This is a genomic window from Nocardioides cavernae, assembly GCF_013410035.1.
GTDB classification, from domain to species: Bacteria; Actinomycetota; Actinomycetes; order Propionibacteriales; family Nocardioidaceae; genus Nocardioides; species Nocardioides cavernae_A.
This window is the reverse complement of the sequence record NZ_JACCBW010000005.1, coordinates 1-55323: the sequence shown is the minus strand read 5'-3', so window position 1 is coordinate 55323 and position 55323 is coordinate 1. Positions and strand designations below refer to the sequence as shown.

The following is a 55323-nucleotide window of genomic DNA, read 5'->3' as shown; positions in this document are numbered from 1 at the left end:
GTGCCGGACGAGTGGCCGGACGGTCAGTTCGACCTGGTGTGCGTCTCCGAGGTCGGCTACTTCCTCAGCCCGCGGCGGCTCGACGCGGTCGTCGAGCGGTGTGCGGCGTCGCTCACCGCACGCGGCCACCTCGTCCTGTGCCACTGGCGGCACCAGCCCGTCGGCTGGCCGTTGGCCGGCCCCGCGGTGCACGACGCCTTCCTGGCGGCCGGCTTCCCCGTGCTCGTCGAGCACCAGGAGCCCGACTTCCTCCTCCACGTGCTCGGGCGGCCGGGGTGACCGCGGCGCACGACAGGACCGGGGCCGTCGCCGTCGTCGTGCCGGCCCGCGACGAGGAGGAGCTCCTGCCGCGCTGCCTCGACGCGCTGGACGTGGCGCTGGCGGGGCTGCGGGAGACCCGCCCGGACGTGGTGGCGCGGGTGTTCGTCGTGCTCGACGCCTGCACCGACGGCTCGCCCGCCGTCGTCCGCGCCCGGCCGGGAGTCACCGCGCTGACGACCTCCGACGGATGCGTCGGCACCGCCCGCGCCGCCGGTGTGGAGGCCGCAGCGGCCTGGCACGCCGGGTGCGCCCGGGCCGCCGCGGGCGGCGACGGGCCCTGGGTGGCCTGCACCGACGCCGACAGCGCCGTCCCGCCGGACTGGCTCACGACGCAGCTGGACTGGGCGGACGAGGGTGTCCGCATGGTCGTCGGCACCGTCGTCCCGCGTCCCGGCGACCTCTCCGCGCGGGCCCTGGCCGGCTGGCACGCCCGGCACAGCTCCGCGGACGGCCACGAGCACGTCCACGGCGCCAACCTCGGCCTCACCCTGGGCGCCTACCGGCGTGCCGGAGGGTTCCCCCCGCTCGCGCTGCACGAGGACGTCGTCCTGGTCCAGGCCGTGCGGGACGCGGGCGAGCGCTGGGTCGCCACGGGCGCGATCCCGGTCGAGACGTCGGGCCGCCGCGCCGGCCGCGCGGTCGGCGGCTTCGCGGCGTACGTGGAGGAGCTGGGCGCCTGACGCACCCGGGGCCGGCCTCAGTCGACCCGCATCTCCCCCAGCTCGTTCCAGCCGTCCTGGTCGACCTCGGTGCTGACGATGTCGGGCGTCCGGACGAGGTACTGCGGGAGCTCGGCCTGCGCGGCCCGGAAGTGGTCGCTGCCCACGTGCGCACCGCCCGCGTCGCCGTCGCGGAACGCCTCGACGAGGACGTACGTGTCCGGGTCGTCGAGGCTGCGCGACCACTCGAACCACAGGCACCCCTCCTCGGCACGTGTCGCCTCGGTGAAGGCACGGGAGAGGTCGGGCCACGCGTCCGCGTGCTCGGGCTTGATCGTGAACTTGGCGGTGATGAAGATCAACGTCTCTCCTCAGGTCGCTGGGACCCGGCTGGGGTCCGGCCGGATCCTCCCGACCCTACGAGCCTCGCCTAGGCTGTCGGCGATCGCCATGACACCCGACTCCCGGTCCCGCCGCCTCCTGCTGGTCGTCGACGCACCGTCGCTGCTGCACCGCAACCACCACGCGCGCGCACACACCGGTCTGCGGGACCGTCAGGCTCGGCCGATCTGGGCGCTGCACGGCATGCTGCGCCAGATCCTCGAGTCGATCGACTCCTTCGCACCCGACGCGGTGCTGTTCGGGCTCGACGACCGGACGGGGTCGGTGCGGCGCGACGCCTATCCCGACTACAAGGCCGGCCGGGCACAGAAGGACCCCGAGCTCGTCGACCAGCTGGAGCGCGCGGGCGCCCTGCTCGACGCGCTGGGCCTGGCCACGGTCACCCCGCCCGGCCTCGAGGCCGACGACATCAACGCGTCCGGCGCCCGGTGGGCCGAGGCGCACGGCTGGGACTGCGTGATCATCACCTCCGACCGCGACGCCTTCGCACACATCAGCCAGCACACGCAGGTGCTGCGCCTCATCGACGGCGGCATCCACGGGTCACCGATGCTCAACCCGGCGAGGCTGTTCAACATGTACGGTGTCCGCCCGGCCAACTACCTCGCGTTCGCCGCCCTGCGCGGCGACACGAGCGACAACCTCCCCGGCGTCCAGGGCATCGGCGAGAAGACCGCGGCGATCCTCCTCGACGTGGCCGGGTCGATGGACGCCGCGTGGGCCGACGTCGACCACCAGGGGGGCCGCAACCTCCTCGCCGCGCTGGACGACTGGTCGGCGGAGACCGGGGGACGTCGGGTCGGCGGCACGGTCGTACGCCGGTTGCTGGCGCCGGGCGCGCGGGAGCGCTACGACTTCAACGTGCAGATGATGTCGGGGCGCGACGACCTGGACCTCGGCCTGACCCCGGACGTCCCGGGGTCCCGGGGGCTCCTCCCCCTCGACCTCGACCGGGTGACGAAGGTCGTCGGCTTCCTCGACAACGACTTCACCACCGACTTCGCGGTGCGGGTGCTGACGAGCAGGCCGGCGTCAGGCTGAGTGCCTCCTCGCGAGCCGCGCCCGCAGCCGGGTCACCTCGTCCTCCAGCTCGAGGACCCGAGCGACGCCGGCGAGGTTGAGGCCCTCGGCGAGCAGCGTGCGGATGCGGCCCAGCCGCTCCACGTCGTCGGGGCTGTAGAGGCGGGTGCCGCCCGCGGTGCGGTCGGGCGTCAGCAGCCCGCGCCGCTCGTACACGCGCAGGTTCTGGACCTCCATCGAGACCATCGCGGCGGCCACGGAGATGGCGTAGACCCCGGTGTCGTTCGCTGCCACGGACCCTCCTCGAGAAGCATGTACTGGTGGCTTGATCTTGCCTCACGGATCGACTATAAGAAACCTGTAACCATCAATACAGGTCGTGGACCGAGCGGTCCACCCGACAGATCCAGGAGGAGACATGCTGCTTCGAACCACCGACCCGTTCCGTGACCTCGACCGCCTGACCCAGCAGCTCCTGGGCACGACCAACCGGCCCGCCGTGATGCCGATGGACGCGTGGCGCGAGGGCGACCGGTTCGTCATCGAGTTCGACCTGCCGGGGGTCTCCCGCGACAGCATCGACCTCGACGTCGAGCGCAACGTACTGACCGTCCGCGCCGAGCGTGTCGCTCGCAACGGTGACTGGGAGGCCCTCGCCTCCGAGCGTCCGCGGGGAGCGTTCAGCCGCCAGCTCGTGCTGGGCGACAACCTCGACCTCGACCGGATCGAGGCGTCGTACGACGACGGGGTGCTGCGGCTGGTCGTCCCGGTCGCCGAGAAGGCCAAGCCGCGCAAGATCGAGATCTCCGGGTCCGACCGCAGCGGGGAGCACGCCGAGCTCACGGCCTGACCCGGCCCGACCCCGGCCCGATCCCGGGCCCACCGCGGGGCCGCAGCCCTTGCGCAGCGTGCTGCGGCCCCGCGGCCGTCCGGCTGGCCGATCAGCTGCTGCCGGACACCACGATCGGGACGATGACCGCGGTCATCATGGCCGTGTTCATCGCGGACACCGCCTTGCCGACGGCGTCAGCCGCGGCGATGTGGACGGAGACCTCCTCGATGCGGCGCTTGAGCTCCTTCTTTCCCAGGCCGCCGCGCTCCTCCTCGAGCACCTTCGGGGCGACCTCGAGCCCCTGCAGGATGGCCAGCAGCGCGGCGTCGCCCGGAGCTGCGGTGCCGCCCGCCAGGACGGTGCGGAGCCGCTCGCGCACCCGGCGCTCCGGCTCGCCGTGGACCACGGGGTAGCGCTCGGGCACCAGGCCCAGGGCCCGCTTCTCCTCGATGCGGATCACGCCTGCTGCAGCCAGCGCCGCGGCGAGCTCCTTCTCCCGCGCGACCTTGCCGTCGGTGACCAGCGACGACAGCTTCTTGCCGTCCCGGTCCTGCAGCCGCCGCATGGCGGCGTCGAGGGCCGGGTGCGCCAGCGGCCCTGGGGCCAGGACGGTCATCCGCGGGTCCTTGTCGTCGCTGAGCGTGATGCGCTCGGCGACCACGAGGTCGGTGATCAGCGCGGCGGCGAACCCGTAGCCCCGGTAGGCCATCGAGTTCTCCGGCTTGCCGTCGTCACGTCGCAGGAGGAGGAACAGCTCTTCGGCGATCAACATGACGTCAGGCTAGGTCGTCCTCCCGCAGTGCCGGATCCGTCTCCTGGCGGAGATCCAGCCGCAGGATCCGGGCCGTGAGGTCCACCGCGGGACCGAGGAGGACGATCACGGCGAGGGTGCCCACGCCCACGGTCGCGCCCAGGAGCCAGCCGGCGAGCGCTCCCCCGCCCTGCACGACGCTGTAGCTCCACCGGAACGGGACGGGCGGGTCCCACGCGAGTGCGGCGGCCTCGGCCGGACCGGCCCCCGTGTGGCTGCCGAGGTAGAGCGCGATGCCGACCGCGAGCACGGGGAAGGCGGCGAGGAGGAGCGCGACCCGCCACCCGGTCGCACCCGGCGTCGGGAGCAGGGCGAGCACGACGGACACGGTCACCCCCACCAGCACGACCTGCACCACCGTGCCCACCCCCGGGCGTACACCCCGCAGCGCGGCCAGGACGACCAGCACCACGCCGACGACCAGGTTGACCACCCAGAACGCCACACCGGTGGCGAGGGTGAGCCCGTTGACGAACGTCGAGTAGCCGTCCGAGCCGAGGTCCGCCGCGAGGAGGAGCGCCACACCCGTCCCGAGGACGACACAGCCGAGGAGGAGCATCGCCGTACGGCGCGGGCCGGGGATCACGGGCGCCAGCATCGCAGGTCAAGGCCGCTCCGCCCGTCGTCGTAGGTTGGTCCATCCGCTCATCGGACTCTCGGAAGGCTCCCCACGCATGACTCCTCGACCCCGCACCGCCCTCGCGGCGCTCGCCACCCTCGCCCTCACCGGCCTGGCCGCCCCTGCGCTCGTCGCCCCCGCTGCCGCCGGAGGGCACGGACCGGGAGGCCCCGGTGGCCACGGCCACCACCACCACCACGACGTCCGGTTCGCGACGTTCAACGCCTCGCTCAACCGCGCGGCGGCCGGCGACCTCGTCCGTGACCTGTCCGCGCCCGGCAACGCGCAGGCGTCCGCGGTGGCGGAGACCATCCAGCGCATGGACCCCGACGTCGTGCTGGTCAACGAGTTCGACCACGTCGAGGGCGGCGTGGCCGCCGAGCTGTTCCGCGACAACTACCTCGCCGTCGGCCAGAACGGCGCCGCCCCGGTCGACTACCCCTACTACTACGTCGCGCCGGTCAACACCGGCGTGCCGAGCGGCTTCGACCTCGACAACGACGGCGCGGTCGGCGGCGGCGACGACGCGTTCGGCTTCGGGTCGTTCCCCGGTCAGTACGGCATGGTCGTCTACTCCAAGCACCCGATCCTGACCGACCAGGTGCGCACCTTCCAGCGCTTCCTCTGGAAGGACATGCCCGGCGCCGTCCTGCCCGACGACCCGGCGACCCCCGCGCCCGGCGACTGGTACTCGCCCGAGGAGCTCGACGTGCTACGGCTGTCCTCGAAGTCGCACTGGGACGTCCCGATCGCGCTTCCGGGCCGCAAGCCCGTGCACTTCCTCGTCTCGCACCCGACGCCGCCCACCTTCGACGGTCCCGAGGACCGCAACGGCGCCCGCAACCACGACGAGATCCGCTTCTGGGCCGACTACGTCGCGGGCGGACGGAAGGCGGCGTACATCCACGACGACGACGGCGGGGACGGCGGCCTGGGCCGCGGTCAGGACTTCGTGATCGCCGGCGACCAGAACGCCGACCCGTTCGACGGCGACTCCTACGACGACGCGGTCCTGCAGCTGCTCGACCACCCGAGGATCGAGGACCCGCACCCCGCGTCGGCGGGCGCGGTCGAGGCGGCCGGGCGCGACGGCGGGGCCAACCTGACGCACCGGGGCCCGGCCGCCGAGGACACCGCGGACTTCACCGACACCGCCCCGGGCAACCTGCGTGCCGACTACGTCCTGCCCGGCCGTCGGCTGCGCGTGACGGGCGCGGGCGTCTACTGGCTCGGGTCGACCGACCCGCTGTTCCCCCGGCTGATCGGCACCTACCCGTTCCCGACGAGCGACCACCGCCTGGTCTGGCTCGACGTCCGCGGCGCTCGGGCACACGGGCGCTGATCCGACAGCGCCTTCGCCGAGGGGCCGGACGACGTTCACCTGACGTCCACCTGCCGGCCCCTCGGGGGGCGACCCGGGACAGCAGGGTCGTGCCGTCCGCACGTCCCCCGACCTCGGAGTCGTCCCCCCATGCCAGCTCGCCCCGCCCCGTCCGGATCCGCCCCCACCCGCCCACTCCTGCCGATGGCCGGCCAGACCCACGGCAACCGCAGCGCGGTCACCTGCCACCTCCGGTGCGGCGACGCTTGCTTCCAGGCCGTCCCCAACCCCACGCAGAACACCAGCGAGACGTCGTACTTCCGCGACGTCGCGACGAAGGTCCTGAGCCGGCGCTCGGTCGTCGGCACCGGCGTCGCCGCGGCGGCGCTGACCGCCGTCCCGGCTCTGCCCGCAGCGGCGAAGCCCGGCACGGGCGGCCCCAAGCCCGGGGGCGGCCACGGCCACCGCCACCCGCTGCCGTTCACTGCGATCGCTCCCGCCGCGACCACGGTCGACGACGTCACCGTGCCGGTCGGCTACCGCTGGGACCCGATCCTGCGGTGGGGCGACCCGATCCTGCGCGGCGCGCCCGCCTTCGACGGCGCCCGCCAGACGCCCGAGGCGCAGGCCGGCCAGTTCGGCTACAACAACGACTACCTCGACATCATCGAGACCAGCCGGAACGGGACCCGGGCCCTGCTCGTGTGCAACCACGAGTACACCAACGAGGGCATCATGTTCCCTCCCGGGACCGACCCGGCCACGGTGATCCGGACCGCGTGGGCGGCACACGGCATGTCCGTGGTCGAGCTGCGGCGTCGCAGGCGCGGCGAGCGGTGGACGTACGTCCCGGGCGCGCCGCTGAACCGCCGGATCACCCTCGACACTCCGTTCGCCGTCGACGGCCCGGCCGCCGGCTCGGACCTGCTGAAGACCGCGGCGGACGCCACCGGGCGCACCGTGCGCGGCACGATGAACAACTGCGCCGGCGGCACCACGCCGTGGGGCACCGTCCTGTCCGGGGAGGAGAACTTCAACCAGTACTTCCGGGCCACCGGCACCGACCCCAGGGAGTCCCGCTACGGCCTCTCGCCGACCCAGGACTCCCGCAACTGGCGTTCGGTCGACCCGCGGTGGGACGCCACCACGGCCGACTTCCGCAACGAGCCGAACCGCTTCGGCTGGATCGTCGAGGTGGACCCCACCGACCCGACGTCCACCCCGGTGAAGCACACGGCGATGGGACGCTTCAAGCACGAGGGCGCCAACGTCATCGTCAACCGCGACGGCCGGGTCGTGGCCTACATGGGCGACGACGAGCGCTTCGACTACCTCTACCGCTTCGTCTCGCGCGATCGCATGCAGCCCGGCAACAGCCCCCGCGCCCGACGTCACAACCTCACGCTGCTCAGCGAGGGCGACCTGTCGGTCGCACGCTTCACCGGTGACGGCCTCGAGGACGGCGTCAGCGACGGCACGGGCGAGTGGATCCCGCTCACGCGAGGCGGCCGGTCGATGGTGCCCGGCTTCACCGTCGAGGAGGTGCTGGTCTACACCCGCCTCGCGGCCGACGTCGTCCAGCCCACCAAGATGGACCGCCCCGAGGACGTGGAGCCGAGCCTGCGCAGCGGACGCGTCTACGTGGCGTGCACCAACAACACCGACCGCGGCAAGGTCGGCAAGGAGGGCCCGACCGAGCCCAACCCGCGCGCGGCCAACAAGGACGGTCACGTCGTCGAGCTGGTTCCCGGTCACGGCGACCACACGACGGACGCGTTCACCTGGAACCTCTTCCTCATCTGCGGCGACGCCGCCTCCGCCGGCACCTACTTCGGGGGCTGGACCGGACCCGTGTCGCCCATCTCCTGTCCCGACAACGTCGCCTTCGACAGCGAGGGCAACCTCTGGGTGTCGACGGACGGCCAGCCGAGCGCGATCAGGGTGAGCGACGGGCTGTTCAAGGTGCCGGTCGAGGGGCCCGAGCGTGGACGCGTCCAGCAGTTCCTCGCCGTGCCCTCCGGTGCCGAGACCTGCGGCCCGGTCATCCACGACCGGGACGGATCGGTGTTCGTCGCGGTGCAGCACCCCGGTGAGGACGGCTCGTGGGCGGCCCCGCAGTCACGCTTCCCCGACTACGTGCCCGCCGGTGGTACGCCCGGCGCGGGCCAGTTCGCCGGCCCCCGGCCGACGGTCGTCCAGGTGACGCGCACGCGCTGATCCCTACGATCGGGGCGTGCCCCGACCCCTGGCCCACCCGCTCGTCGTCACCAGCGCCGTCGCCGTCGTCTCGGTGGCGGCGCTGGTGCTCGCTGTCTGGCAGGGGTGGCTCGGGCCCGACGTCGGGCGCGGTGCCGACTTCTGCGAGGCGCCGCACGACGGCTGGGTACGCCAGCCCGCCAACACGCTGTCCAACGCCGGCTTCGTCGTGGCCGGGCTCCTCGTGGCCCGCCACGCGGGCGGTGCTCCCCGGGGCGCGGTCCTCTCCCGGCCGGTGGCGACCTTCCTCGCCTGCGTGGTCGTGCTGCTGGGCCCGGCCTCGGCGGCGATGCACGCCACCCAGAGCGAGTGGGGCGGCCACCTCGACATGCTGAGCATGTACCTCGTCGCCGGGTTCGCTGCAGCGTGGGCGTGGACCCGCTGGGCGCGACGCGGGCCGGCCGCCTTCGCCGGGGCGTACCTCCTGTGCGTCGCGGGCTGCGAGCTCGCCGGCCTGTGGCGCGGTCAGGTGCCGGTCGTCCACTATGCCGGCAACCTCGCCTTCGGGCTCCTGCTCGTCGCCGCCGTCGGGCTCGAGACCCTCGCCTGGCGGCGCGGCGAGACCGTGATCCGCTTCCGGCACGGGGTCGTCGCGCTGACCGCGATGCTCGTCGCGTTCGCCATCTGGCTGCTCTCCAACGCCGGCTGGTGCGACCCGCACTCGCTGCTGCAGGGGCACGCCCTGTGGCACCTGCTCTGCGCGGTCGCGGCCTACTGGCTCTACCGCTTCTACGCCTCCGAACGCCGGGCGTGAGGCCCACCCGTGCGGGTGGAACGTCCGGACCGGACCAATCTGGCGCGGTCGCGACGGCGAATGACCCAGGTCACACCAGCCGGGCCTCAGCCCCGGTGGGCCGCTCACCTGGGCGACCTTGAACGCACAGCGACACCACATGGAGTACGCATGTTCGGCAAGGCAGTAGTCACAGACATGATCAACCGGAGCGCGGAGAACGAGACCGACCGCCGCCTCTTCCTCAAGTCGGCCGGCGTCGCCGGCCTGGGCGTCGTCGGCGCCGGTGCCCTCGGCGGGCTCGCGACCGCACCCGCCCAGGCCGCAGGTGTCAGCGACGGCGCGGTCCTCAACTTCGCGCTCAACCTCGAGTACCTCGAGGCCGAGTTCTACTCCTACGCCGCCTTCGGCCGGGGCCTCGACGACAAGCTGACGTCCGGCAAGGGCAAGAAGGGCGGCGTGAAGGGCGGCCGCCAGGTCTCCTTCGCCACCCCGGCCATCCGGAAGTACGCCGAGGAGATCGCGACCGACGAGCTCGACCACGTCAGCTTCCTGCGCAAGGCGCTCGGCGGGGCCAAGGTCGCCCGACCGGCGATCAACATCCAGGAGAGCTTCACCGCCGCGGCGACCGCGGCCGGCCTGATCCAGCCCGGCCAGACCTTCGACCCGTACGCCAACGAGGACAACTTCCTCCTCGCGGCCTACATCTTCGAGGACGTGGGCGTCACGGCCTACAAGGGCGCGGCGCCGCTCATCAGCAACAAGACCTACCTCGAGGCCGCCGCCGGCATCCTGGCCGTCGAGGCCTACCACGCCGGCATCGTGCGGACCTCGCTCTACGCCAAGGGCCTGCAGGACGCCGCCAAGGCCATCTCCAAGGCGCGCGACAGCCTCGACGGCAAGAGCACCAGGGACCAGGGCATCGGCTCGGCCGCCGGCAAGGCGAACCTCGTCCCCGCGGACAAGAACGGCATCGCCTACAGCCGTACGCCCGGCCAGGTGCTCAACGTCGTCTACCTCAACCCCAAGTCGGTCACCAAGGGTGGCTTCTTCCCCCGCGGCGTCAACGGCGCCGTCAACAAGAGCGCGTGATCGCGGTGCCCGCCATCGAGATCGTCGGGATGCTCCTGCTCGCGCTCGTGCTGCTCCGCGCGACGTGGCTGGCCCTCCACCCGGCCGCACACCACGCTGCCCTGCGGCCTGCCCACTGGGCGCACCAGGTCGACCGGGCGATGCACACCGCTCAGCACCGGGCCTGACCGCTCCTGGTGGTCCGGACGTCCCCGCGGCGTCCGGGCCACCCCGGAGCACGACCTCGCTCCTTCGAGAGGAGAGATCCATGTTCGGAATCGGACTCCCCGAGCTCGCCGTCATCGCCTTCTTCGGCGTCGTGCTCATGGGCCCGGACAAGCTCCCCGGCCTGGCCAGGCAGCTGGCCCAGGGCATCAAGGCCGCCAGGCGCATGGGTGACTCCGTGCGCGACGACCTCCGTACGTCCCTCGGCGACGACTACGCCGACCTCGAGCTCCGCGACCTCGACCCGCGCGAGATGGTGCGGCGCCAGGTCCAGGAGATCCTCGCCGAGCGCGACGAGGACGAGCGCGACGAGGACGACGACACCACCCCCCGCACCACCCCCCGCACCACCACTGCAGCATCACCCGAGAGGAAGACAGCATGACGTCCCCCATCACCCCCCTGCTCGTCGGCGGACTGGGCGGCATGGAGCTGCTCATCATCCTGGCCGTCCTGGTCCTGCTCTTCGGGGCCTCCAAGCTCCCCGAGCTCGCCCGCGGCTCCGGGCAGGCGCTGAAGATCTTCAAGGCCGAGACGAAGGGCCTCATCGACGGCGACGACAAGGACGGGACCAAGGCCGCGACCGACGCCCAGGTCCGGACCGACGCGGCGGCCGGGACCGGACGAGCGGTCCCCGCGCCCGTGTCCGAGCCGATCGTCGTCGAGACGCCGCGCGAGCACGACGTCCACCGCGGCTGACGGGAGCCGGCCGATGTCGATCGCCACCGCCGTCAACGTGCTGCGGGTCGCTCCCAGCCGACCCGGCTCCACGCCCGGCAGCATGTCGCTCGCCGACCACCTGCGCGAGGCGCGGGCCCGGCTCATCCGCTGTGCGCTCGTCCTGGTGGCGGCGTTCGTCGTCGCGCTCCCCTTCTACGACCAGCTGCTGTCCCTCGTCCTCGGTCCCTACAACGAGGCACAGCAGCTGATCGGGGCGGACACCGTCAGCACGGCGTACGTCGCCGGCGCGACGGGTCCGCTCATGCTCAACCTGAAGCTCTGCGGCACCGCCGCCCTCGTGGCGGCCAGCCCGTACTGGCTCTGGCAGGCGTGGTCGTTCGTGGTCCCCGGCCTGCTGGCACGGGAGAAGCGCTGGTCGAAGGTCTTCGCCGCGATCGCCGGGCCGCTCTTCATCGCCGGAGTGGCGCTGGGCTACTACGTGCTCCCCAAGGGCCTCGGCGTGCTGATCGGGTTCACCCCGGCCGGCATGGAGAACCTCGTGGAGTTCGGCGACTACTTCTCCTTCTTCAGCCGGATGCTCCTGGTCTTCGGTCTCGCCGTCGAGATCCCGTTCTTCCTCGTGCTGCTCAACCTGGCCGGTGTCGTGACGGGCGCCCAGCTCGGCCGGCACCGCTCGATCATCCTGATGTCCGCGGTGGTGTTCGCAGCCGTCGCCACCCCGTCGACCGACCCGTTCTCGATGCTGATGCTGGCCGTCCCGATGATGGCCCTGTTTGTCCTCGCCGAGGTCGTCTGCCGGGTCGTCGACCGGCGCCGGGCGAGCCGGGCACTCGCCCAGGTCGCCCCGTGGACCGAGGACTGACGTGTTCCAGACCAGGCGCTTCGCAGCCCCGCCCCCACGGCGTACGACGGCCTCCGCCGCCCTGCTCGACCGGCCGGCACCACCAGGCGGGCTCCGGGGCCGGCTCGGCCGGATGTGGCCGCTGCTCGGCCCTGCCTTCGTCACCGCGGTGGCCTACGTCGACCCCGGCAACTTCGCCACCAACATCTCCGCCGGGTCGGCCTACGGCTACCTGCTCGTGTGGGTCGTCGTCGTCAGCAACATCATGGCGATGCTCATCCAGTACCTCTCGGCCAAGGCGGGCGTCGCCACCGGCCTGAGCCTGCCGGCGCTGTGCCGTGAGCACCTCCCGCGCCGGGTCGCCAACGGCCTCTGGGGCCAGGCCGAGTTGGTCGCCATCGCGACCGACCTGGCCGAGATCGTCGGCGGCGCGCTGGCGCTCAAGCTCCTCTTCGACCTCCCGCTCCTGGCCGGCGGGGTCATCACTGCGGTCGTGTCGTTCGTGGTGCTCGGCCTCAAGGGTCGCGGCCACCGCCACTTCGAGACCGTCATCCTCGGCCTCCTCGGCGTGATCCTCGTCGGGTTCGTGTACGACGTCGCCATCAGCGGCGTGGACGCGGTGGCCGTCCTCGACGGCACGCTCCCCCGCTTCGCCGGCATGGACAGCGTGATGCTCGCGGCCGGCATGCTCGGCGCGACCGTCATGCCGCACGCGATCTACCTGCACAGCGCCCTCACCAGCGAACGGCTCCACGCCCGCACCGAGCAGCAGCGGGTCACCGTCATGCGCAGCCAGCGCGTCGACGTGGTCGTCGCGATGACCGTCGCGGGCCTGATGAACCTCTCGCTCCTGCTCGTCGCGGCCTCGGCGCTCTCCGGGAAGGGCATCGACACCATCGAGGGCGCGCACGCCGGGCTCGGCGACTCCCTCGGCACGGGAGCCGCCCTGCTCTTCGCCCTGGGACTGCTGGCCTCCGGCTTCGCCTCGAGCAGCGTCGGCACGCTGTCGGGCCAGGTCATCATGGAGGGCTTCATCCGCCGCCGGATCCCCGTCGCCGCGCGTCGACTCGTCACCCTGCTGCCCGCGCTGGCGGTCCTGGCGGTCGGCGTCGACCCGACGGCGGCGCTCGTCGGCTCCCAGGTCGTGCTCTCGTTCGGCATCCCGTTCGCGCTCGTGCCGCTCGTGTGGTTCACCGCGCGCAAGGACGTGATGGGCTCGCTGGTGAACCGGCCCGTCACCACGGCCGCCGGCGTCGTCGTGGCGGCGGCGATCATCGCGCTCAACGCCGTGCTGCTCTGGCAGCTGGCGGCCTGAGGGCCGCACCCGACCGGACGATCAGCGCGTCAGACGTAGTCCTTCGCCACGAAGCGGCCGTCGGGGGTGATCGGGTTGTCCTCGTTGATCGCGACGACGTTCTCCCCCGGCTCCGGGAGCTCCTCGGGCCGGTGGTCGAGGTGGACGCCCGCGATCATGCACCGCACCGAGCCGCCCGCCAGCTCGATCGTCGGGATCTCGACCGCGACGATCTCGCAGGACTCCTCGATCGCCGCGACCTGCTCGGGGCGCAGCGAGCGCCTCGCACGCGCCGACATCGCCATGACGTAGCGGCGCCTGCCCTCCGGCGTACGCCCGCAGAGCTCGACCGCGTTCCCCGCGAACTCGCGGATCTGCTCCTCGGTGAGCTCGACGATGGTGCGCCCGGTCACCGCGAGGCGCTCGCGCACCTGCTCGCGTCGGGCCTCGTCGGGGATCATCTCGAGCGCGATCATCGCGACGTCGGTGCCGATGCAGGCGATCACGTTGGTGTGGTAGACCGGGACGCCGTCGGAGTCGACCGCGTCGAAGGCCATCGGCTCGTAGTTGAAGTCGGTGCAGAAGCGCTCCAGCACGGCGACGTCGGCGCGGTGGCTGCGCGCGGTGTACGCCACCCGCGAGACGTGGTCGAGCACCATCGCGCCGGTGCCCTCGAGGAAGATGCCGTCGGGCTCGAGACCGGAGTAGTCCACGATCGCCTGGACGCGGTACTCCGACTTGAGCATCTCCAGCACGTCGTGGCGGCGCTCGTGGCGGCGGTTCGAGGCGTACATCGGGTAGACGGCGACGGTGCCGCCCGCGTGGGTGGAGACCCAGTTGTTGGGGAACACGCTGTCGGGTCGCGTGTGGTCGTCGTCGTCGAAGACGTGGACCCGCACGCCGGCGTCGCGGAGGGCCGCGGCGAGGCGGTCCATCTCCTGCAGCGCCTTCTCCGCGGTGGTGTGGTCGGACTGCCCCTCCGGGGCGTCGGACTGGAACGCGTTGTCCGCCGCGGTGGCCGGGTTGGGGACGAAGCTGGTCGCGCGGATCAGGATGACGGCGGACGGGGCCTGGGCACTCACGGGAGGAATGTAGGGCACCCGGGCGTCACGTCAGAACCCGGCGGCGCCGTCCACGAGGCCAGCCATCGTCTCGGCCACCTCGACCGGGTCGTGGGCGAGCGCGGGCTCGTAGCAGGTCAGCTCGGTCTCCGCCCACCCCGGCACGTCGGAGTCACGCCACATCCCCGACGCGACGACGCCGTGCTGCTCGGCGTGGGCGACCACGCGTTCGTTGAGCTCCTCGGCCGCGCCGGGGGCGTGGGCCAGGAACGTCGCGATGTGCGGGACCTCTGGGAAGGTGCGGATGCCGCGCTCGTTGAGCGCCGCGGCGAGCTCGATCGCCCACGCGCGCTGGTCGGCGAAGCCGGCCAGGTGCTCGCGGAGGCCGATGAGCCCGCCGACCGCCGCCGCGGTCATCGAGAAGATCGTCCCGCCCATCCGCTGCCGCCACCCGCGCAGCTCGCCGGCGAGGTCCTCCGGGCACACCACGAGCGCCCCGCTGGTCCCGCCGAGGCCCTTGTAGAGCGAGACGTAGACAGAGTCGAACAGCGCGCCCACCTCGGCGAGCGTGCGTCCCCAGTGGGGAGCGGACTCCCAGATCCGGGCGCCGTCGGCATGCAGGGGCACGCCGCGCTCCCGCGCCGCCGCGGACAGCTCGACGAGCTCCTCCCAGGTCGGCAGGAGGCAGCCGGCGTCACGCAGTGGCAGCTCGACCATCGCTGCCCCGAGGCGGCCGCCCACCCTGGCGAGCGCGGCGGCGGTCGGGGTCTCCCGGCCGCTCGTCAGCCATTCGAGCTCGAGGCCGAGCACGCGGCGCGGGCCGTCGTTCTCGTAGCGGACGAGGTGCGACAGGTCCGGCAGCGCGACGCGGTGCGAGGCCGAGCGGTCGCACCACACGCGGAGCGTGGCCTGCTGCGCCATCACCCCGCTGGGGAACATCACCGCCGCAGGCTTGCCGAGCAGCCCGGCGACCTCGCCCTCCAGCTGGGCCACCGCCCCGCGCTCGCCGTACCTGTCCCACGCGAGGTCGTGCTCGTCCGCGAACGCAGCGAGGTCGCGGAACACCTGCGCAGGGCTCCCCGGGGGACGCGAGAAGACCCCGTCGGCGGTGGCCAGCACCGCCCGGAAGCGTGCGACGAGCTCGTCGCCCACGCGGCGATCAGGCCTGGCGCTTGAACCAGTAGGTGGTCTCCGGACCGGGGATCACCTGGACCAGCTCCCAGCCGTTGACGCCGAGGGTGGACAGCAGGTCCTCCCACGACTCCGTGCCCTCCACGAGGGCCTCCGGGTCGGCGTTGTAGCCGCCGACCTCCACGTTGCCCTGGTCGTCGACGGTGATCTCGAGGTGTGCCCATGCAGCCATGGCGTGATCATGGCATGCCGGTCAACGCCAGCAGGTCCCCCAGGACCCCCGCTGCTGCGCGGAGGCGCGGCGCTCGGCGCGCTGGTAGGGCGCGGTCCGGCGGAACGGGTCGGCGCGGTAGACGTAGACCCGGGCCCGGCCCAGCGCGACCTGGGCGCGCCCGACGTCCTTGCCCGAGCGGTGGACGTAGCGCAGCAGCCGGCCGTAGCGGTCCCGGTCCGCCTGCGTCGGGTCCGACACCAGCAGCACCCGCGAGCCGACCGGCGCGAGGCGTCCCATCGTCCGGCTGGCCTGCCCGCCGCCGCACTCGCGTCGTCCGTGCACCTCGGGCGTGTCGATGCCGATGATCCGGACGTACTCCTCGGTGCCGTCGGCCATCTGCACCTTCAGCGTGTCCCCGTCGGTGACGCGCACGACCCGCGCCCGGTCGCGGCGCTCGGGCCCGCTGCTGCCCGACCCGTCGGGGTCGACGCCCGGCGTCGGCGTGGAGGTCGGGGTGGGCGTCGGGGTGGGCGTCGGAGCGGGCGTCGGGGTCGGGGTCGGCGAGGTGGTGGTCGTGCCGACGAGCGGGGCGACCGAGGTCGAGCAGGGGCACGGGTTCGACTCGCAGGCGACCCCGTCGTCGTCGTGGTCGAGGGCGTGCGGGTCGCCGGGCCCGGCGCCGACGAAGAACGCCTGGGCGGCGGCCTGGGTCGCGAAGTCCCCGCAGTCCATGTCGGTCACCGCCCCGGCACGCGAGGTGGTGAAGGTCGCGGTCCCGGCCAGCGTGAGGGTGAGGGCGAGGAGGAACAGGAACAGGCGGCGCACGCGTCCACTGTGGACCGACGCAGGCGCCTGCGCGTGCGACTCGGGGCGCAAATGACCCGTTGGGACTAGGCGTCCGGACCGGTCAGTCGCCACTCCCGGACGACGTGGCACCGCCCCGACTCCCACCACGCGAGCTGGAGCCGGTCGAGCACCACGTCGACCGGCACGACGTCGCCGAGGAGGGCAGCGGTCGAGGCGAGGTCCACGTCGTCGGAGGCGGCGTCCACGGTGAGGTGCGGCTGCAGGTCCGGGCCGTGCTCGCCGCGGTAGGGCGGCCACTGCGGGAACGCGGCCACCAGCCGGGCGGTGAGGTCGCGCAACCGGTCGTCCGGGCGCGGGACGAGGTGGATGATGCCGTCGGGGAACTGGGCGAGACCAGCCAGGCGCGTACGGACCGGGGCCGTGCCCGCGGCGATGTCCGCGACGGCGGCGAGGTCGTCGGACGAGGGCGTCGGGGCGAACGGTCCGAGCGCCGTGACGTGCGCGTGCCCGAAGCGCGGGTCGGGCGACACGAAGCCCGCGTCGTAGTGCGCCGTACGCGCCCGGACCCACTCCTCCAGCGCCGGCACGGGCAGCTGCAGGACGGAGTGGCCGGGCACCGGGACAGGGTGGCACGCGGGGCCGGCCGTGGGCCTAGGCTGGCCGCGCCATGGACCAGACACGCATCGCCCCGCCCTCCCCCGCCGTCCACGCGCAGGCCCTCGAGCGGCTGGCCGGGCTGGCGACGCCGGCCGGCGCCCTGGGACGCGTCGGCGAGGTCGGCGCCTGGCTCGCGGCCGCGCAGGGCGAGGTGCCGCCGCGCCCGCTGACCGACGTACGCCTCGTGGTGCTCGCCGGCGACCACGGCGTCGCGGCCCACGGCGTCTCCGCCTACCCCTCCGCCGTCACCGAGGCGATGGTGCGCACGATCGTCGCGGGCCGCGCCGGCGTGAGCGCGCTGGCGGCCGCGCACGGGGTGGACGTCACGGTGCTCGACGTGGCGGTCGACGCCGACCTGTCCGACCTGCCCGCCGCCGTCACGGCACGCAAGCTGCGTCGCGGCTCGGGGGCGATCCACCTCGAGGACGCGCTCACCCGCGACGAGGCGGAGCGGTCCCTCGCCCTCGGCGCCGAGCTCGCGGGCGAGCTCGTCGACGACGGTGCCCAGCTGCTCATGACCGGTGACCTGGGCATCGGCAACACGACCGTCGCCGCCGCCCTCGTCGCCGCGACGCTCGGGCTGCCGGCCGACGAGGTCACCGGACGCGGCACCGGCATCGACGACGACGGCTGGGCCCGCAAGCGGGACGTGGTCGCGGCTGCGCTGGTGCGCGCCGAGGGGCGTACGTCCGACCCGGTGGAGGTCCTGACCGCACTCGGCAGCGCCGACCTCGCGACCGCCACCGGCTTCCTGGTGGAGGCGTCGCGGCGCGGCGTGCCGGTCCTGCTGGACGGCCTGATGTCGGTGGCGTGCGCCGTCGTCGCACAGGCCATGGCGCCGGGCGCCGCCGCGTGGTGGCTGGCCGGCCACCGCTCGACCGAGCCCGCCCAGGAGCACGCGCTGAAGTCCCTCGGGCTCGAGCCGCTGCTCGACCTCGGCATGCGCCTCGGCGAGGGCTCCGGTGCCGTCGCGGCCCTCCCGGTCCTGCGCTCGGGGATCGCGGTGCTGCGCGACGTGGCGCTGCTGTCCGAGATCCTGCCCGGCTGAGCCACGTGAACCTCCGCGACGGCTGGCTGCTCGCCACCGGCACCCTCACCGCCGTCCGCGTCCCGCCCCCGCGCACCGTCGACCGCTCGGTCGCAGGCACGGCTATGGCGCTCGCCCCCGTCGCCGCCCTCCCGCTCGGGCTCGCCGCCGCGGCCGTCGCGCTGGTCGGCGACCTGATCGGGCTCCCCGCCCACGCGACGGCGTACCTCGTGCTCCTCGCCCTCGCGCTCGGCTCCCGCGCCTTCCACTGGGACGGCCTCGCCGACACGGCCGACGGGCTCACCGCGTCGTACTCGCGCGAGCGCTCGCTCGAGGTGATGCGCACCGGCCCGGTGGGCCCCGCGGGCGCCGTCGCCGTCGTCCTGGTGGCCGGCCTCCAGGCAGCCGGGCTGGCCGGGCTGCTCCGTGCCGACCACGGGTGGTGGGTGGCGGGCGTCCTCGTCTGTGCGTCCCGTGCCAGCCTCACCGTCGCCTGCGTCCGCGGGGTCCCCGCGGCTCGGCCCGACGGCCTCGGCGCGACCCACGTGGGCTCGGTGCCGGTCGTCGCAACGGTCGGCGTGCTCGCCTGCGTCCTCGTCGCGCTGGGCTTCACCGGGTACGCCGTCGGCTCGGCGCCCGCGCTCATCGCCGGGGGTGTCGTCATGGTGGCTGCCGTGCTGGCCCTGCTGCTGCGCTGCGTACGCCGCCTCGGCGGCATCACCGGTGACGTGCTGGGCGCCGCGGTCGAGCTCTCCCTCGCCGTGCTCGCGCTGGCCGCGGCCGCGGCCTGATCCGGCTCTGCGACGATGGGCGCCATGCGGATCCTGGTCACCGGCGGCGTGCGGTCCGGAAAGTCCACGCACGCCGAGGGGCTGCTCGGCGACGAGCCCGCGACCTACGTCGCGGCCGGTCCGTCACCGGACGAGGACGCCGACCCCGACTGGGTGGCGCGGATCGCCGCGCACCGGACACGCCGCCCGGCGTCGTGGGCGACGGTCGAGACCCAGGACCTGGCGCCCGTGCTGCGCGACGCCGGTGCCCCCGTCCTCGTGGACTGCCTCGGCACCTGGCTGACCGCGGTCATCGACGCCGCCGGCGCCTGGGAGCAGGACTCCGACGCGGTCCACGCGCTCGTGCGCGGGCGCACCGACGAGCTCGTCGACGCGGTCCGCGCGTGTCCCCACGAGGTGGTGCTGGTGACCAACGAGGTTGGCCTCGGGGTGGTGCCCGAGCACCGTTCCGGTCGGCTGTTCCGCGACCTGCTCGGCCTGGTCAACCAGCGCGTGGCGACGGCGTGCGACGAGGTGCACCTCGTCGTCGCGGGCCGGGTGCTGAGGCTCTGACGACCGGCTACGTGTCGCGCCGGGCCAGCCGGGTGCGTACGGCGGCGGCCACGGTGAGCAGCAGCGCGAGCCCGAGCACCGCGCCTGCGAGCAGGAGCACCAGGCCCACGAACCACAGTCCCGAGTCGTCCGTCGACGCGGCGTGCACGGCCCACGGGACGGCGAGGCCCACCGCCCCGGCGACGGCCAGCACGACGCCGCCGCGCGTACGTGCCCATGCCTGCGCGAGGACCGCCCCGACCGCGACACTCGCGCCGCAGCCGAGCACCTGCCAGGTGCGGTAGGGACCCTGCTCGACGCCGTCGACGACGTGGTACTCGTCGTCCCAGCCCAGCCACGCGGCCCACATGAGGGCCGCGAAGACCGCCAGTCCGAGGGCGGCCGGCCCGACCCGGGGGCGGGTGTCGCGTGATCGCTCGAGGTCACTCATGGCAGCCAGTCTGTCGTCTGCTCCGCCCGCACCCCTGAGCACGCGGGCCCAGGCACCGGTCGTCGGCACCGGTCGTCGGCGCCGGTCGTCGGGGCCGGGCGCCCGCCTCAGCCGACCGCGAGGTAGCCGACGTCGGCGGCGAGAGCGTCCTGCCCGCGCGTGCTGCCGTTGGTCAGGGTGACCTCGACCGACGCGACGCGGGCGGGGGCGAACGGGACGATCGTGACGCCCTTGCCCTTCCGGTTGACCCGCAGGGGCGTGGTCGAGGTGGTGCCGTCCACGCGGTGCACCGTCACGACCGCGCGCTGGGCCGTCGCGTCGTCAAGGTCGACGGCGACCGTGAGGAACTTGCTGCCCGGGAACGGCAGGACCTCGCCGGTGGCGCTGGTGAGGTGGTCGAGTCTGGCGCGGTGCGTCCCGATCCGCTTCTTCTTCGCGAGCTGGAGGGACGCCAGCGTGTTCGGGGCCGTGGGGTACGCCTGCTCGGCGCCCTCCTCGTAGGCGTCCGCCGGGTGCTGGTTGGCGTCGGCGAACCCGGCGTACTCGTCCGGCGTCGAGGTGCGGCGTGCCTGGAGCACGCGGTCGAGCGCCTGGAGCGAGGTGGTCGGGGCCGCACCCCGCGTGGTGTCGAGCGCCTCCCAGACGTCGCGCATGATCGTGGGCAGGCCGCCGGCGGTGCGGGGGTGCTGCTCCATGAGGTAGCGCCAGAACCCCCAGTTGCCGTAGGCGTTGAGGTCGGAGACGTCGAGCGGGACCGACGGGCCGGCCGGGTAGCCGAAGGCCTCCGGGTCACCCATCTGCCCGTAGTTGAGGTAGAAGACGTTGTCGTTGACGTCGTCGTAGAGCTCGTCCTCCATCGCCATCGCGGTGGACTCGTAGATCCAGCCGTCGTCCTCGGCGTCGTAGGCGTACTGGATGGCGTGGAAGTACTCGTGGGCGACGGTGACCCGGAGCAGCGAGGTCGGGTCGAGCCACGGCGAGCTCGCGTAGTCGTTGTCGAAGCCGCAGTAGGCGTACCAGGCGCTCCCGTCGACCGGGCCGTCCGCGTCGGAGCGACAGAAGCCGAGCGCGCCGTAGGTGTCGATGTCGCCGAGGTAGAAGTCCGTGCGGATGTCGCCCTCCTGCCCGGCGTCGGGCAGGGGCGCGCGGTAGCCGGCCTCGGCGTACACCCGCGCCACGTCACCGATCGTGTCGAACGCCTCGGCGGCGAACGCGGGCGTCGCAGCGTGCTCGCCCTCCTCGACCCAGTGCAGGCAGTAGGTCGCCGCGCACTGCGACTGCAGGTCGGCGTCCGGGCCGTAGTAGATGTCGCGCGGGTCGTCCGGGTCGTCCGGCGGCGTCGTGGGACGCGCGAGCAGCCGCTCGGCCGACGCGCGGTCCGCGCCCCGCAGCGCGTGCTTGGCGACGAAGAGGTCGCGCATCGCCATCGTCACGTCGGGCGCCTGCCGGCCCGCGTCGCCTGCGACAGACGTCCCGGCCACGGCCGACTCTGCGACCGCGAGCGCCTCCTTCGCCTCGGCCCGCTCCTGCGCAGTCGCGCCGTCGCCCGTGGCGCTGGGGGTATCGGCTGCTCCGGCGGTCGGCGCCACCAGCGCCGTGCCGAGCGAGACGGTGAGGAGCGTGGCGAGGGTCGTCGCGGTGGTCCGCATGAGGCGCATGGGCCCATCCAACCGAACTCGCGCGCCGCTGCCACCCGCCGAAAGTCGCTGATGAGATGAACGCCCGTCGAACGCCCGTCGAACGCCCGCACGCCGTCCCACCCCAGCTCACGTCCGCCGCACGAAGCGCACCTTCCCCTGCGCGTCGACCGAGCGGAGGTAGGCCGCGTCATGGGCCAGCCTGTGGTGACGCGGGCAGTAGAGCCGGCCCCGGGCCACGCTGGTGCCGCCGCCCTGGCTCCACGACGTGTCGTCGTGGTGGGCCTGCGTCAGGCCCGGCGGGGCGTCGCACCCGGCGGCGGTGCAGCCACCGTCACGGATCCCCATCGCGATGCGCTGCGTCTGCGAGTGGAAGCGTCGCTTCCTGCCGGCATCGAGGACGACCGACGGACCGCCGAGGACGATCGGGATGATCCCGGCGCGGCACGCGAGCCTGCGTGCCTCCCCTGCGCTGATCCGCGGCCCGGTGTCGAGGGAGGCGGCCCGCGCACCGCCGGTGAGGGTCTCGAGCTCCATGGTCACCACGACCGTGGCCGGCACCCCGCCCGCGGTGGGCACGGAGGCCTCCGGCCGGGTCTCGAGGTAGTCCATGAAGGCGAGCCCGAGCCGATGACGGGTGAGCCCGCGCAGCCGCGGCGCACCGCCGGGGTCGTCCCCCGCCGCCGACGTCTCCGAGGCCGCAGGGGGAGGCGGGACGAGCGCGAGCAGGTGCGTGCGCAGCATCTCGCCGTGCAGGGTCGGGATGGTGAACCTCCCGTGCGCCTTCCCGTGCCCGTCGTCCACCATGGTGAACGAGGCGGTGGCGGCGGCCTCCCGCTCCTCCGCCTCGAGCCGACGCCCCTCCTCGGCGTCCGCGGTCTCGGGGTCGACCACCTCCAGCACGCGTCGGCCGAGCACCCGCAACGCCCTGGCGTCGTGCTCGCTCGCCTTCTCCAGCAGGAAGGTGGTCGCGTCCGCGCGGACCGAGGGATCGACGTCGTCAGGCAGGTCGTCGATCGCGTCCACGACCACGCGCGCCTGGTCGGTGCGGAGCGTGCCCGTCGCCAGCGCCTCCGCGACGTCGACGTGGTGCTCCATGCGCTCGGCGAGGTGTGCCGTCCGGTGCGCCTCCGCACGGGTCGTCCCGGTCTCGTGCGCCCACCAGCTCGTCGTGGTCGCGCCGACGTCGGCCCCGGTACGCGACGACTCGGCGTGACGCAGCACGCGCATCAGCAGCCCGTCGAGCTGGCTCCGCGCCCGCGTCAGCAGGACCAGGGCGTCGCCGGCGTCGGCAGCCGTCATCGACCAGAGGGGCACGTCGGCGACCTCGGCCAGCTCGGCGCACAGCCGCCGCGCCAGGTCGATGACCCGGTGCTGCTCGGAGTGCGGGAGCGCTGTCATGCGATCACTCTCCAGCGGCCGACCGACACGTGCCGATGGATCGAGGCTGCCCTGTGGAAGGGCGGCTATCGACGACACCTGTGGACGGTTGCTGGCACGACGACCCCCACCGACGGTCCCCCGACTCGTAGGATCACGAACGGACCTCGCCCGAGGCCCCGAGCAGGCCGTGAGCAGCCGCTGAGCAGGCGCTGAGCAGGCCCTGAACAGACTCTGATCAGGCCCCGAGCAGGCCGGGAACAGACCCTGGACGACCGTGGAGGCCCGACGATGACGCACACCGTCCCGTGGACCGACGGGTCCTGGAGCAACCGGCCCGTCGCCGTAGCGACCGACGCGGACGGCCTCCACGTCACCGCGCGCGAGGGCAGCGACGCCTGGCGCCTCACGTCCTACGGGTTCGTCCACTCCTCCGAGCACGCGCTGCTGACCGCCTTCGAGCCGGAGTCCGCGGTCGAGGTCCGGTTCCGTCTGGACTTCGCCGAGCAGTTCGACCAGGCCGGGATCTTCGTCCGGGTCGGCGACGAGTCGTGGGTCAAGGCGGGCGTCGAGGTGAGCGACGGCGAGGAGAGCCTCGGCGCGGTGGTGACGCGCGGCTCCTCCGACTGGTCGTTGTCCCCCGTGCCCGGGTGGGCGGGACGGCTGGTGACCGTCCGGGGCAGCTGGTCGGGCAACGCGCTCACGGTGCGCGCGAGGGTGGACGACGAGCCCTGGCGGCTCGTCCGAGTCGCCCCCCTGATGGCGGACGGGCCCGTCACGGCAGGGCCGTACTGCTGCGCCCCGAGCAGGTCCGGGCTCACGGTCCACTTCACGTCATGGCGGACCACTCCCCCGGACGACCACCTGCACCCGGGTGGCTGAGACCCACCGACGCAGGTGGGCCGCCCTCAGACCAGCACGACGTAGGACCCCAGAGCCACGAGCCACGACACGAACGAGCCGAGCAGGAAGTACTCGGTCATCTCGTGGACCGTCTGCTGCTCGTGGCGCGAGGAGAGCTCGGGGAAGCGCAGCAACCCCTTGGCCGCCACCACCAGGCTGGCCGCGGTGACCTGCCCGGCGAGGGCGAGCGCGAGGATGAACACGCGCTCCAGGGGCCCGAGCAACCGGCCGCCCTTGAGCTGGGTGGGCGGCATCCCGCCGTCCTTGCGCGGGTTGATGGTGCCGGTGGACTTCAGCACCAGCCGGACCAGCACGTTGCCCGTCGACAGCTGCACCCCGAAGGCGCCCAGGAGCAGCAGGAACCGGTCGGCCGACGTCCCGGTGAGCGCGGGCAGCGTGACCGAGTCGAGCCAGCGGCCGAGCGGGCCCGCGGCGTCGGGCGCCAGGCCGGAGCACGCGATGGCGGCCAGCAGTGCCGTGAGGAACACCCCCAGCGGCAGCCACGCTGCCGCCTGGGCCGGGTGCCCGAAGCCCCACGTCACGGCGAAGCCCCACGCGAGCACCACCAGCGCGACCACACCGAGCGCGACCAGGTCGCGCCCCGACGTCAGGTCGGCGAGCACCCCGAGGACCAGCACAACCAGGACGCCGACGACCTGCGGCAGCACCTTGGCCCGGCGCACCGAGTGCGTCAGGTCGGTCACGGCGAACCCGACCAGCAGGATCCCCAGCCAGCTCATCCCTCTCCTCCCACGTCGCCCCGCCTCACAGCCCGCGGAGCAGCTCGTCGGCGGCGAGCACGACCCCGAGGCCGTCGGCCCGGGTCCGCTGCGACACCGCCGAGGGGCTGATGCCCAGGTCCTGGGCGATCTCCTGCTGCTGCCGCCCCCTCAGCAGACCATCCAGCACCGACATCGAGCGCTCCGACAGGCCGCTGACCACCTGGTCGCGTGTCATCAGCGCGGCGTTCACCAGCCGTTCCGGATGCCCGGGCTCGCCCTCCGCGGCGACGTACGCCGTCCGGACCGACCGCAGGGCCGCCTTGCGCTCGTAGCCCTCGAGGACCTCGACCGCGGACCGGGCGGCCCACCAGCCGGGCCCGTCCTCGACGCGGGGCTCGTCGGACAGCACCAGCACCCGGCCCCACCCGATCCCCTGCCGGACGTCGAGGACGGGCAGCAGCAGGAGTCGCAGCCGCAGGGTCGCCGCCATGGCGGAGCCGAGGCTGCCGAAGATGCCCTGGAACTCGTCCCCGACCCCGATCCGCAGCGGTACCGGCGGTGCGAACTCCTCGTTGACCGCGTCGACGGCGCGTGTGAACCGCGCGTGCACCGCCGGCCTGTCGGCGCTCCGGCGCGAGCCGACCAGGTCGCCGATCACCGTCACTGAAGCGCCCGGCTTCATGTCGCTCATCTGAAGATGATAACTTCTTTCGACCCAGATGAACACATGACCTTCACTCCCAGAACACCCGCTCGACCACCGCGTGCGCGCGCCGCGTGGTGCGGAGGTAGTCGTTGACCATCTGGTCCGACGATCCTTGCGGGTAGCCCAGCACCCGTGCCACCGCGGCCCGCTCCTGGGCGTCGCGCGGCAGCTGGTCGTACGGCTTCCCGCGGACGAGGGTGACCGCGTTGCGCACCCGGCTGACCAGGCGCCAGGCATCGGCCAGCGTCTCGGCGTCCTCCTCCGGGATCAGCCCGGCGGCGGCCGCCGCCTCGAGCGCGGGCAACGTCTGGGGCGTCCGCAGGCCCTCGACCCGACCGGCGTGGCGCATCTGGAGCAGCTGCACCGTCCACTCCACGTCGGCGAGACCGCCGCGGCCGAGCTTGAGGTGGGTGTGCCGGTCGGCCCCGCGCGGCAACCGCTCCTCGTCGACGCGCGCCTTGATCCGGCGCACCTCGACGACGTCGCCCTCGGCGATCCCGTCCGCGGGGAAGCGGAGCGGGTCGACGAGCTCGGTGAAGCGGCGCCTCAGGTCCTCGTCACCGGCCACGGCGTCGGCGCGCAGCAGCGCCTGGAACTCCCACACGTGCGACCACTTGGCGTAGTAGGCGGCGTAGGACTCCACCGTGCGCACCATCGGGCCGTTCTTGCCCTCCGGGCGCAGGTCGGGGTCGACCTCGAGCGGCGGGTCGCTGGCCGGCAGCGACAGCAGCCGCCGGAGCTCGGCGACGACGGCGGTCGCGAACGAGGCCGCGACCTGCGGCTCGGCGCCCTCCACGGGACCGTGGACGAACATCACGTCGGCGTCGCTGCCGTAGGACAGCTCGAACCCGCCGTAGCGGCCCATCGCGATCACCGCGATCCGCGTCGGCGCCTCGTCGAGGCCACGCTGGGTGCGCACGGCGTACGTCGCGATGTCGAGCGTCGCCTGCAGCGTCGCGTCGGTCAGCCGGCTCAGGCCCTGGCCGACGAGGGCCACGTCGGTGCCGGCGACGAGCTCCCCGCAGGCGATCCGCAGCAGCTCGCGACGGCGTACGGCACGCACCGCGACGACGGCGGCCTCGGCGGTCTCGGCGCGCTCGACGAGCGCCTTCATCTCGGCCAGCCCGGCCTCGGCGCTCAGCGGGACGAGCGACTCCCCCAGCATCTTCACGCCCTGCGGCTCGCGCTCGAGCAGGTCGGTGGCGTAGCGCGACGTGCCGAGGACGTGGGCGAGCCGCTGGGCGACCTCGCCCTCGTCGCGCAGCATCGTGAGGTACCACGGCGTGCGGCCCAGGCTCTCGCTGATCCGCCGGAAGCCGAAGAGGCCGGCGTCGGGGTCGGGCGAGTCGGCGAACCACTCCAGCAGCACCGGCAGCAGCGTGCGCTGGATGTCGGACGTGCGCGAGACCCCGCTCGTGAGCGCCTCGAGGTGGCGCAGCGCCGCCTTGGGATCGGCGTACCCGAGCGCGGACAGCCGCTCCTCCGCAGCCTCGAGCGAGAGCCGGGCCTCGCTGCCGGCGAGCTTGGCGACGGCACCGAGCAGCGGGCGGTAGAAGAGCTTCTCGTGCAGCCGGCGCACCTCGCGACGGTGGTAGCGCCACTGCTTGTCGAGCGTCTCGGCCGGCTCGGAGAAGTGCCCCAGCGAGCGCCCGAGCCGGCGCAGCGAGGCCTCGTCCTCGGGCAGGACGTGGGTACGCCGCAGCTGGTGCAGCTGGATGCGGTGCTCGAGGGTGCGCAGGAACGCGTACGCCTCGTGCAGCTTCTCGCCGTCCTCGCGGCCGACGTAGCCCCCGTCGGTGAGGCGGGCGAGCGCGCTCAGCGTGGCGCCCTCGCGCAGCGACGGGTCGGAGCGACCGTGCACGAGCTGCAGGAGCTGCACGGCGAACTCGACGTCGCGCAGCCCGCCCGAGCCCAGCTTGATCTGCCGCTCCGCCTCGTGCGCCGGGATGTGGTCGACGACCCGGCGACGCATCGCCTGGACGTCGGCGACGAACCCGTCGCGACCGGCCGCGTTCCACACCATCGGCGCGACCATCTCGCAGTAGCGGCGGCCGAGGTCGCCGTCCCCCGCGACGGGGCGGGCCTTGAGCAGCGCCTGGAACTCCCAGGTCTTGGCCCACTTCTCGTAGTAGCCCTGGTGGCTCGCCAAGGTCCGGACGAGCGGTCCCTGGCTGCCCTCGGGCCGCAGGTTGGCGTCGACCGGCCAGATCGTGCCCTCGCGCGTGTGGTCCGAGCAGATCCGCATGAGGTGCGAGGCGAGCTGCGTCGCGACCCGCAGCGCCGACCCCTCATCGGCGCCCTCACCCGACTCCAGCACGGCCGGCTCGAAGACGAAGACCACGTCGACGTCGGAGATGTAGTTGAGCTCGTGGCCGCCGCACTTGCCCATCGCGATCACGGCGAGCCGCGCCTGGTGCGCGCCGTCGCCGACCCGGGCGCGCGCGACGGCGAGCGCCGCGTCGAGGGTCGCGGCGGCGAGGTCGGAGATCTCCGCAGCGGCGTCGTCGATGCCGAGGTGGTGGGCGAGGTCGCGGGAGGCCAGCCGCAGCAGGATCCGGCGGTACTCCACCCGCAGCGCGTCGACCGCCTCGGCGTCCGGCAGCCCCGCCACGGGCTCCAGGGCCTGCGGATCGGCGCCGACCGCCGCCAGCATCGCCTCGCGCACGGCGTACGCCGCGGTGCGGGTGCTGCCGAGCGTCGGGTCGGTGAGCTCGCGCCACTGCTCGGGGTGCCGCACGAGGTGGTGCGTCAGCGCGGCGCTGGCGCCGAGCACGCTGCACAGCCGCATCGCCGTCCCCTCGTCGTCGGCGACCTCCGACAGCATCCGGGCGCCTGCTCCCTCCTCGGCCTCGTCGAGGGCGTCCGACAGGCGGAGCAGGCCCTCGAGCGCCGCGTCGGGGTCGGCCGTGGCGGCGAGCTTGTCGGTCAGGGGGTGGCCTGCGGCACCGAGTCGCTCGATGCCGCGCACGGCGGCAGCGCCGTCGACGAACCCCTTGCGCACGTAGGCGCCCGCGGAGGTCATGACGCACCACCGACGATCGCGGCGAACCGCTCCACCAGCGGACGCCAGTGCACGGCCAGGGCGGGCGCCGCGGCGTAGATCTCGGCGAGCACCCGCTCCTGGTCGATGCCCATCGAGACGTGGTCGTCGCGGTCGGACTCGGCCCACCGTCGCAGGATCGGCACGTCGACCTCCGGGTGCGCCTGGATGCCCCACGCCCGCTCGCCGAAGCGGGCGACCTGCACCTCGCCGCCGGGCGTGCGCGCGAGCACCACCGCACCGTCCGGCAGGTCGACGACCACGTCGTTGTTCCAGTGCACGGCGACCTCGTCCCCGGTGCGCCCGCCCACCCAGGCGTCGCTCGCGGCGTCCTCGCTCCAGCCCACCGGCTGCAGGCCCACGGTCTGGCCGCGCGGGTTGCGCGCGACCCGACCGCCCAGCGCCGCCGCGACCACCTGGTGCCCGAGGCAGATCCCCAGCAGCGGCGTACCGACCGCGACCGCGTCCCGGATGCGCTCCTTCAGCGGCGCCAGCCACGGCGCGACGGCCTCGTCGTCCGCCCCCATGTCCCCGCCCAGCACCAGCGCTCCGTCGTACGCCGTCAGCGGCGGCAGCGGCTCACCGCCCGGGCGCCAGACCTCGAGCGCGCAGCCGGCACCCTCCAGCCACTCGCCCACGAGGTGGGCGGGGCAGGACGGCTGGTGCTCGACGACGAGGACGCGCGGGCTCACCGCATCACGCTCCCCCACGTCGAGTCCTGCCACAGGGCGAGCAGGCAGAACGAGGGTCCCGCAGCGAGCGACCAGCCGACGAGGTCACCGCGGCGCCGCCAGGCCGCGACCCCCGCCGCGAGCAGACCCGCGCCGAGCAGCATCAACGGTGTGCCGAGGTTCCACGCCACCTCGTCCTCCTCCCAGCGGAAGAGGACGCCGTAGTCACCGAAGAACATCGAGGCACCGGCCAGCAGCCAGAGCGTGCCGAGCCCGGCCAGGGCGGTGAGCGTCCAGCGCAGCAGCCGGCTCCCCACCTCCGCCCACAGGGGAGCGGCCACCCCCAGGCCGGCGAGGGCGGCAGCTCCGACGAGACCGAGGAGGTACGCGCTCGTGGACCCCGCGTCCCAGTGCCAGTACGACGCGCCCTGCCAGCAGGTCCACGCGGTGAAGGCGGCAGCAGCGACCAGCGCCAGCCCGGGCAGCCACGCCTGCCAGCCGGCCGGCCGGACCTCGCCGGGGCGGGCCGGTAGCACGGCCCCGACGAGCGCGCACCCGGCCGCGAGCGCCGACAGGGCGACGTACCACTCGCCGGTGTCGCCGTCGGGGAACCCGGTGAAGGCCACGGCACCGGTGGCGAGGCCGACGGCACCGAGCACCAGTCCGCCCCGCCCCCACCGGGTGGCCCGGCCCAGGACGACCAGCAGCAGCCCGAGCGCGAGCGCCGGCGCGGCCACGTAGGCCAGGGACGGCACCCAGCCCGGCACCGGCGAGGCGTCGAGCGTCGGGTCCGTGCGCTCCTGCCACGCATCCACGGCGACACCGACCCACATGGGCGACGCGACGACGAGCGTCCACGTGGCGGCCCAGACGAGCCAGTCGCGCAGCACCCTCATCGACGCCCCGTGCTCAGAGGACCGGCAGCATCCGGTCGCGCTCGAAGGCGGAGACCTGGGTGCGGTACTCCTCCCACTCGGCGCGCTTGTTGCGCAGGAAGAAGTCGAAGACGTGCTCCCCGAGCGTCTCGGCGAGCAGCTCGGAGTCCTCGGCGATGCCGATGGCGTCCCACAGGCTGCGCGGCAGCGGGGTGATGCCCAGCGCCCGGCGCTCGCGCTCGGTCAGCGACCACACGTCGTCCTCGGCCTCGCGCGGGAGCTCGTAGCCCTCCTCGATGCCCTTCATGCCGGCGCCGAGGATCACCGCGAAGGCGAGATAGGGGTTGCACGCGGCGTCGACGGTGCGCAGCTCGACGCGGGTCGACTGGCCCTTGTTGGGCTTGTACATGGGCACCCGGACCATCGCGGAGCGGTTGTTGTGGCCCCAGCAGACGCCGGACGGCGCCTCGCCGCCGCCGAGCAGCCGCTTGTAGGAGTTGACCCACTGGTTGGTGACGACGCTGATCTCGCTGGCGTGGCGCAGGATGCCCGCGATGAACTGCCGCCCCGTCTTCGACAGCTGGTACTGCGCGCCGGCCTCGAAGAAGGCGTTGCGGTCGCCCTCGAAGAGCGACACGTGCGTGTGCATGCCCGAGCCAGGGTGGGTGGTGAACGGCTTGGGCATGAAGGAGGCCCAGATGCCCTGGCCGAGCGCGACCTCGCGGATGACGGTGCGGAAGGTCATGATGTTGTCGGCGGTGGTGAGCGCGTCGGCGTAGCGCAGGTCGATCTCCTGCTGGCCCGGGCCGCCCTCGTGGTGGCTGAACTCCACCGAGATGCCCATCGCCTCGAGCATCGTGATCGCCTCGCGGCGGAAGTCCGCGCCGCGCGACTGGGCGGTGTGGTCGAAGAAGCCGGAGCGGTCGACGGGCTGCGGCTCGTCACCCTTCCCGGGCATGTCCTTGAAGAGGTAGAACTCGATCTCGGGGTGGGTGTAGAAGGTGAAGCCCCGGTCGGCGGCCTTGCTCAGGGTGCGCTTGAGGACGTGGCGCGGGTCGGCGTACGACGGGCTGCCGTCGGGCATCACGATGTCGCAGAACATGCGGGCGGTGGCGGGACCGCCGTCCTCGCCGGTGCGCCACGGCAGGATCTGGAAGGTCGAGGCGTCGGGGTGCGCCAGCATGTCGGACTCGTAGACGCGGGCGAAGCCCTCGATGGCCGAGCCGTCGAAGCCGATGCCCTCCTCGAAGGCGTTCTCGAGCTCGGCGGGAGCCACGCTCACGCTCTTGAGGAAGCCCAGCACGTCGGTGAACCACAGCCGCACGAACCGGACGTCGCGCTCCTCGAGCGCCCGGAGCACGAAGTCCTCTTGCTTGCCCATGGCCTCAGCCTAGGGGGCGGCGTCGCGCGGGCGCCGACGGTGCTAGCGTCGCGAGACCAGCGCCCCACTCGGGCCCGCTCACCACGGGAAAGGGAAGCTGCACGATGACCCACCCCCACGACCTGCCCTCCGACACCTCGGCCCCGCTCCCGCCGGACGGCTTCCTGCTCGGCCACCTGGCGGAGGAGACGCGACGCCGGGCACGTACGGCCCGCGCACCGGAGGCGACCACGGCCGGTGCCGACGCCGACCTCCTCGAGGCCCTGCGCACCGCCGTCGACGAGCTCGGCCCCACCCTCCTCGACGCCAGCCACGACCTCGCGGAGCACCCGGAGGTGTCCTTCGAGGAGCACCGCTCGGCCGCCGCGCTGGCCGACCTCGTCGAGGCCCGCGGGATCGACGTGGTCCGCGGCGCCCACGGCCTGGCCACCGCGCTGCGCGCCGAGGCCGGCGACCCCGGCGGACCGACGATCGCGGTGCTCTCGGAGTACGACGCGCTACCGGGGATCGGCCACGGCTGCGGCCACAACGTGATCGCCACGGCCGGGCTCGGCGCCTTCCTGGCGCTCGCCTCCCTGGGCGACCGGCTCCCCGGCCGCGTGGTGTGGCTGGGCACGCCGGCCGAGGAGGGTGGCGGCGGCAAGGAGCTCATGGCCGCCGAGGGTGCCTTCGACGGCGTCGGGGCGGCGCTGATGGTCCATCCGTTCACCTACGACATCGCCGAGCCGCTGTTCCTCGGCCGGCGCCAGCTGCGCGCGACCTTCCGCGGGATCACCTCCCACGCGTCCGCGCAGCCGTTCATGGGCCGCAACGCCCTCGACGCGGTGAACCTGATGTACACCGGCGTCGGCCTGCACCGCCAGCAGATGCCGCCCACCGACCGGGTCCACGGCGTCGTGACCAGCGGGGGCGAGCGGCCCAACGTCATCCCCGAGCACGCCGAGATGTTGTTCTACCTGCGCAGCGAGCACCCCGAGGGACTCGCCGTGCTGAGCGACCGGCTCGGTGACATCGCCCGCGGAGCGGCGCTGATGACGGGCTGCGGGGTGGAGCTGACGTGGGACGAGGCGCCGGCCTACCTCCCGGTGCGTGGCAACGGTCCCCTCGCGGCGTCGTGGACGACCCGCTACGGCGAGCGCGGGCGTACGGTCCTGCCGCCGGACGTCGTGCCGCGGATGTTCGCCGGCTCCACCGACTTCGGCAACGTGTCCTACCGGGTCCCCGGGGTGCACGCGATGGTCCGCATCACCGACGCCGACCTCTCCCTGCACACCCGGGAGTTCGCCGCGGCCGCGGTCAGCGAGGAGGCCGACCGGGTCGTGCTCGACGCGGCCTGGTCGCTGGCGGCCGTCGCCGCGGACTGGCTGAGCGATCCCGCGCTGCGGGAGGCCGCCGACGCGGACTTCGAGGCCGCGGGCGGCGCCGTCGACGTCCCGTCCTACTTCGGCGAGGCGTGAGCGATGGCCGACACCGCCGTCACCGGCTCGCGGACCGACCGCGCCCTGGCCGCCGTCGAGCGGGTGGGCAACCGCCTCCCTGACCCGTTCCTGCTGTTCCTCGGCCTCTTCCTGCTCGTCGGGATCATCTCGACCGTCCTGCAGCTGCTCGGGACGTCCGTGACGATCCCCGGCGCCGACGAGGAGACCGCCGTGCGCGGCCTCTTCACCGGCGAGGGCCTCACCTGGCTCACGGTCAACCTCGGCGCCAACTTCATCGGCTTTCCACCCCTCGTGACCGTCGTGACGATCCTGCTCGCCGTCACGGTCGCCGAGCGCACCGGACTGCTCGCCGCCGCGATCCGCGCCAGCCTCGGCTCGGCGCCGCGCTGGCTGCTGCCGTACGCCGTCGGCTTCGTCGGCGTGAACGCCTCGGTCATGGCGGACGCGGCGTTCATCGTGGTGCCGCCGCTCGCGGCGATGGTGTTCAAGGCGGCGGGACGACACCCGCTCGCCGGTCTCGTGGGTGGCTTCGCGGCCGTGGGCGCGGGCTACTCGACCTCGATGCTGGTGACCAGCCTCGACGCGCTCTTCGCGGGGATCACCAGCTCGGTGACCGCCGGGCTGCCGGAGGCCGGCGCGGCCGTCACGCCGGTGTCGAACCTCTGGTTCAACATGGTGTCCTCGATCGTGCTGGCCCTGGTCGCAGGGGTGGTGATCGACCGGCTCGTCGAGCCGCGACTGGTCCGCGAGGGCGCACCCGTCGACATGGTGGAGCACGACGACGCCGACGCGACCCTGGAGGGCGCTGCGGCGCAGGACGACGACGTCGCGCCCGCCCTGCGCGCGACCCCGGAGGACCTCTCCCCCGAGCTCGACCCTGCTGAACGCCGGGGCCTGCGGGTCGCCGGCGTCGTCTTCCTGGTGCTCGCGGTCGTCATCGTGGCGGCGGTGCTGCCCGGCGGGTCGCCGTGGCGCAACGAGGACGGCACCTTCCTGCCGGAGTCCCCGCTGCTCGACTCGACGGTGTTCATCGTCTTCGCGCTCTTCCTCGCCCCCGCGCTCGCGTACGGCTTCGTGAGCGGCTCGCTGCGCCGGGCGGCCGACGTGCCGAAGGTGATGGGCCTCGGCATCAAGGACATGGCGGCCTTCATCGTGCTGGCATTCATGCTGGGGCAGTTCATCGCGCTGTTCAACTGGAGCAACGTGGGGTCGGCGCTGGCGGTCGCCGGCGCCGACGGCCTCGAGTCGATCGGGCTGACCGGCTACCCCGCGATCATCGGCTTCATCCTGCTCGCCTCGCTGCTCAACCTCTTCATCGTCAGCGGGTCGTCGATGTGGACGCTGATGGGCGCGGTGTTCGTGCCCCTGTTCGCCCTGCTGGGCTACGAGCCGGGCTTCGTCCAGGCGGCGTTCCGCGTGGGTGACTCGGCGACGCAGGTGATCACGCCGATGAACCCCTACATCTGGATCTTCCTCGTGATGCTGAAGAAGTACGAGCCCGAGGCCGGCCTCGGCACGGTGATCTCCCGGATGCTGCCGTTCGTGGTGCCGTTCTGGATCTCGTGGGTCGCCGTCCTCACGGTCTTCTACCTGACCGGGGCCGACGTGGGACCGGGCGTCGGCATCCGCATCGAGTGACGCGGCGCCGACGCCCGGGGTCGGTGCTCAGTGGCAGATGTTGACGTCCTGCGATCCCAGGACGCCGTCCTGGACCTCACGCATCGGCTTCAGCCAGCTCTGGGTCTCCGGCACGAACGCGATGCTGCCGGCGACCTTCTTCTTGACGCCGCGCACGCGCACCTTCTCCACGACGAGCGGCACCGTCACCTCTCGGCTGCGCACGCCCTCCCAGCACGCGGCGGCCTTCTTCTTCGTCACGGCCTCCTCGAGGGTGACCGGGTCCCCCTGGAGCTTGCCGTTGTAGCGCCACGCGACGGTGGTCTTGTAGCCGGTGAAGCCCTCCCACGGCGCGACGACCGTGGCGGACATGCCCCACGTGCGCCGGGTCGGGATCGTGAAGGTGACCGCGCCGTCCTCGACGGTGCGGGTCCCCGAGCTCCAGATGTCGACCTTGCCGGCGTCGGCCTCGGCGTAGGTGCCGAGGGCGCTGGTCAGCTGGATCTCACAGCCCTCGCAGTCCTCGACGGTGAAGGTCAGCTGCGTGCCCGGCTGCGCGGCACGGTCCTCTGACTGCGCGGGGGCAGCGGTGGAGGTCATCGTGAGCGAGCCGGCGAGGACGGCGGTGGTCGCCATCGCGGACGCGGCCAGGGTGGTGCGGATGTTCATGGTCTCTCTCCCCGTAGGTGGTCGTCGCTGTCAGGACGCACCCGGCGACGGGGAGGTTGCATCCGGTCTAGTCGTCCTCGCCCAGGGTGTTGCGCTCGAGCTCGGCGAGTGTGGGCCGGCCGCGGTTGCAGAAGACCTCCAGGTCGACGGAGTTGCGGCCGTCGCTGAAGACGGCGTCGACGTCGTCGTCCGGCCCCTTCTCCCAGCTGACGACGCGCCAGCCGGCGGCCTTGTCCGGGCGCACGCCCACGCCGTACGCCCATGTGTCGCGGCACTCCACGTCGAAGGAGCCCCACTCGCCGCTGATGGCGTCGCCGACCGTCGGTCCCTCCGGCGAGGGCACCGAGGCGGGGCCGGACGGGTCGATGGACGTGTCGCGGGCGACCTCGTCACCGACGGGACCGCGGTCGCGGATCGTGGCGCCGACGGTGGACACGGCGAAGACACCCACGAGCACGGCCAGGACCGTGGTCCCGGCCCACAGGCCGACGAGCAGCATCCGACGTCTCACCCGACCATGGTGCCCGCTGGCGGCTCAGCACGAGGTCAGGCGGTGGTTAAGGGACGGCTAAGGAAGCCGGTCGGTCATGCGGTGGGCGGTACGGTCTCGGCGTGGCCGAGGTGCTGATCATCGAGGACGACGACCGGATCCGGCCGTTGCTGGTGCGCGGCCTGCGCGAGTGCGGGCACACCGTGTCGTCGGCCCCCACCGGGATGGCCGGGCTCCAGCTCGCCGTCGACTCCTCCCCCGACCTCGTCGTGCTCGACCTCGGGCTGCCCGACGTCGACGGCACGCAGGTGTTGTCGATGCTGCGGGGGGTGAGCCAGGTGCCGGTGATCATCGCCAGCGCCCGCGCCGACGACCCGTCGCTCGTCGGTGCGCTCGACGCGGGCGCCGACGACTACGTCGTCAAGCCGTTCACCAGCGCCCAGCTCGACGCCCGCATCCGTGCGGTCCTCCGCCGCGTCGACGCCGGGCGCCAGCGGCCGACCACGATCACCGTCGGCGGGCTCGCCGTCGACCTCGCCGGGCGCCGCGTGCACCTCGACGGCCAGGAGGTCGACCTGACGCCGCGCGAGTTCGACCTGCTCGCGCACCTCGCCGAGCGGCCGGGCGAGGTCGTCACCAAGCGCGACCTGCTGGTCGAGGTGTGGCGCCAGCCGTGGGGCGGCTCGGACAAGACCGTCGACGTCCACCTGTCGTGGCTGCGCCGCAAGCTCGGCGAGACCGCCGCGGAGCCGCGCTACCTCACGACGGTGCGCGGGGTGGGCGTACGCCTCGCCGCGCCCGACGACGCCGACACCCGGGACCGCTGAGGTGCGCCGCAGCCTGCTCGTCACGGCCGCCGCGGCGATCTCGATGGTGCTGCTCGCCATGCTGGTGCCGATGGCGATCCTGGTGCGCAGCTATGCGCTCGAAGACCGGCTCGCACGCGCGGCCCTCGAGGTGCAGGTTGTCGAGACGGTGGTGTCCGGCCAGGACGTCGGCTCGGTCAACCAGTACGTCGACAAGCTCAACGACACGACCGAGCACACCCAGGTCACCGTGCTCTACCCCGAGGCGCTCGGCGGCCACCAGGTCGGGCCCGACCCGGGCGAGGACGCGCTCGTCCTCGACGCCCGCAACACCGGCCGCGCCCGGGTCGACGACGTGCCCGGCGGGTCCCAGATCCTCGTGCCGGTCTCACGCGGCGGCAACTCGGCGCTGCCCTCGCAGACGCCCGTGATCCGGATCGTCGTCGAGGAGCCGGGTCTCGACTCCGTCGTCGGGGTCGCCTGGGGCCTGCTCGCGCTGCTCGCGGCCACCCTGCTCGTCGGCTCGCTCGTCGTGGTCGACCGGCTCGGCAGGTCCTTCGTCCAGCCGATCCGCGAGCTCGCCGACCACACCCAGGCCCTCGGCCGCACCGGGTCCATCGAGCCGGTCGCCTCCGTCACGGGGCCGCCCGAGGTGCAGGAGCTCGGGCACGCGATCGACCGGCTGGTCGGACGCATCCAGCTGCTGCTCTCGCGCGAGCGGGAGAACGTCGCCGACCTGTCCCACCGCCTGCGGACCCCGGTGACCGCGCTCCGGCTGCGGGTCGAGGCCGTCGACGACGCCGATCTCCGCACGCGACTGAGCGGCGACCTCGACGCCCTGCAGGCGACCGTGGACGAGATCGTGCGCGAGGCCCGCCGTTCCGAGCGGGAGGGCCTCGACCCCCGCACCGACGGCGTGGCCGTGATCTCCGAGCGGGTGCGCCACTGGGAGGCGCTCGCGGAGGACCAGGGCCGCTCCTACGAGCTGCGGCTGGCGCCGTCGGGGCCGTCGGTCCCCGCCAGCCGCGCCGACCTCGAGGCGCTGGTGGACGTGCTGCTGGACAACGTCTTCTCCCACACGCCCGACGACGCCGCCGTACGCATCACGCTGGCGGCGTCGGAGCACGAGGTGGAGCTCGTGGTCGAGGACGCGGGCCCGGGCCTGCCGGCCGACCTCGAGGCGACCAGCCGCGGCACGAGCGGCGCCGGGTCGACCGGGCTCGGCCTGTCGATCGCGGCACGCACCGCCGCGGACTCCGGCGGCGCCATCACCACGGGCTCCTCGGACATGGGAGGAGCCCGGGTCGCCGTCACGTTGCGGACGGCCTGACCCGGGCTCCCGGTGGTGCAGGTGGCTGGCTCCGGTCAGCCGACGGTGACCGTGGTGGAGCACACGCTGCCGCCGGCGGGCTTCACCGTCAGCTTGAAGGTGTCCTTGCCGGCCGTGTTCTTGCGGAAGGTGTCGAGGTCGAGCTCGCCCTCGTCGTCGGCCTTGATCGTGCGCTGGGCGGCGACCTTGCCGTTGTGGCGGATCGCGACCTGCCACGTGCTGTAGGCCTTCGCGCCCTCGATGTCGGCGTCGACGTCGTAGCCGCCGCGCTCACGGTCGACGTTGAGCTCGAACACCGCGCCGGCGCAGGTGCCGCGGCGCTCGACGTCGGCGCTGGCGGGCCCGGCGACCAGGACGGTGGTGCCCGCGGCGGCGGTGGCGACGAGGGCGGCGGTGGCGATGAGCGACTTCTTCATGGGGTTTCTCCTCTGTGGGTGGGTCTGTGGGTGATCTGCGGGGTTCGAGCGGGTGGTCAGGAGCCGAGCGTGGCCGTGCAGGCCTCGCCGTCCTCGGGGGTGAACGTGACGGCGTACGTCGCGTCGCCGGGGTTGCCGGAGCTGAAGGCGTCGACGTCGATCTCGCCGTCCTCGTCGGTGGTGCGGGTGCCGTCGAGCAGCGACGTGTCGTCGCGGAGCAGCTCGACCTGCCACACCTCGCCCGGGCCGGAGGACTGGAGCTCGGCACTCACCTCGGTGCCGCCGTCCTCGCCCTCGGCGCTGAGCTCCCAGGTCGCGCCACCGCAGGTGCCGCGCTCGGTGGTCTGGGACTCGACGCCGTTGGCGACGGCCCACCAGGCCCCCGCGCCGACCAGGACGACGCCTGCTGCGGCGCCGCCGATGACTGCCTTCTTCTGCACGATTCCTCCTCGTCGACCGACGCCCGGTGCGGCGTCATGACAGGAAGGTTCGTCCAGGTGCGGCTAATTGCGCTCCAGCCGGTGGCTAAAGGTGGGTTAAGGCGCCCGGGGGTCTTGGGCTGGGGGCTGGGGGCGCTGGAGTCACCGGACATCCGGGGACCGCCCTGCTTGTCACACCAGATCTCGGCCGACAAGCAGGCAACTCGGGTGCTAAGCCTGCGCCTGGGCCTGCGGCACGTCCCGCTCGATCTCGGCCAGCCACGCCGTGCCCTTGGCGTCCGAGGGCATCCGCCAGTCGCCGCGGGGGCTCATGGTGCCGCTGGGGCTCACCTTCGGGCCGTTGGGCAGGGCCGAGCGCTTGAACTGGTTGGCGAAGAACCGCTTGACGAAGACCACCAGCCAGGTGCGGACCTCCTCGAGCGTGTACGCCACCCGCGCCTCGGCCGGGAAGCCCGGAGGCCACTCCCCCGACTCCAGGTCCCGCCAGGCGTGCATCGCGAGGAAGGCGATCTTGCGCGGCCGGAAGCCGTGCCGCACAACCAGCGCGAGCGTGAAGTCCTGCAGGTTGTAGGGCCCGACCGTGTCCTGCGTCGCCTGCGGCTTCTTGCCCTCCTCGATCGGGATCAGCTCCGGGGTGATCTCCTGCGTGAGGATCTCGCCGAGCAGGTCGCCGACCTCGGTCGAGAACTCGCCGTGGCTGATCACCCACCGGATGAGGTGCTGCACCAGGGTCTTCGGTACGCCGGCGTTGACCGTGTAGTGCGACATCTGGTCACCGACGCCGTACGTGCACCAGCCGAGCGCGAGCTCGGACAGGTCGCCCGTGCCGACGACGATGCCGCCGCGCTGGTTGGCGAGCCGGAAGAGGTAGTCGTAGCGCAGCCCGGCCTGGACGTTCTCGAAGGTGACGTCGTAGACCTTCTCCCCGCGTGCGTAGGGATGTCCCATGTCCTTCAGCATCTGCTCCGCGGCGGGACGGATGTCGAGCTCCTCGAAGGTGACCCCCAGCGCCTGCGAGAGCCGGGTGGCGTACGACCTGGTCGTCTCACCCGTCGCAAAGCCGGGCATCGTGAAGGCGAGCACGTCGCTGCGCGGTCGCCCGAGCCGGTCCATCGCCTTGCACGCGACGATGAGGGCGTGCGTGGAGTCGAGCCCGCCGCTGACGCCGATGACGGCCTTCGGCGAGCCGATGGACCGCAGCCGCTGCTCGAGGCCGGAGACCTGGATGTTGTAGGCCTCGTAGCAGTCGAGGGCCAGGCGCTCCGGGTCGTCGGGCACGAAGGGGAAGCGGTCCACCTTGCGCAGCAGGCCGATGTCGCCGGCCGGGGGCTCGAGCTCCCACTCGACGGTGCGGAAGCGGTTGGTGCGCTCGGCGTGGGTACGGCGGTTGTCGTCGAAGGTGACCTGGCGCATCCGCTCCTGACGCACCAGGTCGAGGTCGACGTCGACGACCGTGCGGCGGGGTCCGTCGGGGAAGCGCTCGCTCTCGCCCAGCAGCGAGCCGCACTCGTAGACCATCGTCTGGCCGTCCCAGCTGAGGTCGGTCGTCGACTCGCCCTGGCCCGCCGCGGCATAGACGTACGCCGCGGCGCACCGTGAGCTCGCGCTCCGGACCAGCAACCGACGGTCCTCGGCGCGGGCGACAGTGATCGGCGACCCGCTGAGGTTCGCGAGCACGGTCGCCCCGGCGAGCGCGGCCTCGGCGCTGGGCGGGACCGGCACCCACATGTCCTCGCAGACCTCGACGTGCAGGTCGAGGCCGGGGACGTCGAGGCAGCGGAAGATCAGGTCGGGACCGAACCGTACGTCCTGCCCGGCGAGGGTCACCCACTCCAGCTCGCGGTCGTCACCCGGCGCGAACCACCGGCGCTCGTAGAACTCGCGGTAGTTGGGCAGGTAGGACTTGGGGGCGATGCCGAGGATCGACCCGCGGTGGATGACGACCGCGCAGTTGAAGACACGGTTGCCGTGCACGACCGGGGCCCCGACGACGAGGGCCGTCATCAGGTCCGCGCTGGCCGCGACGATCTCCTCGACGGCCTCCTCCACCCCCGCGAGCAGCGTGTCCTGGAGGAACAGGTCGTCGACGGAGTAGCCGGTCAGGCACAGCTCGGGGAACACCGCGACGGCGACGTGGTCGTCCGCACAGGCCCGCGCCTGCTCGATGACGGCCACGGCGTTGGCCGCCGGGTCCGCGAGGTGCACCGGCAGCGTGACGGCAGCGATGCGCGCGAAGCCCTGGGCGTAGGCGGAGTAGAAGTCCACGCACCCACTCTAGGGAAACCCGGTGGCGCCCGAGCCGGGGTAGTCCAGTGAGGAATGGTCCTTCCGGGGAGCGCTTCGCGGCCAAATCTCGCTGGACTACCCCGCGACCCACCGGACAGGGTCTCCCCATGGCCCTCGAGATCACCCCCTGCGCGACCGACGCCGACTACGAGGCGTGGCGCACCGTGCGGATCGCGGTCGTCCCCTACGAGCGGTGCGACTCCGCGCAGGAGCTCCGCCGGCAGGACGAGCGCGCGACCCGGCTGATGGTCCTCGCCCACGAGGACGGCGTGCTCGTCGGCTCCGGCCTGGCCGACCTGTCCGACTCCGGCGGCATCGGCTCGGTGGCGCCGCGGGTGCTGCCGGCGTACCGCCGCCGAGGCACCGGGACCGCGCTCCTGCACCGCCTCGCCGACCACCTCGCGACCCACGACCTGACGCGCATCCGCGCGACGGTCGACGACGACGAGTCGCTGGCCTTCGCGCACTCCCTCGGGTTCGAAGACACTGACCACGAGGTCGAGCAGACCCGCCACGTCGTCGACCTGCCGCCACCGACCGAGGTGCCCGAGGGGGTCGAGGTCGTCCTCGCCTCCGACCGCCCCGGGCTGTGGGAGGAGTCGTACGAGCGCTTCGGGCGCGAGGTGACCGCCGACTTCGCCCTGTCCGCGTCCCTCGACGTCACCCCCGACCGGTGGGCGACGTCGTGGCTGGGCGACCCGATGTTCCTCGCCGTCCACGAGGGCGAGCTCGTCGGGTGCGCCGGGCTCGAGATCGACGCGGACGTGCCCGAGCGCGCGGAGAACGCGCTCACCGCCGTACGCCGCGACTGGCGCGGCCGCGGGCTGGCGATGCACCTCAAGCTCCGCACGCTCGCCTGGGCCGCCGACCACGGCATCGCCGAGGTCTACACCTGGACGCAGGACGGCAACGAGGCGATGCGCACCCTCAACACGCGCCTCGGCTACGCCACCACGCGACGCAGCACGATGGTGGCGCGGCTCCTGCCGCTCGACTAGCGTCGCGGGCGTGCGCCCCTCCCTCCGCACCACCTCGCTGTCCTTCGCCGTCTCCGCCCTCGCGGTGGGCCTGCTCACCGGGCTGCCGCCGTCGCTCGCCGAGCCCGCGACACCGTCCGCCGACCGGGCCGCACGCGGGCTGGAGGTGCGTACGGTCGCCCGCCGCCTCGAGCACCCGTGGGACGTGCAGCAGGCGCCCGGCGGTCGCCTCGTCGTCTCCGAGCGCGACCGGGCGCGCATCAGCGTCGTGCGCAACGGGAAGCGACGCACGCTCGCCGACCTCTCGCGCAGCGTCTGGGTGTCCGGGGAGACCGGGCTGCTGTCCCTCGCCGTCGACACCGACAGGCGCTGGCTCTACGCCTGCCACGGCAGCACGAAGGGCGGCACCCACGTCCGGGTCACCCGGTGGCGCGTCGACCGCAAGTGGCGCTCGCTCTCCGGCCGCCGCACCATGATCGCCGGGCTCCCGGCGACCTCCGGACGCCACGGAGGGTGCCGCCTCCTCCTCGAGCGCCAGGGGCCGGCCCTGGTCGTCGGCACCGGCGACGCCGCGGTCGGCACCAACCCGCGCGACCTCGACTCGCTGGGCGGCAAGGTGCTGCGGCTGAACCGGCGCACCGGCGCCCCGATGCCCGACAACCCGTTCGCCGGGGCGACGGGCAACCGGCGCTACGTCCTCACCTACGGCCACCGCAACGTGCAGGGGCTCGCACAGCGCGACGACGGCACCCTGTGGTCCGTCGAGCACGGGAGCTTCCGCGACGACGAGGTCAACCTGCTCGTCCCCGGCGGCGACTACGGCTGGAACCCGGTGCCCGGCTACGACGAGTCGGTGCCGATGACCGACCAGTCGCTGCCCGGCGAGCAGCAGGAGGCCGCGTGGTCGTCGGGCGACCCGACGATCGCCACCTCCGGCGCCGCCTGGGTCAGTGGTACGCGGTGGGGCCGCCTCGACGGCACGCTCGCCGTCGCCGCCCTCAAGGCCTCCGAGGTGCTCTTCCTGCGCTTCGACGCCGCGGGGAGGCTGGAGTCGGTCGCCACGCCCCGCGAGCTGACCGGCCTCGGCCGGCTGCGGTCGGTGACGTCCGCGCGCAACGGCGACCTCCTGGTCACCACCGACAACGGGGCTCGCGACCGCGTCCTGCGGGTGTCCCCGAGGTGACCAGCACCACAGCGCCCCCACCCAGCCGTCGGCACTAGCCTGAAAGCGGTCCGTGGACTCCACCAGGGAGCCGCGAGATGACGAGGAGCGACCCATGCCCGAAGAGACCGCCCCCTACGGCTCCGGCCCCGCAGCAGCCGCCCAGCAGGCGCCCGCAAGGCGCGTACGCACCCACCACCTGCGGGAGATGAAGGAGCGCGGCGAGCGGATCACGATGCTGACAGCGTACGACATGTACACCGCCGCCACGTTCGACGAGGCGGGCATCGACCTGCTGCTCGTCGGTGACTCCGCCTCCAACAACGTCTACGGCAACGAGACGTCCCTGCCGGTCACGGTCGAGGAGCTCCTCCCCCTCACCCGTGCGGTCTCGCGCTCGGTCAAGCGGGCGATGGTCGTCGGCGACCTGCCGTTCGGCAGCTACCAGGCCTCACCGGAGCAGGGCTACCTGACCGCGGTCCGCTTCATGAAGGAGGCCGGCGCGCACTGCGTCAAGCTCGAGGGCGGCGCCGAGATGGCCCCCGTCATCGAGAAGTGCACCCGCGGCGGCATCCCCGTGATGGCGCACATCGGCTTCACCCCGCAGTCCGAGCACACCCTCGGCGGCTACCGCGTGCAGGGCCGCGGCGACGCGAGCGACCGCGTCGTGGAGGACGCGCGCGCGGTGCAGGAGGCGGGAGCGTTCGCGGTGGTCATGGAGATGGTGCCCGGCGACGTGGCCGAGCGGATCAGCAAGGAGCTCACGATCCCGACCATCGGCATCGGCGCCGGCGCCGGCTGCGACGGCCAGGTGCTGGTGTGGCAGGACGCCTTCGGCCTGCGCACCGGCAAGATGGCGCGCTTCGTCAAGCAGTACGCCGACGTGCACGCGGTCCTGCTCGACGCCGCGCGGGCGTACGCCGACGACGTGCGCGGCGGCACCTTCCCCGGGCCCGAGCACACCTTCTAGGGGCCCGGGCGGGCGGCGTACGTCAGCTGTCCGGCGTGCCGTCGGCAAGCCCGTCGCCCGAGCCGGGGCCGTCGTCGTTCCACTTCGGGTCGTTGTCCCAGGCCTCGTTGCGCTCGGCGACCTTCTCGAGGGCGCGCGCCGCCTCTTCCCTGGTGTCGTAGGGACCCAGTCGGTCGGCGTTCCTGGCTCCGTCGTCAGGCTCGACCTCGTGGGTCTTGAGGTTGAACCACCAGCGTTCGCTTTCGCCGTTGCTCATACCGCGAAACTACACTCGGGGCGTGCCAGTCGAATCCCCCGCAGAGGTGTCGGCGCGCCGTTCGGTGCCCGCCCGGATCGCCCGCCCCGAATACGTCGACCGGCCCGCGCCGCAGCGGTTCACCGGCGAGGAGGTCAAGGACGCCGAGACGATCGAGAGGATGCGGGTCGCCGGACGCCTGGCAGCCCAGGCGCGTGAGCTCGTCGGCTCGCACGTCGTGCCCGGGGTGACCACCGACGAGCTCGACCGGATCGGCCACGAGTTCCTCTGCGACCACGGCGCCTACCCCTCGACCCTCGGCTACCGCGGCTTCCCCAAGTCACTGTGCTCGAGCGTCAACGAGGTGATCTGCCACGGCATCCCCGACGCGCGGGTGGTCGAGGACGGCGACATCGTCAACATCGACATCACCGCCTTCATCGACGGCGTCCACGGCGACACCAACGCGACCTTCCTCGCAGGCGACGTCGACGAGGAGTCGCGGCTGCTGGTCGAGCGCACCCGGGAGTCCCTCGAGCGCGCGATCAGGGCGGTCAAGCCCGGGCGCCGCGTCAACGTCATCGGACGCGTCATCGAGGCGTACGCCAAGCGCTTCGGCTACGGCGTGGTGCGGGACTTCACCGGCCACGGCATCGGCACGGCGTTCCACTCCGGGCTGATCATCCCGCACTACGACGACCCCCGCTACGACGACGAGATCCGGGTCGGGATGACCTTCACCATCGAGCCGATGCTGAACCTCGGCACCCCCGACTACGACATGTGGGACGACGGCTGGACCGTCGTGACCAAGGACCGGCGCCGCTCCGCGCAGTTCGAGCACACCCTGCTCGTCACGGAGGATGGCGCCGAGGTGCTCACCCACCCCTAGACTCCTCGGTGAGTGGGTCGGCCGGGCGGCCGCGGCTCCACGCGAGTGGGGTCGAGGAAGGTCCGGGCTCCACAGGGCAGGGTGGTGGCCAACAGCCACCCGGGGCAACCCGCGGGATCAGTGCCACAGAGAACAGACCGCCAGTCCCTCCGGGGGCCGGCAAGGGTGAAACGGTGGTGCAAGAGACCACCAGTGCGCCGGGCGACCGGCGCAGCTAGGCAAACCCCACCCGGAGCAAGATCAGACAGGATGCGCCCGAGGGCTGCCCGCCCGAGCATCCGGGTAGATCGCACCAGGCGGCCGGCAACGGTCGTCGCAGATGGATGGTCGCCCCCGCGCAAGCGGGACAGAACCCGGCCTACAGGCCGACCCACTCCTCAACCCGCCGCAGCCGCGCACCGCAGGCCCGGTCGGCGTGAGTCGTGCTCGTCGAGGGGCGAGATCCGCCGCACGTGTCCGAGGAGTTGCCCTCGGATCGGCGTCCCGGGGGCAAGATCCGCCACACGTGTGCTGGTCGTCGGCCACGACCCGGCCGGCCGGGAGCCCCCGGCCGAGGGACGCCCTCGAAACGCCCACCGGCACGGTCTGGCGACCATAGGGTCCTCGCGTGACCGAAGTCCCCGACGAGAAGCGGATGAGACTGCGGTACGCCGGCACCTGCCGCGTCTGCGGCATCGAGCTGTCAGCGAGGGTCGAGGCGGTCTACGAGCGGTCCACGCGGACCGTCCGTTGCCTGGGTTGCTCTCCCGCCACCCGGGAAGCCGCCCATCTGGCAGCTCAGGCCAGTCGGAACTCCACCGTGCGGGTCCCGGGGTCGGCGTGGACCAGCTCGACCGTGACCTCCTCGCCGAGCGGCAGCTCGTCGTCGCCCGTCACCGACGCCTCGATCGCCGGGTCCTGGATGGTGACGTCGCCGCGCCGGCGGTCCTTCTCCTCGAGGTCGACCACCACGGCGGTGAAGCTCTCGCCGACCCGGTCGTGCAGCAGCTCGGCCTCGCAGAGGTTGACGACCGCATTCTCGTACTGGTTGGCCCGGCGCCCCGAGCGCGTCATCGTGTCCGGCAGCTCGGCCAGCGCGGCGAGCACCCAGTCGGGGACCTCGTCGCCGGCGCACAGCGCCACGCAGATCTCCCCGGCGTAGCGGTCGGCCAGCCGTCGCAGCGGCGCGGTGACGTGGGCGTACTCCGACGCGAGGGCCGAGTGCTGCGCCTGCTCCGGGAGCTCGCCGTTGAAGGTGACGTAGCCCGCTCCCCGCAGCAGCCGCGTGCAGGCCACGACCATCGCGGCGTGGGTCGGCTTCGAGGGGTCGAGGGTACGCACGAAGTCGGGGTAGAGCTGCTCGGCCGGCCAGTCGATCCCGAGGGCCCGGGCGGTGCGGTGCAGCCGCTGGACGTCGCGCGGGTCGGCGGGCGGCAGGGTGCGCAGGATCCCCACGCGGGCGTAGACCATCAGGGACGCGGCCGCCATGCCGGTGAGCAGCGAGATCTGGGCGTTCCAGCTCTCGACGGGGGTCAGGCGGCGGAACTCCAGCTCCCAGTGGCCGTCGCCGGTCTCGACGAGCTCCTGCTCGGGCAGCGGCAGCGAGACGCCGCCGCGGGCGGCCTCACGCGCGAGCCGCAGCTCGCCGACCTCCTGGAGCAGCTGGACGAGCGGGGACGCCGTGCCGGCGTCAACGTCGGCCTGCACCTGCTCGTACGACAGCTTGGCGCGCGAGCGTACGAGCGCCCGCTCGACCGTGACGTCGGTGCCCTCGCCGGTCTCGTCGACCTGGATCGTCCACAGCAGCGCGGGGCGTACCTCGTCGGGGAGGAGGGACGCCGCCCCCTCGCTCAGCACCGGCGGGTGCAGCGGGATCTTCGAGCTCGCGCCGTAGAGCGTCTCGCCGCGGCGGTGCGCCTCGACGTCGATCGGGTCCCCCGGCGTCACGAACGCCGCCACGTCGGCGATCGCGTAGTGCACGACGTAGCCGTCGCCGGAGCGCTCGATATGCATGGCCTGGTCCAGGTCGCGGGCCGACTCCGGGTCGATCGTGACGAGCTCGATGTCGGTGCGGTCCAGGTCGGGCAGGCGCGGGGCCGCGGCCGCAGCAGCCGCCGCCTCGTCCACCGCGGCGGGGAAGTCCGGTGAGACCTCCAGCTCCTGCTGGATGCTCGCGATGCCGTCGCGCATCTCCTGCGCGTCGACGCTGTCGCCGGTCGAACGGACCTTCACCACACGGTTGCTCGGCATACCGGCGACCCTAGCCAAACGGGACCACCGCCCGCTGCCTACGCTTGCCCGCGTGCTGATCCTCCTGCCGCCCAGCGAGGGCAAGACCGCTCCGCGCCGCGGCAAGTCCCTCGACCTGGCCTCGCTGTCGTCCCCCGGGCTCACCTCGACCCGTACGACCCTGCTCGAGGCGTTGACGGCGCTGTGCCGCGACGACCCCGACGCGGCGGTCGAGGTGCTCGGGCTCGGTCCGGCGCAGCGCGAGCTCGTGGAGCGCAACGCCGCCCTCGCGACGGCGCCGACCGCGCGGGCGGACGCGATCTACACCGGCGTCCTCTACGACGCCCTCGGCTTCGACACGCTCTCCCCCGCCGCGCGCCGCCGAGCGACGGCCCGGGTCGCGGTGACCAGCTCGCTGTTCGGCATCGTGCGTCCCGGCGACCGGATCCCGGCCTACCGCCTCTCCGGGGACGCCGTCCTCCCCGGCGTCGGCTCGGTCTCCGGCGCCTGGCGGGAGGTCCTCGGCGACGCGGTGACCGCGGCGATGGGCACCGGCCTGCTCGTCGACCTGCGCTCCAGCACGTACGCCACGTTCTGGCGCCCGACCAAGGACCTCGGCCGCCGCGTGGCGACCGTCCGGGTGCTGCACGAGGCCGACGGCCGCCGCACCGTCGTGAGCCACTTCAACAAGGCGACCAAGGGCCGCATCGTCCGCGCGCTGCTCGAGGACGGCGCCGACCCGCGTACGCCCGGCGCGCTTGCCGCTGCCCTGACCCGCCTCGGCTGGACCGTCGAGGTCGGCGACCCGACGCCCAAGGGCACCCAGCTCGACGTGGTCGTCACCGCGGTCTGAGCCCGGGTGTTCCGGACCGGGGCACGGATGATCCGATGTGGTCGCTCAGACCCCGGTATGCCGCCACATGAGCGAACATATGGTCGCTCATGAGGGGAAATGGCGGCGGCCCCCCTCACCGCAGCGGGATCACGTCCGTCGCCTCGAGCGGATCCATCCCGCACAGCGCGAGCAGGTCGGCGATGATCGAGCGCACCTGCGCCAGGATCACCTCGGCCGACAGGTCGGCGCTGTGCTCGACCGTCGCGGTCGCCCGCCCGAGGGAGATCAGGTCGTCGACGACCGCCACCGCCATCCGGCCGGCGACGAGCTCCTCGGCGACCCGGTCCGACAGGTCGGCGAGGTCGCGCATCAGGGCGGCGTACGACGCGGGCACCGGCTCGCGGCGGTAGACGGCGACGGCCACCCGGCGCACGACCACGCGGGTGTTGCGCAGCGCGACGTCGAGCGGCTCGACGAGCTCGGCGAGCTGGCGCTGGTGCTCGCCGTGGCGCCTTCGGAACGGCGAGGACTGCACGACGGAGATCCCCTCCTCCGAGGCCGCGCGCAGCTCGCGGATGAGGGCGTCGGTCGAGCGCGCGTCGCGCAGCACCGCCAGCGCCGCCTCGACGTCCCCGTCACCGATCCGGTCCGCGGACGAGCGGAGCAGGCCCGCGATCGTGCGGACGACCACCGCCGCCTGGTCGCGGGGCTTGCGCAGCGGCGCGCGCGGCACGACGGTGGCCGCGACGAGGGCGACGCCCCCGCCGATCAGGGCGTCGGTCCAGCGCAGGAACGCATCACCCGGCGCCGGCGCGAGCGCCGCGACGACGATGCCCTGCACGGCGGCCTGGATGACGATCAGCTGGGCGGCGTCGAGCAGAAGCGCGATCGACATCCCGCACGCCACGATGACCGCGATCTGCACCCCGCCGGAGCCGATGAGGTGGGTCATCGCGTCACCGAGCAGGACGCCGAGCGCCACCCCGATCGTCACCTCGGCGACCCGGCGCTGCCGCTGGCCGTAGGACATGCCGAGCGAGACGACCGCCGCGATCGGGGCGAAGAACGGCAGCGTGTGGTCGAAGACGTCCTTGGCCAGCCACCACGCGACGCCGGCGGCGACCGCGCACTGCCCGATCACCCAGCCCTTGGCCCTCAGGCGGGCGACACGGGCGCGCAGCGACATGCGGCTGCGGTCCGCGACCACCTCGGCGTCGATGAACCGCATCGGGGTGGGGCCTTCAGAGTCCCGACTCGTCGGTGCGCACCAGGATCCGCTGGCACTCCTCGCAGCGGATCACCTCGTCGGCGTCGGCCGAGCGGATGCGCGCCAGCTCGGAGGCGTCGAGGGTCATGTTGCAGCCGCCGCACTGCCGGGCCCGGAGCAGCGCGGCGCCGATGCCCTTCTGCTCGCGCAGCCGCTCGTAGAGCGCCATCAGGTCCTCCGGCATGCCCTCGGTCGCGGGTCCGCGGGCGGCGGCCACCTCGTCGAGCGAGGCGTCGATGCCCGTGCGCTTCTCGTCGCGGGCGGTCACCAGCTCGGCGAGCCTGGCGTCGATGTCCTCGGCGCGGATCCCCAGCCCGTCGAGCACCTGCTGGGCCTCCTCGAGCTTCTCCATGACCTCGAGCTCGGCGTCCTCGAGCGTGGTGATGCGGCGCTCGAGGGAGACCAGCTCGTGCTGCATCCGCTCGAGGTCCTTGGGGTTGGTGATCTGCCCGGTGTCCATCCGGTTGCGGTCGCGCTCGCGGCGCGTCCTGACCTGCTCGACCTCGCGGTCGGCCCGGGACTGCTCGACGGTCAGGTCGTCGACGACGATGCGCGCGTCACGCACCTGGTCGGTCAGCTCGGTGCGCTCGGTCTCCAGTGCCGCGATCTCGGCCAGCTCGGGGAGGTGGGCACGCTGGTGGCGCAGCTGCGCCGCGCGCGAGTCGAGCTCGGCGACGTCGAGGAGCGTGCGCTGGTGGGTGGGGTCGGCCTTCAACGGCCCTCCTGCTTCGCGTCAGTGGCGGAACGTCCACGGGTCGGTGCACAGCGTGCTGACCCGGGTCCCGACCCTATCGCCCGTCGCAGCACGCACACGAGCCTCCACCGCCGGGAGCCACGTCCACTCCGCCGCCCAGTGCGCCACGTCGATCAGCGCGGGGCCGCCGTGCTCGAGGAACTCCCCCGCCCGGTGGTGCCGCAGGTCGCTGGTGACGTAGACGTCCACGTCGCTGGCGGCGAGCTCGTCGAGCAGGAAGTCGCCGGCTCCCCCGCACACCGCGACCCGGCGCACCACGCGCTCGGGGTCCCCCGCGACGCGTACGCCGTGGGCGGTGGCCGGGAGCGCCGCCGCCACCCGCGCGGCGAAGCGGTCGAGGGTCGTCCCCTCCACGGTGCCGACCCGCCCGGTGCCGGTGCCGGCGGTCCCCGGGTCGGCGAGCGGCACGACGTCGAACGCGGGCTCCTCGTAGGGGTGCGCCGTGAGCAGCGCCCGCACCACGGACGTACGGCGCGCGCGAGGCGCGACGACCTCGATCCGCACCTCGTCGACGACCTCGACGTCCCCGACCCGCCCGATCGCGGGCGAGGCGCCCTCCAGCGGGCGGAAGCGACCCTCGCCCGCGGTGGACCACGAGGCCGAGTCGTAGTCGCCGATGCGCCCGGCGCCGGCCCCGTGCAGTGCGTCGCGGACGGCCTGCGCCGCGTCGACCGGCACGAACACCGCGACCTTGTCGAGCGGGGCCGCGGGGGCCGGGCGGATCGGGGCCAGGTCCGCGAGCCCCAGCGCGAGGGCCAGCGACTCCGAGACGCCCGACACGGCCTGGTCGGCGTTGGTGTGGGCGGTCAGCAGCGCGCACCCGCCGGCCGCCAGGGTGTGCAACGTGCGACCCTTCGGGGTGGTCGCGGCGACCGAGCTGACCGGCGACAGGAGCAGCGGGTGGTGCACGACGAGCAGGTCGGCGCCCCACTCCACGGCCTCGCGAGCGACCTCGATGGTCGGGTCCACCGCGAACATCACCTTCGCGACCTCGACGTCCGGGTCGCCGGACACCAGTCCGACGGCGTCCCAGGAGTCCGCCGTGGAGGGTGGGTACCAGGTGTGCAGCAGGTCGACGATGTCGGCGAGGCTCGGCATGGGCCGAAGGCTAGCCGTCAGTTGACCTGCCGCTCCTGCCCCTCCCAGTAGGGCTGGCGCAGCTTGAACTTCTGCAGCTTGCCGGTCGCGGTCCGGGCGAGCTCGTCGCGGAACTCCACCGACGTCGGCGCCTTGTAGCCCGCCGCCTTGTCCTTGCACCAGGCGATCAGCTCGGCCCCGTCGACCGACGCGCCGTCGGCGAGGACGACGAGCGCCTTGATGGTCTCTCCCCACTTCTCGCTCGGCACGCCGATGACCGCGACCTCGGCGACGGCCGGGTGGGAGAACAGCACGTCCTCGACCTCGATCGACGAGACGTTCTCGCCGCCCGTGATGATCACGTCCTTCTTGCGATCGCTGATGGTGAGGTAGCCGTCGTCCCCGATGACGCCGCCGTCGCCGGTGTGGAACCACCCGTCGCGCAGGGCCGCACCGGTCTCGTCCGGTCGCTCCCAGTAGCCCTCGAGGATGACGTTGGAGCGTGCCAGCACCTCGCCCTGCTCGTCGACGCGGAGGCGTACGCCGATGGCGGGCGCCCCGGCCCGCACCAGCCTGTGCGCCCGCTCCTCGGCCGGCAGGTCGTCCCACTCGGCGCGGCCGCGGTTGACGGTGAGCAGCGGCGAGGTCTCGGTGAGCCCGTAGATCTGGACGAACTCCCAGCCGAGCTCCTCCTCGACCCGCACCACCGTCCTCGTCGGCGGCGGCGCTCCGGCCATGATGATCCGCACCCGGTCGCGGCCCGGGATCTCGCCCTCCCACGACTGGGCCGCCTCGAGCACGGCCGCGGCCACGGCCGGGGCGGCGCACATCACCGTGACGCCGTGGTCGCGGACGCGCCGCAGGATCTCGGCGCCGTCGACCTTGCGCAGCACGACCTGCGGCACGCCGAGGCCGGTCATCGCGAACGGCATCCCCCACCCGTTGGCGTGGAACATCGGCAGCGTGTGGAGGTAGACGTCGCGGTCGCTGACGCCGGCGTGCAGCCCGAACGTCACCGCGTTGGTCCACAGGTTGCGGTGGGTCAGCTGCACACCCTTGGGCCGCGCGGTGGTGCCCGAGGTGTAGTTGATCGTGGCCGTGGCGTTCTCGTCCGGCTCCCACGCCCGCGGCTCCGTGCCGGGCGCGGCGAACATCGACTCGTCCTCGCCCAGGACGAAGGTGTGCTCGACGTCGATGTCGCGCAGCGACCCGACGAGCTCGGGGTCGACGTAGAGCACGCGCGCGCCCGAGTGCGCGACGATGTAGGCGACCTCGTCGGGGCGCAGCCGGAAGTTGATCGGCACGAGCACCCGGCCGGACCCGCAGACGCCGAAGAACGACGTGAGCAGGCGCGCCGAGTTGTGGCTGATGACCGCGACGCGGTCGCCGACCTCGATGCCGAGCTCGTCGAGCCTCGCCGCCTGCCGACGCGAGAGGTCGTACGCCTCCGCGTAGGTGAGCGTGCCCAGCGACGTCGCGGGCTGGTCGGGCTCGTCGATGAAGCCGTCGCGCTCGCCGTAGACGGCCGCCGCGCGCTCGATGAAGTCGGAGACGCTGAAGGGGACGATCATGCGCCCACTGTGGCACGCGTCACCCATGGCGGCTAAGAGCCTTCTCATCCGCGTCTCATGCGGGCCTGATCGAGCGACCCCAGGCTGGCGCCCATGGGACAGGGCTCGGGACACGTGACCAAGGCGCTGCTGCTCCTCGCGGTCGTGGTGCCGGTGACGGCGTACGTCGCGGGCTCGCTGGCGTCCGCCGGTCCGCCCCCGCCCGCGGACCACAGCCCCGTGATCCTGCGCGACGCCGGGTCCGGTGGCGACGAGGGCTCCGGTGCCGACAAGGGCTCCGGCCGAGACACGTCTCCCCCGTCGCAGGCCCCCGCCCCCACCTCCACCCCACCCACCCCAGCCACGTCGCCCACGTCACCTCAGCCCACGTCACCTCAGCAAACGTCGCAGGCTCCGGCGCCCGCCTCCCATACGCCGACACCGCACCCCGAGGCACCGAGTCCGACCAGGGACGGCGACCGGGGGTCCGGCGGCGAGCGTGGCGACGACGGCGACAAGGCGCGCGTGGTGACGCCGACCCCGACACCGGTCGGGGAGGATGACGACGACGAGTGGGACGACGGGGACGACGACGGGGAGGACGATGAGACCGAGACGGACCAGGGCGACGACTGACCGTGCCTCCCGCCGCCTCGCCCAGGTCTCCGTCCGGACCCGCATCACGGTCGTCATCGCCGTCCTCACCGGGCTCGCGATGGGCGGCGCCGGCGTGCTGGTGTACGCCTTGGAGTCCGCGCGGATCGAGCGCGAGGTGACCGAGCAGATCAGCCAGGAGATCGACGAGTTCCGCCGCCTCGAGATCGACCCCAGCACCACCGAGCCCTTTGCGGACGTGGCGACGCTGCTCAACGTCTTCCTCACGCGCAACGTCCCCGACGACGACGAGATGCTCGTGGGCTACGTGCGCGACGCCGTCCCCGAGCGCACCCAGAACCGCTACGGCCAGGAGGTCCTCGACGAGCCCGCCTACCAGGACGCGCTCGCCGACCTCGCCGGCACCGGTGGCACGCGGATCATCGACTCACCCACGTTCGGGGAGACCTGGGTGACGCTCGTGCCGGTCAGCAGCAGCCGCGACGAGGGGGCGCTCGTCATCGTCAACTTCCTGCGCGACGAGCACGAGGAGCTCGACGGGACGCTCCGGACGTACGCCCTCATCGCCGTCCTGTCCCTCGGCCTCATCACCACGATCGCGGCCTTCCAGTCGGGTCGGCTGCTGGCGCCGCTGCGGACCCTGGAGGAGACGGCGCGCGAGATCACCGCCACCGACCTGTCGCGCCGGATCCCCGAACGGGGCAACGACGACATCACCGCCCTGACGCGCACCATCAACGGCATGCTGGAACGGCTCGACAGCGGTTTCGCGGCGCAGCGCCAGTTCCTCGACGACGCCGGACACGAGCTCAAGACCCCTCTCACCGTCCTGCGCGGCCACCTCGAGCTGCTCGACCAGGGGGACGCCGAGGAGCTCGCCCTCACCCGCGAGCTCCTCCTCGACGAGACCGACCGCATGTCGCGCCTCGTCGGCGACCTCGTCCTCCTCGCGAAGAGCCGGCGGCCCGACTTCCTGGTCCTCGGCGAGGTCGAGCTGACCGCGCTGACCCAGTCCGTGCTCGCGAAGGCGAGGGCCCTCGGGGAGCGCGCGTGGCAGCTCGACGCGATGGCCCGCGGCCGTGCGGTGCTCGACGAGCAGCGCATCACCCAGGCCCTGCTCCAGCTCGCGGACAACGCCGTCAAGCACACCGACACCGGGTTCGTCGTGGCCGTCGGCTCGGCCGTCGACGACGGGCGGGTGCGGCTCTGGGTCCGCGACACCGGCGACGGCATCCCGGTCGAGGACCGCGAGTCCGTGCTCGAGCGCTTCGGCCGCAGCCACGTCCGCGCCGGCGACGACGGCTTCGGCCTCGGGCTGAGCATCGTCAGCGCGATCGCGGACGCCCACGGCGGCGACGTACGCATCACCGACGGCGAGCCGCACGGCGCCGTCGTGGAGATCAGCCTGCCCCAACGGACGATGGAGACGACGTGGCCCAGATCCTGATCGTGGAGGACGAGGAGCGCATCGCCTCGTTCGTGGCCAAGGGCCTGCGCGCCGAGGGCCACCAGCCGACGGTCGCCGTCGACGGGCCCGGCGGGCTCGACGAGGCGATGTCCGGGCGTTTCGACCTGATGGTGCTCGACATCGGGCTCCCCGGGATGGACGGCTTCGAGGTGCTCGACCAGCTCCGCTCCCAAGGCAGCCGGATGCCGGTGATCGTGCTGACGGCACGCGACTCGGTCACCGACACCGTCACCGCCCTCGACAGCGGGGCCGACGACTACATGGCCAAGCCGTTCCGCTTCGCCGAGCTCATGGCCCGCATCAGGCTCCGGCTGCGGTCGCTCGCACCTGCCGACGCACCGGCCACCGGCGACGACCTCGTCGTCGGCGGGCTGCGCCTGGACCGGCGCACGCGTCGCATCTCCGGGCCCCGCGGCGAGTCCGAGCTCTCCGCGCGGGAGTTCGCGCTGGCCGAGATCTTCCTGCTCAACCCCGGCCAGGTGCTCACCCGCGAGCAGCTGCTCGACCTGGTGTGGGGCTACGACTTTGACCCCGGGTCCAACGTCGTCGACGTCTACGTCGGCTACCTCCGCAAGAAGGTCGGCACCGACGCGATCGCGACCGTCCGCGGGGTCGGCTACCGGCTCGAGCCCTGAGGGACGGTCCCGCAGCTAACTGTACTGATCGGTGAGGTTGATCAACCTGGTGATGGGTGCTGACCCGCCGATGGCGGTGTGGGGCCGGTGGTGGTTGTACTCGTGGAGCCATGC

Annotated in this window: 59 protein-coding genes and 1 other RNA gene (1 of these 60 only partly in view); 30 read left to right on the top strand and 30 right to left on the bottom strand. The window is 73.2% G+C overall.

The window, feature by feature from the left end; translation table 11 throughout:
• Positions 1-279: the 3' end of a bifunctional PIG-L family deacetylase/class I SAM-dependent methyltransferase gene (locus F4692_RS18520; RefSeq protein ID WP_179621222.1), read on the top strand. Its footprint begins 1062 nt before the window's first position; the window shows 279 of its 1341 coding nt (coding positions 1063-1341); its start codon lies beyond the left edge, outside the window; its stop codon occupies positions 277-279.
• The gene (locus F4692_RS18515) at positions 276-1001 is read left to right on the top strand and encodes a glycosyltransferase family 2 protein (protein ID WP_179621221.1); all 726 of its coding nucleotides are present in this window, start codon (positions 276-278) and stop codon (positions 999-1001) included. Before F4692_RS18520 ends, F4692_RS18515 begins: the two co-directional genes overlap by 4 nt.
• Positions 1002-1018: 17 nt before the next feature.
• On the opposite strand, the gene F4692_RS18510 is transcribed toward F4692_RS18515, so the two are convergent.
• Positions 1019-1342: a putative quinol monooxygenase gene (locus F4692_RS18510; RefSeq protein WP_179621220.1), complete on the bottom strand. Its 324-nt coding sequence runs from the start codon at positions 1340-1342 to the stop codon at positions 1019-1021.
• A gap of 88 nt (positions 1343-1430) precedes the next feature.
• Between F4692_RS18510 and F4692_RS18505 the strand changes: the two genes are divergently transcribed.
• The gene (locus F4692_RS18505; protein ID WP_179621219.1) at positions 1431-2423 is read left to right on the top strand and encodes a 5'-3' exonuclease; all 993 of its coding nucleotides are present in this window, start codon (positions 1431-1433) and stop codon (positions 2421-2423) included.
• On the opposite strand, the gene F4692_RS18500 is transcribed toward F4692_RS18505, so the two are convergent.
• Positions 2415-2696, bottom strand: coding sequence for a MerR family transcriptional regulator (locus F4692_RS18500; RefSeq protein ID WP_179621218.1), 282 nt, complete (start codon positions 2694-2696; stop codon positions 2415-2417). The genes F4692_RS18505 and F4692_RS18500 overlap by 9 nt on opposite strands.
• Positions 2697-2820: 124 nt before the next feature.
• Between F4692_RS18500 and F4692_RS18495 the strand changes: the two genes are divergently transcribed.
• The gene (locus F4692_RS18495; protein WP_179621217.1) at positions 2821-3252 is read left to right on the top strand and encodes an Hsp20/alpha crystallin family protein; all 432 of its coding nucleotides are present in this window, start codon (positions 2821-2823) and stop codon (positions 3250-3252) included.
• Positions 3253-3343: 91 nt separating this feature from the next.
• Here the strand turns inward: F4692_RS18495 and F4692_RS18490 are convergent, their stop codons facing one another.
• Together F4692_RS18490 and F4692_RS18485 are read right to left on the bottom strand one after the other, a co-directional pair.
• Positions 3344-4006: a GOLPH3/VPS74 family protein gene (locus F4692_RS18490; RefSeq protein ID WP_179621216.1), complete on the bottom strand. Its 663-nt coding sequence runs from the start codon at positions 4004-4006 to the stop codon at positions 3344-3346.
• Positions 4007-4010: 4 nt separating this feature from the next.
• Positions 4011-4631 carry a DUF6198 family protein gene (locus F4692_RS18485; protein WP_179621215.1) on the bottom strand — a complete coding sequence of 207 codons (621 nt, stop codon included), beginning with the start codon at positions 4629-4631 and terminating at the stop codon, positions 4011-4013.
• 88 nt (positions 4632-4719) lie between these two features.
• Between F4692_RS18485 and F4692_RS18480 the strand changes: the two genes are divergently transcribed.
• The 9 genes from F4692_RS18480 to F4692_RS18440 all read left to right on the top strand — a co-directional run bounded on the left by F4692_RS18480 (position 4720) and on the right by F4692_RS18440 (position 13107).
• A complete protein-coding gene (locus F4692_RS18480; protein WP_179621214.1) occupies positions 4720-6006 on the top strand; it encodes an endonuclease/exonuclease/phosphatase family protein in 1287 nt (428 codons plus the stop codon).
• Positions 6007-6189: 183 nt separating this feature from the next.
• Positions 6190-8202 (top strand): PhoX family protein, encoded by a 2013-nt coding sequence (locus F4692_RS18475; RefSeq protein ID WP_257030048.1) that lies wholly within the window; start codon positions 6190-6192, stop codon positions 8200-8202.
• A gap of 16 nt (positions 8203-8218) precedes the next feature.
• The gene (locus F4692_RS18470; protein WP_179621212.1) at positions 8219-8995 is read left to right on the top strand and encodes a ceramidase domain-containing protein; all 777 of its coding nucleotides are present in this window, start codon (positions 8219-8221) and stop codon (positions 8993-8995) included.
• A gap of 177 nt (positions 8996-9172) precedes the next feature.
• Positions 9173-10066, top strand: coding sequence for a ferritin-like domain-containing protein (locus F4692_RS18465; RefSeq protein WP_257030047.1), 894 nt, complete (start codon positions 9173-9175; stop codon positions 10064-10066).
• Complete coding sequence (locus F4692_RS18460) at positions 10063-10233, top strand: hypothetical protein (RefSeq protein WP_179621210.1); 171 nt, start codon at positions 10063-10065, stop codon at positions 10231-10233. The genes F4692_RS18465 and F4692_RS18460 overlap by 4 nt, the downstream gene beginning before the upstream one ends.
• A gap of 80 nt (positions 10234-10313) precedes the next feature.
• Positions 10314-10655, top strand: a complete 342-nt coding sequence (locus F4692_RS18455) for a twin-arginine translocase TatA/TatE family subunit (RefSeq protein WP_179621209.1) — start codon at positions 10314-10316, stop codon at positions 10653-10655.
• Positions 10652-10969, top strand: coding sequence for a twin-arginine translocase TatA/TatE family subunit (tatA, locus tag F4692_RS21645; protein WP_218858778.1), 318 nt, complete (start codon positions 10652-10654; stop codon positions 10967-10969). The genes F4692_RS18455 and tatA overlap by 4 nt, the downstream gene beginning before the upstream one ends.
• A gap of 13 nt (positions 10970-10982) precedes the next feature.
• On the top strand, positions 10983-11813 hold the full coding sequence (tatC, locus tag F4692_RS18445) for a twin-arginine translocase subunit TatC (protein ID WP_179621208.1): 831 nt from the start codon (positions 10983-10985) through the stop codon (positions 11811-11813).
• A 112-nt stretch (positions 11814-11925) separates the two neighbouring features.
• Positions 11926-13107 (top strand): Nramp family divalent metal transporter, encoded by a 1182-nt coding sequence (locus F4692_RS18440; RefSeq protein WP_179621343.1) that lies wholly within the window; start codon positions 11926-11928, stop codon positions 13105-13107.
• A 29-nt stretch (positions 13108-13136) separates the two neighbouring features.
• Here F4692_RS18440 and ctlX read toward each other — a convergent pair whose 3' ends face one another.
• The 5 genes from ctlX to F4692_RS18415 all read right to left on the bottom strand — a co-directional run bounded on the left by ctlX (position 13137) and on the right by F4692_RS18415 (position 16916).
• Entirely contained in the window at positions 13137-14168 is a 1032-nt protein-coding gene (gene ctlX, locus F4692_RS18435; RefSeq protein ID WP_179621207.1) for a citrulline utilization hydrolase CtlX, read from the bottom strand.
• Positions 14169-14198: 30 nt separating this feature from the next.
• Positions 14199-15299 (bottom strand): threonine aldolase family protein, encoded by a 1101-nt coding sequence (locus tag F4692_RS18430; RefSeq protein ID WP_179621206.1) that lies wholly within the window; start codon positions 15297-15299, stop codon positions 14199-14201.
• A 7-nt stretch (positions 15300-15306) separates the two neighbouring features.
• The gene (locus tag F4692_RS18425) at positions 15307-15510 is read right to left on the bottom strand and encodes a hypothetical protein (RefSeq protein WP_179621167.1); all 204 of its coding nucleotides are present in this window, start codon (positions 15508-15510) and stop codon (positions 15307-15309) included.
• Between the two features lie 21 nt (positions 15511-15531).
• Positions 15532-16317 carry a thermonuclease family protein gene (locus tag F4692_RS18420; protein ID WP_179621205.1) on the bottom strand — a complete coding sequence of 262 codons (786 nt, stop codon included), beginning with the start codon at positions 16315-16317 and terminating at the stop codon, positions 15532-15534.
• 65 nt (positions 16318-16382) lie between these two features.
• The gene (locus F4692_RS18415) at positions 16383-16916 is read right to left on the bottom strand and encodes a 2'-5' RNA ligase family protein (RefSeq protein WP_179621204.1); all 534 of its coding nucleotides are present in this window, start codon (positions 16914-16916) and stop codon (positions 16383-16385) included.
• Between the two features lie 50 nt (positions 16917-16966).
• Here F4692_RS18415 and cobT point away from each other — a divergent pair, with 50 nt between their 5' ends.
• The 3 genes from cobT to cobU are packed head-to-tail and all read left to right on the top strand — an operon-like array spanning position 16967 to position 19326.
• Complete coding sequence (cobT, locus tag F4692_RS18410; protein WP_179621203.1) at positions 16967-18004, top strand: nicotinate-nucleotide--dimethylbenzimidazole phosphoribosyltransferase; 1038 nt, start codon at positions 16967-16969, stop codon at positions 18002-18004.
• 5 nt (positions 18005-18009) lie between these two features.
• Positions 18010-18774, top strand: coding sequence for an adenosylcobinamide-GDP ribazoletransferase (locus tag F4692_RS18405; RefSeq protein WP_179621202.1), 765 nt, complete (start codon positions 18010-18012; stop codon positions 18772-18774).
• Between the two features lie 24 nt (positions 18775-18798).
• Positions 18799-19326, top strand: a complete 528-nt coding sequence (gene cobU / locus F4692_RS18400) for a bifunctional adenosylcobinamide kinase/adenosylcobinamide-phosphate guanylyltransferase (RefSeq protein ID WP_179621201.1) — start codon at positions 18799-18801, stop codon at positions 19324-19326.
• A gap of 7 nt (positions 19327-19333) precedes the next feature.
• Here the strand turns inward: cobU and F4692_RS18395 are convergent, their stop codons facing one another.
• The 3 genes from F4692_RS18395 to F4692_RS18385 all read right to left on the bottom strand — a co-directional run bounded on the left by F4692_RS18395 (position 19334) and on the right by F4692_RS18385 (position 22794).
• A complete protein-coding gene (locus F4692_RS18395) occupies positions 19334-19756 on the bottom strand; it encodes a hypothetical protein (protein WP_179621200.1) in 423 nt (140 codons plus the stop codon).
• Positions 19757-19863: 107 nt separating this feature from the next.
• Entirely contained in the window at positions 19864-21414 is a 1551-nt protein-coding gene (locus tag F4692_RS18390; RefSeq protein WP_179621199.1) for an MXAN_6640 family putative metalloprotease, read from the bottom strand.
• A gap of 108 nt (positions 21415-21522) precedes the next feature.
• Positions 21523-22794: an HNH endonuclease signature motif containing protein gene (locus F4692_RS18385; RefSeq protein WP_179621198.1), complete on the bottom strand. Its 1272-nt coding sequence runs from the start codon at positions 22792-22794 to the stop codon at positions 21523-21525.
• A 270-nt stretch (positions 22795-23064) separates the two neighbouring features.
• Between F4692_RS18385 and F4692_RS18380 the strand changes: the two genes are divergently transcribed.
• Positions 23065-23655 (top strand): DUF1349 domain-containing protein, encoded by a 591-nt coding sequence (locus F4692_RS18380; protein WP_179621197.1) that lies wholly within the window; start codon positions 23065-23067, stop codon positions 23653-23655.
• Between the two features lie 26 nt (positions 23656-23681).
• On the opposite strand, the gene F4692_RS18375 is transcribed toward F4692_RS18380, so the two are convergent.
• From F4692_RS18375 to glnA, 6 genes are read right to left on the bottom strand one after another with little or no spacing between them, the layout of a single operon-like run.
• Positions 23682-24416, bottom strand: coding sequence for a hypothetical protein (locus F4692_RS18375; protein ID WP_179621196.1), 735 nt, complete (start codon positions 24414-24416; stop codon positions 23682-23684).
• Positions 24417-24441: 25 nt separating this feature from the next.
• Positions 24442-25089, bottom strand: a complete 648-nt coding sequence (locus F4692_RS18370; RefSeq protein WP_257030046.1) for a SatD family protein — start codon at positions 25087-25089, stop codon at positions 24442-24444.
• Positions 25090-25132: 43 nt separating this feature from the next.
• Positions 25133-28126, bottom strand: a complete 2994-nt coding sequence (locus F4692_RS18365; RefSeq protein WP_179621195.1) for a bifunctional [glutamine synthetase] adenylyltransferase/[glutamine synthetase]-adenylyl-L-tyrosine phosphorylase — start codon at positions 28124-28126, stop codon at positions 25133-25135.
• On the bottom strand, positions 28123-28836 hold the full coding sequence (locus F4692_RS18360) for a type 1 glutamine amidotransferase (RefSeq protein ID WP_179621194.1): 714 nt from the start codon (positions 28834-28836) through the stop codon (positions 28123-28125). The genes F4692_RS18365 and F4692_RS18360 overlap by 4 nt, the downstream gene beginning before the upstream one ends.
• A complete protein-coding gene (locus F4692_RS18355) occupies positions 28833-29711 on the bottom strand; it encodes a hypothetical protein (RefSeq protein ID WP_179621193.1) in 879 nt (292 codons plus the stop codon). The genes F4692_RS18360 and F4692_RS18355 overlap by 4 nt, the downstream gene beginning before the upstream one ends.
• 13 nt (positions 29712-29724) lie before the next feature.
• A complete protein-coding gene (gene glnA, locus F4692_RS18350) occupies positions 29725-31071 on the bottom strand; it encodes a type I glutamate--ammonia ligase (protein WP_179621192.1) in 1347 nt (448 codons plus the stop codon).
• 104 nt (positions 31072-31175) lie between these two features.
• On the opposite strand from glnA, the gene F4692_RS18345 reads away from it, so the two are divergent.
• Both F4692_RS18345 and F4692_RS18340 read left to right on the top strand, forming a co-directional pair.
• On the top strand, positions 31176-32528 hold the full coding sequence (locus F4692_RS18345; protein ID WP_179621191.1) for a M20 family metallopeptidase: 1353 nt from the start codon (positions 31176-31178) through the stop codon (positions 32526-32528).
• A gap of 3 nt (positions 32529-32531) precedes the next feature.
• Positions 32532-34148 carry an AbgT family transporter gene (locus F4692_RS18340; RefSeq protein ID WP_179621190.1) on the top strand — a complete coding sequence of 539 codons (1617 nt, stop codon included), beginning with the start codon at positions 32532-32534 and terminating at the stop codon, positions 34146-34148.
• A 27-nt stretch (positions 34149-34175) separates the two neighbouring features.
• Here F4692_RS18340 and F4692_RS18335 read toward each other — a convergent pair whose 3' ends face one another.
• Together F4692_RS18335 and F4692_RS18330 are read right to left on the bottom strand one after the other, a co-directional pair.
• Positions 34176-34796 carry a hypothetical protein gene (locus tag F4692_RS18335; RefSeq protein WP_179621189.1) on the bottom strand — a complete coding sequence of 207 codons (621 nt, stop codon included), beginning with the start codon at positions 34794-34796 and terminating at the stop codon, positions 34176-34178.
• A 67-nt stretch (positions 34797-34863) separates the two neighbouring features.
• A complete protein-coding gene (locus tag F4692_RS18330) occupies positions 34864-35307 on the bottom strand; it encodes a hypothetical protein (RefSeq protein WP_179621188.1) in 444 nt (147 codons plus the stop codon).
• Between the two features lie 101 nt (positions 35308-35408).
• On the opposite strand from F4692_RS18330, the gene F4692_RS18325 reads away from it, so the two are divergent.
• Both F4692_RS18325 and F4692_RS18320 read left to right on the top strand, forming a co-directional pair.
• On the top strand, positions 35409-36113 hold the full coding sequence (locus tag F4692_RS18325) for a response regulator transcription factor (protein ID WP_179621187.1): 705 nt from the start codon (positions 35409-35411) through the stop codon (positions 36111-36113).
• Between the two features lies 1 nt (position 36114).
• Complete coding sequence (locus tag F4692_RS18320; protein ID WP_179621186.1) at positions 36115-37422, top strand: sensor histidine kinase; 1308 nt, start codon at positions 36115-36117, stop codon at positions 37420-37422.
• Between the two features lie 35 nt (positions 37423-37457).
• Here F4692_RS18320 and F4692_RS18315 read toward each other — a convergent pair whose 3' ends face one another.
• The 3 genes from F4692_RS18315 to F4692_RS18305 all read right to left on the bottom strand — a co-directional run bounded on the left by F4692_RS18315 (position 37458) and on the right by F4692_RS18305 (position 40543).
• Positions 37458-37838, bottom strand: coding sequence for a hypothetical protein (locus tag F4692_RS18315; protein ID WP_179621185.1), 381 nt, complete (start codon positions 37836-37838; stop codon positions 37458-37460).
• A 56-nt stretch (positions 37839-37894) separates the two neighbouring features.
• Complete coding sequence (locus F4692_RS18310) at positions 37895-38278, bottom strand: hypothetical protein (RefSeq protein WP_179621184.1); 384 nt, start codon at positions 38276-38278, stop codon at positions 37895-37897.
• 210 nt (positions 38279-38488) lie between these two features.
• Positions 38489-40543 carry an NAD(+) synthase gene (locus tag F4692_RS18305; RefSeq protein WP_179621183.1) on the bottom strand — a complete coding sequence of 685 codons (2055 nt, stop codon included), beginning with the start codon at positions 40541-40543 and terminating at the stop codon, positions 38489-38491.
• Between the two features lie 128 nt (positions 40544-40671).
• Between F4692_RS18305 and F4692_RS18300 the strand changes: the two genes are divergently transcribed.
• The 3 genes from F4692_RS18300 (at position 40672) to panB (ending at position 43673) form a co-directional block, all read left to right on the top strand.
• Entirely contained in the window at positions 40672-41562 is an 891-nt protein-coding gene (locus F4692_RS18300; protein WP_179621182.1) for a GNAT family N-acetyltransferase, read from the top strand.
• A 10-nt stretch (positions 41563-41572) separates the two neighbouring features.
• Positions 41573-42724, top strand: coding sequence for a PQQ-dependent sugar dehydrogenase (locus F4692_RS18295; protein ID WP_179621181.1), 1152 nt, complete (start codon positions 41573-41575; stop codon positions 42722-42724).
• Positions 42725-42818: 94 nt separating this feature from the next.
• The gene (gene panB / locus F4692_RS18290) at positions 42819-43673 is read left to right on the top strand and encodes a 3-methyl-2-oxobutanoate hydroxymethyltransferase (protein ID WP_179621180.1); all 855 of its coding nucleotides are present in this window, start codon (positions 42819-42821) and stop codon (positions 43671-43673) included.
• Positions 43674-43695: 22 nt separating this feature from the next.
• Here the strand turns inward: panB and F4692_RS18285 are convergent, their stop codons facing one another.
• Positions 43696-43929, bottom strand: a complete 234-nt coding sequence (locus F4692_RS18285) for a hypothetical protein (protein WP_179621179.1) — start codon at positions 43927-43929, stop codon at positions 43696-43698.
• A 22-nt stretch (positions 43930-43951) separates the two neighbouring features.
• On the opposite strand from F4692_RS18285, the gene map reads away from it, so the two are divergent.
• Together map and rnpB are read left to right on the top strand one after the other, a co-directional pair.
• On the top strand, positions 43952-44800 hold the full coding sequence (gene map / locus F4692_RS18280; protein WP_179621178.1) for a type I methionyl aminopeptidase: 849 nt from the start codon (positions 43952-43954) through the stop codon (positions 44798-44800).
• A gap of 13 nt (positions 44801-44813) precedes the next feature.
• Positions 44814-45177: RNase P RNA component class A (gene rnpB / locus F4692_RS18275), an RNA gene on the top strand.
• 400 nt (positions 45178-45577) lie between these two features.
• On the opposite strand, the gene F4692_RS18270 is transcribed toward rnpB, so the two are convergent.
• Positions 45578-47029: an RNB domain-containing ribonuclease gene (locus tag F4692_RS18270; protein ID WP_179621177.1), complete on the bottom strand. Its 1452-nt coding sequence runs from the start codon at positions 47027-47029 to the stop codon at positions 45578-45580.
• A gap of 52 nt (positions 47030-47081) precedes the next feature.
• On the opposite strand from F4692_RS18270, the gene yaaA reads away from it, so the two are divergent.
• Positions 47082-47861, top strand: coding sequence for a peroxide stress protein YaaA (gene yaaA / locus F4692_RS18265; RefSeq protein ID WP_179621176.1), 780 nt, complete (start codon positions 47082-47084; stop codon positions 47859-47861).
• A gap of 115 nt (positions 47862-47976) precedes the next feature.
• Here yaaA and F4692_RS18260 read toward each other — a convergent pair whose 3' ends face one another.
• Genes F4692_RS18260 through F4692_RS18245 form a run of 4 tightly spaced genes read right to left on the bottom strand, consistent with a single transcriptional unit; the run spans position 47977 to position 52512 of the window.
• Positions 47977-49071 (bottom strand): FUSC family protein, encoded by a 1095-nt coding sequence (locus tag F4692_RS18260; protein WP_179621175.1) that lies wholly within the window; start codon positions 49069-49071, stop codon positions 47977-47979.
• Between the two features lie 13 nt (positions 49072-49084).
• Positions 49085-49825, bottom strand: a complete 741-nt coding sequence (locus tag F4692_RS18255) for a zinc ribbon domain-containing protein (RefSeq protein ID WP_179621174.1) — start codon at positions 49823-49825, stop codon at positions 49085-49087.
• An 18-nt stretch (positions 49826-49843) separates the two neighbouring features.
• Entirely contained in the window at positions 49844-50962 is a 1119-nt protein-coding gene (locus F4692_RS18250; protein WP_179621173.1) for a Nif3-like dinuclear metal center hexameric protein, read from the bottom strand.
• 17 nt (positions 50963-50979) lie between these two features.
• On the bottom strand, positions 50980-52512 hold the full coding sequence (locus F4692_RS18245; RefSeq protein ID WP_179621172.1) for an AMP-binding protein: 1533 nt from the start codon (positions 52510-52512) through the stop codon (positions 50980-50982).
• Positions 52513-52605: 93 nt separating this feature from the next.
• Here F4692_RS18245 and F4692_RS18240 point away from each other — a divergent pair, with 93 nt between their 5' ends.
• Genes F4692_RS18240 through F4692_RS18230 form a run of 3 tightly spaced genes read left to right on the top strand, consistent with a single transcriptional unit; the run spans position 52606 to position 55209 of the window.
• A complete protein-coding gene (locus tag F4692_RS18240; protein ID WP_179621171.1) occupies positions 52606-53127 on the top strand; it encodes a hypothetical protein in 522 nt (173 codons plus the stop codon).
• On the top strand, positions 53096-54553 hold the full coding sequence (locus tag F4692_RS18235) for a sensor histidine kinase (protein WP_179621170.1): 1458 nt from the start codon (positions 53096-53098) through the stop codon (positions 54551-54553). Before F4692_RS18240 ends, F4692_RS18235 begins: the two co-directional genes overlap by 32 nt.
• Positions 54538-55209: a response regulator transcription factor gene (locus F4692_RS18230; RefSeq protein ID WP_179621169.1), complete on the top strand. Its 672-nt coding sequence runs from the start codon at positions 54538-54540 to the stop codon at positions 55207-55209. The genes F4692_RS18235 and F4692_RS18230 overlap by 16 nt, the downstream gene beginning before the upstream one ends.
• Positions 55210-55224: 15 nt before the next feature.
• Here the strand turns inward: F4692_RS18230 and F4692_RS18225 are convergent.
• Positions 55225-55323: integrase core domain-containing protein (locus F4692_RS18225; protein ID WP_179621168.1), on the bottom strand; the 99-nt coding region annotated here is incomplete at its 5' end.

What these genes read in the sequence shown, in the direction of transcription:
- F4692_RS18505 (WP_179621219.1), top strand. Translation starts at nt 1,431, where the DNA reads ATGACACCCGACTCCCGGTCCCGCCGCCTCCTGCTGGTCGTCGACGCA.
- F4692_RS18495 (WP_179621217.1), top strand. Translation starts at nt 2,821, where the DNA reads ATGCTGCTTCGAACCACCGACCCGTTCCGTGACCTCGACCGCCTGACC.
- F4692_RS18490 (WP_179621216.1), bottom strand. Translation starts at nt 4,006, where the DNA reads ATGTTGATCGCCGAAGAGCTGTTCCTCCTCCTGCGACGTGACGACGGC.
- F4692_RS18480 (WP_179621214.1), top strand. Translation starts at nt 4,720, where the DNA reads ATGACTCCTCGACCCCGCACCGCCCTCGCGGCGCTCGCCACCCTCGCC.
- F4692_RS18475 (WP_257030048.1), top strand. Translation starts at nt 6,190, where the DNA reads ATGGCCGGCCAGACCCACGGCAACCGCAGCGCGGTCACCTGCCACCTC.
- F4692_RS18465 (WP_257030047.1), top strand. Translation starts at nt 9,173, where the DNA reads ATGATCAACCGGAGCGCGGAGAACGAGACCGACCGCCGCCTCTTCCTC.
- F4692_RS18455 (WP_179621209.1), top strand. Translation starts at nt 10,314, where the DNA reads ATGTTCGGAATCGGACTCCCCGAGCTCGCCGTCATCGCCTTCTTCGGC.
- tatA (WP_218858778.1), top strand. Translation starts at nt 10,652, where the DNA reads ATGACGTCCCCCATCACCCCCCTGCTCGTCGGCGGACTGGGCGGCATG.
- tatC (WP_179621208.1), top strand. Translation starts at nt 10,983, where the DNA reads ATGTCGATCGCCACCGCCGTCAACGTGCTGCGGGTCGCTCCCAGCCGA.
- F4692_RS18440 (WP_179621343.1), top strand. Translation starts at nt 11,926, where the DNA reads ATGTGGCCGCTGCTCGGCCCTGCCTTCGTCACCGCGGTGGCCTACGTC.
- F4692_RS18425 (WP_179621167.1), bottom strand. Translation starts at nt 15,510, where the DNA reads ATGGCTGCATGGGCACACCTCGAGATCACCGTCGACGACCAGGGCAAC.
- cobT (WP_179621203.1), top strand. Translation starts at nt 16,967, where the DNA reads ATGGACCAGACACGCATCGCCCCGCCCTCCCCCGCCGTCCACGCGCAG.
- cobU (WP_179621201.1), top strand. Translation starts at nt 18,799, where the DNA reads ATGCGGATCCTGGTCACCGGCGGCGTGCGGTCCGGAAAGTCCACGCAC.
- F4692_RS18395 (WP_179621200.1), bottom strand. Translation starts at nt 19,756, where the DNA reads ATGAGTGACCTCGAGCGATCACGCGACACCCGCCCCCGGGTCGGGCCG.
- F4692_RS18390 (WP_179621199.1), bottom strand. Translation starts at nt 21,414, where the DNA reads ATGCGCCTCATGCGGACCACCGCGACGACCCTCGCCACGCTCCTCACC.
- F4692_RS18385 (WP_179621198.1), bottom strand. Translation starts at nt 22,794, where the DNA reads ATGACAGCGCTCCCGCACTCCGAGCAGCACCGGGTCATCGACCTGGCG.
- F4692_RS18380 (WP_179621197.1), top strand. Translation starts at nt 23,065, where the DNA reads ATGACGCACACCGTCCCGTGGACCGACGGGTCCTGGAGCAACCGGCCC.
- F4692_RS18375 (WP_179621196.1), bottom strand. Translation starts at nt 24,416, where the DNA reads ATGAGCTGGCTGGGGATCCTGCTGGTCGGGTTCGCCGTGACCGACCTG.
- F4692_RS18370 (WP_257030046.1), bottom strand. Translation starts at nt 25,089, where the DNA reads ATGAGCGACATGAAGCCGGGCGCTTCAGTGACGGTGATCGGCGACCTG.
- F4692_RS18365 (WP_179621195.1), bottom strand. Translation starts at nt 28,126, where the DNA reads ATGACCTCCGCGGGCGCCTACGTGCGCAAGGGGTTCGTCGACGGCGCT.
- F4692_RS18355 (WP_179621193.1), bottom strand. Translation starts at nt 29,711, where the DNA reads ATGAGGGTGCTGCGCGACTGGCTCGTCTGGGCCGCCACGTGGACGCTC.
- glnA (WP_179621192.1), bottom strand. Translation starts at nt 31,071, where the DNA reads ATGGGCAAGCAAGAGGACTTCGTGCTCCGGGCGCTCGAGGAGCGCGAC.
- F4692_RS18345 (WP_179621191.1), top strand. Translation starts at nt 31,176, where the DNA reads ATGACCCACCCCCACGACCTGCCCTCCGACACCTCGGCCCCGCTCCCG.
- F4692_RS18340 (WP_179621190.1), top strand. Translation starts at nt 32,532, where the DNA reads ATGGCCGACACCGCCGTCACCGGCTCGCGGACCGACCGCGCCCTGGCC.
- F4692_RS18335 (WP_179621189.1), bottom strand. Translation starts at nt 34,796, where the DNA reads ATGAACATCCGCACCACCCTGGCCGCGTCCGCGATGGCGACCACCGCC.
- F4692_RS18315 (WP_179621185.1), bottom strand. Translation starts at nt 37,838, where the DNA reads ATGAAGAAGTCGCTCATCGCCACCGCCGCCCTCGTCGCCACCGCCGCC.
- F4692_RS18300 (WP_179621182.1), top strand. Translation starts at nt 40,672, where the DNA reads ATGGCCCTCGAGATCACCCCCTGCGCGACCGACGCCGACTACGAGGCG.
- panB (WP_179621180.1), top strand. Translation starts at nt 42,819, where the DNA reads ATGCCCGAAGAGACCGCCCCCTACGGCTCCGGCCCCGCAGCAGCCGCC.
- F4692_RS18285 (WP_179621179.1), bottom strand. Translation starts at nt 43,929, where the DNA reads ATGAGCAACGGCGAAAGCGAACGCTGGTGGTTCAACCTCAAGACCCAC.
- F4692_RS18270 (WP_179621177.1), bottom strand. Translation starts at nt 47,029, where the DNA reads ATGCCGAGCAACCGTGTGGTGAAGGTCCGTTCGACCGGCGACAGCGTC.
- F4692_RS18260 (WP_179621175.1), bottom strand. Translation starts at nt 49,071, where the DNA reads ATGCGGTTCATCGACGCCGAGGTGGTCGCGGACCGCAGCCGCATGTCG.
- F4692_RS18250 (WP_179621173.1), bottom strand. Translation starts at nt 50,962, where the DNA reads ATGCCGAGCCTCGCCGACATCGTCGACCTGCTGCACACCTGGTACCCA.
- F4692_RS18245 (WP_179621172.1), bottom strand. Translation starts at nt 52,512, where the DNA reads ATGATCGTCCCCTTCAGCGTCTCCGACTTCATCGAGCGCGCGGCGGCC.
- F4692_RS18240 (WP_179621171.1), top strand. Translation starts at nt 52,606, where the DNA reads ATGGGACAGGGCTCGGGACACGTGACCAAGGCGCTGCTGCTCCTCGCG.
- F4692_RS18235 (WP_179621170.1), top strand. Translation starts at nt 53,096, where the DNA reads ATGAGACCGAGACGGACCAGGGCGACGACTGACCGTGCCTCCCGCCGC.